This is a genomic window from Pseudomonas sp. GW823-FHT02C05, from assembly GCF_058797595.1.
Genome location: NZ_JBXAJU010000001.1, coordinates 2,147,953 through 2,205,623 on the forward strand (window position 1 = coordinate 2,147,953; position 57,671 = coordinate 2,205,623).

The window sequence follows — 57,671 nt, forward strand, 5'->3', positions numbered from 1 at the left end:
TTGCAACAGATCGACACTGATCTCGCCACCGTCTTCCGCCAGGTCCGAGGCGTTTTCCAGCAGGTTGAGCATGCGCCGGCCATCGCCATCGGCGGCCGACAGCAGCATCTGGAAGCCGTCATCGCTGAGGCTCAGCTGGCGCTTGCCCAGCCCCCGCTCCTCGGTCAGGGCGCGCTGTACCAGGGTGCCCAGGGCCGCTTCATCCAGGCTCTTGAGCACATAGACCCGCGCTCGGGAGAGCAAGGCGTTGTTGAGTTCGAAGGAGGGGTTTTCCGTAGTGGCGCCGATAAAGATCAGCGTGCCGTCTTCCACGTAGGGCAGGAAGGCATCCTGCTGCGATTTGTTGAAGCGGTGCACTTCGTCGACAAACAGAATGGTTCGCCGACCGTATTGCCCGGCCTGCTGCTTGGCGACTTCCACCGCCTGGCGGATCTCCTTGACCCCGGCCAGCACCGCCGAGACGGTTTCGAAGTGGGCATCCGAGACTTCCGCCAACAGCCGCGCCAGGGTGGTCTTGCCGACCCCGGGCGGGCCCCAGAAGATCATCGAATGCAGCGCGCCCTGCTCCAGGGCCTCGCGCAGCGGCTTGCCCCGGGCCAACAGGTGCTGCTGGCCAACGTACTCGTCCAGGTTGGTCGCACGCAGGCGTGCGGCCAGTGGCTGGGCAATCGGGGCACTACGAAACAGGTCCATGGACTACCTTCGAAACCTTGCGGTTGCGGCTGCTTACTCTTGGATCACATCGGCACCCTTGGGGATGTCGAACTTGAACTTGGACGCCGGGATGGCTTCGTTGGCCTTGACCCCGGTGAACAGGATATTGGTGCGCTGGCCAACGCTGTCGATCAACTGCATGTCGTTGATCATGCCGTTGCGAAACGACAGGCGCAGGCTGTCGAACAGGGTGTCGCGGGTTTTCGGCTTGAGGGTGAAGTCCATCACGCCGCCGGCTTCCTTGGAGGTGATGTCGAAGCTTTCGCTGATTTTCGACACGTCACCGGAGAGCAACAGGGCCGGGGTCTGGGTCAGACGCTGGTCGAGCTTCTTGATGGTCACCTGCTCCAGGTCCGGGTCCCACAGGGAGACTTTCTGGCCGTCGGAAACCATCAGCTGTTCTTGTGGCGCATCGGTGTGCCAGTAGAACAGGCCCGGGCGCTGCAGGGACATCTCGCCGGCGGTTTCCTGCAACTGGGTGCCGCTGCCATCCAGGGTCAGCTGGGAGAAACGCGCGGTCAGGGTCTGGGACTTTTCCAGCAACTGGGTCAGGCGCGCCACGTCTTTGGGGTCGGCGTGGGCCGACAAGGTGGTCACAGCCAATACCGGCAGCAGCAACATGCGAATCAGGCGCATGGAATTCCTCATTAATTGGATGGGTATACGAGCGGCGTGACTTCACGCCGCTGCAAGCGAAACAGGGATCAGTCGCGCGTCGGGCCCGGCGCCAGCACTTCGCGGGAGCCGTTGGTGTTCATCGCCGTCACCACCCCGGCCATTTCCATGGCTTCGATCATCCGGGCGGCGCGGTTGTAGCCAATCTTCAGCTTGCGCTGTACCGCAGAGATCGAGGCCCGGCGGCTTTCCAGAACGAACTGCACGGCTTCGTCGTAGAGCGCGTCGGCTTCCGGATCCTCGCCGTCACCGCCACCGCTGCTGCCTTCGAAACCACTGCCCGCCTCTTCGACACCGTTGAGGATGTCGTCGTTGTATTCCGGCGCACCGCGCAGCTTCCAGGCCTCCACCACGCGGTGCACTTCATCATCGGAAACGAAAGCGCCGTGGACGCGGATCGGCAGGCTGGTGCCCGGCGGCATGTAGAGCATGTCACCGTGGCCCAGCAATTGTTCGGCACCGCCCTGGTCGATGATGGTCCGCGAGTCGATCTTGCTCGACACCTGGAACGCCATGCGGGTCGGGATGTTGGCCTTGATCAGGCCGGTGATCACGTCCACCGATGGCCGCTGGGTGGCGAGAATCAGGTGGATACCGGCGGCACGGGCCTTCTGGGCGATACGGGCGATCAGTTCCTCAACCTTCTTGCCGACGATCATCATCATGTCGGCGAATTCGTCCACCACCACCACGATGGTAGGCAGCTTGGTCAGCAGCGGCGCTTCGTCGTGGATGCTTTCGCGGTTGTACAGCGGGTCGGCCAGCGGGGTACCTGCTTCAATCGCTTCCTTGACCTTGGCGTTGAAGCCCGAGAGGTTGCGCACGCCCATCTTGGCCATGAGCTTGTAGCGCCGCTCCATCTCCGCCACGCTCCAGCGCAGGGCGTTGGCCGCGTCCTTCATGTCGGTCACCACCGGGCACAGCAGATGCGGAATGCCCTCGTAGATCGACAGTTCGAGCATCTTCGGGTCGATCATGATCAGCTTGGCGTCTTCCGGGCCGGACTTGAACAGGATCGACAGGATCATCGCGTTGACCCCCACCGACTTACCGGAACCGGTGGTACCGGCCACCAGCAGGTGAGGCATTTTTGCAAGGTCAGTGATGATCGGCTTGCCGCCGATATCGTGGCCCAGGGCCAGGGTGACCGGGGATTTGAAGTTGTCGTATTCCGGGGTCGAGAGCACTTCGGAGAAGCGCACGATCTGCCGGTCTTCGTTGGGAATCTCGATGCCCACGGTGGTCTTGCCGGGAATCACTTCCACTACGCGAACACTGGTCACGGCCAGGGAACGCGCCAGGTCCTTGGCCAGGTTGGCGATCCGGCTGACTTTCACCCCTGCCGCTGGCTGGATTTCGTAACGGGTAATCACCGGCCCCGGGTGGATCGAATCCACCGAGACTTCGACGCCGAACTCCTTGAGCTTGATCTCCAGCAGGTGGCCAACCGCCGCCAGGGATTCGGGGGAATAGTTCAGCTGTTTCTTTTCTGCCGGGTCGAGGATCGAGATCGGTGGCAAGGTGCCTTCCACCGCGCTGTCGACGAACAGCGGCACCTGTTTCTCTTTCTGCACGCGCTTGCTGGGCTCTGGCGCCTTGGTGGCGATCGGCGTGATCACTGGGGGCACCTGCTTTTCGCGCTCGGACATGTGCTTGCTCAGGGCCTGCTCGCGCTCGATAAGGCGCTCCTTGACCTTGGCCTGCTCGCGCTTGTCGGCCACGTTCGGGGTCACGACTTCATCGACCCGGGCATCCACTTCGCGCAATTGCGCCACCAGTTGCTTGCGCTCCACGCGCGCATCCCACCAGCGGTTGGCGGCGCCCTGGAACAGTTCGAACAGGTCGAGGGTGATCTTGCCGGTCACGTCCATCACCTTGAACCACGACAGGTCGGTGAACACCGTCAGGCCGAACAGGAACAGGGCAATGAACATCAGGGTGCTGCCCTGCACGTTCAGGGCGTTCTTGGCCAGGTCGCCCAGGCTTTCGCCCAGGGCGCCACCGGCACCGGCCGGCAGGCCCGTGGCGGCATGGAAATGGATATGGGCCAGCGCGGCGCCCGACAGCACCAGGAACACCAGGCCGATCAGCCGCCAGGAAAACAGCCAGCCGCTCCACTGCCAAGGCTCATGGCGCTGACGGAAGATCTGGTAGGTCTTGATCGCCAACAGCAGCGGGAAGATATAGGCGAAGTAACCCAACACCATAAACAGGATATCGGCGCTGTAGGAACCGGCCGGGCCACCGAAGTTCTGCACGTCTTCAATCTTGCTGTTATGACTCCAGCCCGGATCATCTTTCCCATAGGTCAGAAGTGCCATCATCAAGAACAGGCACAGGGCGCCAATGGCGATCAACGCACCTTCCTTGAGCCGGTAGTGCAATTGTTGACGCCAGAGCGGAACAACAGGTTTAGGTGCTGCGGTGGATTTCTTCAAAACGCGTCTTTTCCTGCGCCAAGGGCGCGTCCAACGGGTGATTGACTACAAGATACTGCTCAATCCGAGCAGGTAAATAAAGTTGACCGGCGTAACTGGAGCTACTTTTAACACTCTGCCCCTTGCTTCTGAAACAGTGCAATTCTGAATAAACCCGGTACAGGGTCGTATTGTACGGGTTTGTTCACGCCATGCCACGTCGGAACCCTCCGACCAGCATAGTCAACGGCCTGTTACGCACTGTTCAATTGGAGCATGCATTCTCTTTTGTGACAAAGGCTTATGAGGTGTTTTTATGAACGATGCGAAGCATTCACGCCTGATCATTCTGGGCTCTGGCCCTGCCGGTTACAGCGCTGCCGTCTATGCCGCTCGGGCCAACCTCAAACCGACGGTGATCACCGGTTTGCAAGCCGGCGGCCAACTGACCACCACCACCGAAGTCGACAACTGGCCCGGCGATGTCGAAGGCCTGACCGGCCCGGTGCTGATGGAGCGGATGCAGAGACACGCCGAACGCTTCGACACCGAGATCGTCTATGACCACATCCACACCGCACAGTTGCAGCAGCGGCCGTTTATCCTCATCGGCGACAGCGGCACCTACAGTTGCGACGCGCTGATCATCGCCACTGGCGCCTCGGCGCAATACCTGGGCCTACCCTCCGAAGAGGCCTTTGCCGGCAAGGGGGTTTCCGCCTGCGCCACCTGCGATGGCTTCTTCTACCGCAATCAGGTGGTGGCCGTGGTGGGTGGCGGCAACACCGCCGTGGAGGAAGCACTGTACCTGTCGAACATCGCCAAAGAAGTGCACCTGGTGCATCGCCGCGACAAGCTGAGGGCCGAAAAGATTCTCCAGGACAAGCTGTTCGACAAGGCCGCCAATGGCAATATCCGCCTGCACTGGAACCAGCACCTGGAGGAAGTGCTGGGCGATGCCAGCGGCGTGACCGGCGCCCGCCTCAAGGACAGCCGCAGCGGAGAAACCAAGGATCTGCCACTGGCCGGGGTGTTTATCGCCATCGGCCACAAGCCCAATACCGATCTGTTCCAGGGCCAGTTGGAGATGCGGGACGGCTACCTGCTGGTGCGTGGCGGCAGCGAAGGCAATGCCACCGCCACCGGCATCCAGGGCGTATTTGCCGCCGGCGACGTGGCCGACCACGTCTATCGCCAGGCCATCACTTCGGCCGGCGCCGGCTGCATGGCAGCGCTGGATGCGGAAAAATTCCTCGACGACAACTAAGCCCTCGCCCTACGCTTGTGGCGGGCCCGCAATGGCTCGCCACCGCCCTCCCCTGCCGCAAGTCTGGATACCATGCTGACCTGGTTACAACGCAACACACTCGACTTCCCGCCGCTGGAAAAGGCCATGCGCGAGCCCAATGGCTTGCTGGCCGCGGGCGGAGACTTGTCTGCCGACCGCCTGATCCAGGCCTATCGTCACGGCTGCTTTCCCTGGTTTTCCGAAGGCCAGCCGATTCTCTGGTGGTCCCCCGATCCGCGCACAGTGTTATTCCCGGACGAACTGCATGTTTCCCGCAGCCTGGGCAAACTGTTGCGCAAACAACGCTATCAGGTGACCTTCGATCAGGACTTTGCCGCAGTCATCAGCGCCTGTGCTGCGCCTCGCGCCTATGCCGACGGCACCTGGATCAGCGAAGCGATGCAACGCGCCTACCTGCAACTGCATCAACGCGGTTACGCCCATTCGGTGGAGGTCTGGGACCAGGGAGTGCTGGTGGGCGGCTTGTATGGACTGGCCATGGGGCAGCTGTTTTTCGGCGAGTCGATGTTCAGCCGCGCCGACAATGCCTCGAAATTCGGCTTTGCCACTCTGGTGGAGCGCTTGAAGGCGTGGGGATTTGTGCTGATCGACTGCCAGATGCCCACCGAACACCTGCACAGCCTCGGCGCCCGATCCATTTCCCGGCCAGAGTTCGCGAATTACCTGAAACACCACCTGGACCTGCCGAGCCGCGCCATATGGGTTTCCTAGGCGGGTTTGCCGGGGGTGGCTTACACTTAATTGCAAAGCTTATTCCGAGGGTTGACTCATGACCGAGTTGGCGCGCCTGAAGTTCTATGCCACCCAACCCCACTCTTGCAGCTACCTGCCCGACGAACAGGCGACCACTCTGTTCCTCGATCCCAGCCAGCCCATGGACGTGCATGTCTACGCGGATCTGTCGGAAATGGGCTTTCGGCGCAGCGGCGATCATCTGTATCGCCCCCACTGCCAGAACTGCAACGCCTGCGTGCCGGCGCGCATTCCTGCTACACAGTTCCTGCCCAGCCGCCAGCAAAAGCGCATTCTCAAACGCAACAGCGACCTGACCGTACACGCGGCCAAACCCTGCTTCAGTGAAGAGTATTTCGACCTCTACCAACGCTACATCGAGCAACGCCACGCCGATGGCGACATGTTCCCCCCCAGCCGCGACCAGTTCTCGACCTTCCTGGTTCGAGACCTGCCCTTCTCGCGCTTCTATGAGTTCCGCCTGGACGGCCGCCTGCTGGCCGTGGCGGTCACCGACCTGCTGCCCAATGGCCTGTCAGCGGTCTACACCTTCTATGAACCCGACGAAGAGCGCCGCAGCCTCGGGCGCTTTGCGATCCTTTGGCAAATCGGCGAAACCCTGCGCCTGGGGCTGGATGCGGTGTACCTCGGCTACTGGATCAAGAACTGCAAAAAGATGAACTACAAGACCCAATATCGCCCCATAGAGCTGCTGGTTAACCAGAGATGGGTGATCCTCAACTAGAAGGTCTTGGCTTAAACCCCACTTTTCGGGCACAATGCACGCCGCTTTTGCCTGGCGCAGTTGCACCGGGCCATTCATTGGACACCGAGGGCTTTACTGCATGTCGAAAGAAGACAGCTTCGAAATGGAAGGCACTGTCGTCGACACCCTGCCCAACACCATGTTTCGTGTGGAGTTGGAAAATGGGCACGTCGTAACCGCGCATATTTCCGGCAAGATGCGCAAGAACTACATTCGTATTCTTACCGGTGACAAAGTGCGCGTCGAGCTGACGCCCTATGACTTGAGCAAAGGGCGCATCACTTACCGCGCTCGCTAAGCAAGTCAATACAAGACGCCCGGTTATGCCGGGCGTTTTTGTTCGTCTGCAAAAAACGTTTCAAACGCCAGATAGCACAAAGGCACCTCCCGGTGCCTTTGGCTGTACTGCGGTGTTATGCGGCGATCAAGCCATTTCCGCCGTGGTCTCGAAATCGAAGGTCAGCTCGCCATCCTTGATGTCGATGTGGACCACACCGCCATGGTCGGACAACTCGCCAAACAGGATCTCCTCGGCCAGGGGACGCTTGATCTTGTCCTGGATCAAGCGCGCCATCGGACGGGCGCCCATGGTCACGTCGTAACCACCGGCGGCCAGCCAGCTGCGAGCGGCATCGGTCACTTCCAGCTGCACGCGCTTGTCTTCCAGCTGCGCCTGAAGCTCGGTCAGGAACTTGTCCACCACGCTCTTGATCACTTCGTGGCTCAGGCGACCGAACTGGATAATGGTGTCCAGACGGTTGCGGAACTCCGGCGTGAAGCTCTTCTTGATCACTTCCATGGCATCGGAAGAGTGATCCTGATGCGTGAAGCCGATGGAGGCTCGCGCCGCGGTTTCAGCACCGGCGTTGGTGGTCATGATGACGATCACGTTACGGAAATCCGCCTTGCGCCCGTTGTTGTCGGTCAGGGTCCCGTGGTCCATCACCTGCAGCAGCAGGTTGAAGACTTCCGGGTGGGCCTTCTCGATTTCATCGAGCAGCAATACGCAATGCGGCTGCTTGGTGATAGCCTCGGTCAGCAAGCCCCCCTGGTCGAAACCGACATAGCCGGGAGGCGCACCAATCAAGCGCGAGACGGTGTGCCGCTCCATGTACTCAGACATGTCGAAGCGTACCAGCTCGATCCCCATGGCCTTGGCCAACTGCCGCGCCGCTTCGGTCTTGCCGACACCGGTAGGACCGGCGAACAGGAAGGAACCGACCGGTTTGTCCGGCGATTTCAGGCCTGCACGGGACAGCTTGATCGCGGTGGACAGCGAATCGATCGCCGCATCCTGGCCAAACACCGTCAGCTTGAGATCGCGCTCAAGATTGCGCAGCAGCTCTTTATCGGAACTGGTGACGTGTTTTGGTGGAATCCGCGCGATTTTCGCCACGATGTCTTCGACCTGGGCCACTTCGATGCGCTTCACGCGCTTCTCCGCCGGCTGCAGGCGCTGATAGGCACCTGCCTCGTCGATGACGTCGATGGCCTTGTCCGGCATATGCCGGTCATTGATATAGCGCGAGGCCAATTCTGCAGCGGCACGCAGGGCTTCATCACTGTATTCGATACTGTGATGCTGCTCGAAACGCCCCTTGAGGCCGCGCAGGATGCCAATGGTGTCTTCAACCGAGGGCTCGGACACATCGACTTTCTGGAAGCGCCGAGCCAGGGCCCGGTCCTTCTCGAAAATGCCACGGAACTCCTGGAAGGTAGTCGAGCCGATGCAACGGATATCACCCGAGGACAGCAGCGGCTTGAGCAGGTTCGAGGCGTCCATCACCCCACCGGAGGCCGCACCGGCACCGATGATGGTGTGGATTTCGTCGATGAACAGGATCGCCTGAGGGCGTTTTTTCAGTTCGCCCAGCAGCGCCTTGAAGCGCTTCTCGAAATCGCCGCGGTATTTGGTACCGGCCAGCAACGCCCCGAGATCCAGCGAGTAGACGACGCTGTTGACCAGCAGGTCCGGCACTTGATTGTCGACGATGCGCTTGGCCAGGCCCTCGGCAATCGCGGTCTTGCCCACGCCTGCCTCACCCACCAGCAGCGGGTTGTTCTTGCGCCGGCGCGCCAGTATCTGCGCTACGCGCTCGACTTCCTGCTCGCGCCCTACCAACGGATCAATGCGCCCCTGACGGGCCAGCTCATTGAGGTTGCTGGCATAGGCATCCAGAGGATTGCCCGAAGAAGACGACTCACCACCCTCTTCGTCCTGCATATCCTGTTCACCTTCAGAATGATCGCCATGCCCGGGCACCTTGGAGATGCCATGGGCGATGTAGTTGACCACGTCGATACGGGCAACGCTCTGCTGTTTCAGCAGGAACACCGCCTGACTCTCTTGCTCACTGAAGATTGCCACCAGCACATTGGCGCCGGTGACTTCACGCTTGCCCGAGCTCTGTACGTGAAAGACAGCACGTTGCAATACGCGCTGGAAACCCAGGGTTGGCTGAGTTTCGCGATCCTCGTCGTGCACGGGAATCAGCGGCGTTGTGGAGTCGATGAACTCCTGCAGGTCGTGCTTGAGTTTGTCGAGGTTTGCTCCGCAGGCACGTAAAACGGTGGCGGCGGCCTCATTATCCAAAAGAGCCAACAGAAGGTGCTCGACGGTCATGAACTCATGACGCTTCGAACGGGCCTCCTTGAAGGCGAGATTGAGGGTGACTTCGAGCTCGCGGTTTAACATAGCTTCACCTCATACCCAAGTGGTCGGCGTTAACCGTCCTTCTCGATTTCACAGAGTAGCGGATGCTGGCTTTCCCGGGCGTACTGGTTGACCTGCATGGCCTTGGTCTCGGCGATGTCGCGGGTAAACAATCCACACACTGCCCGCCCTTCGGTATGGACGGCCAGCATGACCTTGGTCGCCAGCTCGCGATTCAGGTTAAAAAACATCTCGAGCACTTCGACGACGAAATCCATCGGCGTGTAGTCATCGTTGAACAAAACCACCTTGTACATCGGCGGCGCCTGGAGAGCAGGCTTAGCCTCCTGTACTGCCAAGCCAGCGGAATCGTCGTCGTGCAAGTCCGGGCGATCCTGATTGAATGTTAGTCGAATCTGGCTGATTGCATGCATGGAAAGAAAGGTTCGTCAGTTGTGCAAATACAGTGGTGGGGGCACCCTGGAAGGATTTCAACTCCGACCGCCGGGTCAACTTGACTATCGGCAAAACGGTGTTACAACCAATAGGGCCCACATTGGGTAATAAACGTCCGCGGCGTCAACCTTTTTACCAAGATTGGCGGCGGATGAACTGGATGATACTCCAGTGATGGAGTCTGTTGCAGAGGGATATGAGTATGGCTAGCGGTAAGGTCAAGTGGTTCAACAACGCCAAGGGTTATGGCTTTATTAATGAGGAGGGCAAGACTGACGATCTGTTTGCCCATTACTCGGCCATCGATATGGATGGCTACAAGACCTTGAAAGCCGGACAGGCTGTGAGCTTCGAGATCATCCAAGGGCCCAAGGGCCTGCATGCGATCAAAATCAGCGCGTTGAAGGTGCCCGGCGAAATCGTCACCGCCGAGTCCCAGCCCGAAAGTGCCCTGAGCTGATCCAACCAACATCCAGTCATGAAAAAACCGGCCGACTCAAGGGATTGAGTCGGCCGGTTTGCTTTGGGCGCCGTACAGCTTACATGTGCGAGATCAGCGCATCGCCGAAGGCCGAGGAAGACAGCAGGGTTGCACCTTCCATCAGGCGTTCGAAGTCATAGGTCACGGTCTTGGCCGAGATTGCGCCATTGGTGCCCTTGATGATCAGGTCGGCTGCTTCGGTCCAGCCCATATGGCGCAGCATCATCTCTGCGGAGAGGATCAGCGAACCCGGGTTGACCTGGTCCTTGCCGGCATACTTGGGCGCGGTACCGTGGGTGGCTTCGAACATGGCCACGGTATCGGACAGGTTGGCGCCTGGCGCAATGCCGATGCCGCCCACTTCCGCCGCCAGGGCGTCGGACAGGTAGTCACCGTTGAGGTTGAGGGTCGCGATCACATCGTATTCGGCCGGGCGCAGCAGGATCTGCTGGAGCATGGCGTCGGCGATGGCATCTTTGACGATGACGTTCTTGCCGGTTTTCGGGTTCTTGAACTGCATCCAGGGGCCGCCGTCCAGCAGGGTCGCGCCGAACTCTTCGGCCGCCACTTCATAGGCCCATTCCTTGAAGGCACCTTCGGTGAACTTCATGATGTTGCCTTTGTGCACGATGGTCAGCGAGTCACGGTCGTTATCCACTACATATTGCAGCGCCTTGCGCGCCAGGCGCTTGGTACCCTGCAGGGAAACCGGCTTGACGCCGATGCCGCAGTTTTCGTCGAAACGGATCTTGGTGACACCCATTTCCTCCTTGAGGAACTTGATGACCTTGGTGGCTTCTGCCGAGCCGGCTTTCCACTCGATGCCGGCGTAAATATCCTCGGAGTTTTCACGGAAGATGGTCATGTCCACGTCACCCGGCTTTTTCACCGGGCTGGGCACGCCTTCAAACCAGCGCACCGGGCGCAGGCATACATAAAGGTCGAGTTGCTGACGCAGGGCCACGTTCAGGGAGCGGATGCCGCCACCGACCGGAGTGGTCAGCGGGCCCTTGATGGAAACCACGTAATCCTTCACTGCGTCCAGGGTTTCCTGAGGAAGCCAGGTGTCCTGGTCGTACACTTGAGTCGCTTTTTCCCCGGCATACACTTCCATCCAGGAAATCTTGCGTTCGCCGCCGTAAGCCTTCTTAACCGCAGCATCGACAACCTTGATCATGACCGGGCTGATATCAACACCAATACCGTCGCCTTCGATGAAAGGAATAATCGGGTTGTTAGGAACATTGAGAGAATGGTCTGCGTTGACGGTGATTTTGTCGCCGACTGCTGGAACCTGAATCTTCTTGTATCCCATGCTGAACTCCGTTGTGTGGATTGAACATCTGGCTGCGTTCGAGCGTACCCCAGTTGAATCTGGACGGGAACCTCATGTTCCACCCATATGCCGTGAAAGCTGCACAGTTCGCGGCCTACAAGCCTGAAAGCAAAGGGAAAAGTGCCAAAATAGAGCACCCCGAGCGACTCTACGCCTGCACCCTGCCTGCGACCTTTAGACCAATGGACGAGAACCGGCGCCTATGAAGCATCGGCGTTTTGCTAGCTACCTATGTATAATGCCGCCGCTGACCACTGAGTCACGACGGCCGAACGCTCTGCTACCGAAAAAACAAGCCGAGAATGGCCGCCCAAAGCCGGGTTGTTACCGCAGCCCACCCGCTTGACGCTCGACTGATGCACCCAACATCACCGCGAAGAAACCTCGACATTCGGATCATGGATGACCTTTGAACGAAAGCGCTTACCCGGCGCACCTCGAGTTTCTGCGCACGCTTTAGCAAAGAAGAGAGTTAATCCGAATATGCCCACCCGCTCGAAGATCATCTACACCTTCACCGACGAAGCCCCGGCCCTCGCCACCTATTCCCTGCTGCCTATCGTAGAAGCCTTCACCGCTTCGGCTGATATCGCCGTGGAAACCCGTGACATCTCCCTGGCCGGCCGCATCCTCGCCAGCTTCCCTGAGCAGTTGGGTACCAAAGCGGTGCCGGACCACCTTGCCGAACTGGGCGAGCTGGCGGTCACCCCAGAAGCCAACATCATCAAGCTGCCGAACATCAGCGCCTCGGTCCCGCAACTGCAAGCTGCGATCAAGGAATTGCAGGCACAGGGCTACGCCCTGCCGGACTACCCGGAAACCGTGACCAGCGACGCCGACAAAGACGCCAAGGCGCGTTACGACAAGGTCAAGGGCAGCGCCGTGAACCCGGTCCTGCGTGAAGGCAACTCCGACCGCCGCGCTCCGCTGTCGGTGAAGAACTACGCACGCAAGCACCCGCACAAGATGGGCGCCTGGGCCAAGGACTCCAAGTCCCACGTTGCCCACATGAGCAACGGCGACTTCTACGGCAGCGAAAAAGCGGCCCTGATCGAAGCAGCCGACAGCGTCAAGATCGAACTGATCGCCCAGGACGGCACCGCCACCGTCCTGAAGGAAAAGACCGCCGTGCAAGCCGGCGAGATCCTCGATTGCGCCGTAATGAGCAAAAAGGCCCTGCGTGCCTTCATCGCCGCTGAAATCGAAGACGCCAAGAAGCAGGGCGTACTGCTCTCGGTACACCTCAAGGCCACCATGATGAAGGTCTCCGACCCCATCATGTTCGGCCAGATCGTTGCCGAGTTCTATCAGGATGCCCTGAGCAAGCACGCCACCGTGCTGCAGGAAATCGGCTTCAACCTGAACAACGGCATCGGCGACCTGTACGCCCGCATCAAGGCCCTGCCAGCCGAGCAGCAAGCTGCCATCGAAGCCGACATCCAGGCTGTCTACGCTGCCCGCCCTGCCCTGGCCATGGTCAACTCCGACAAAGGCATCACCAACCTGCACGTGCCGAGCGACGTGATCGTCGACGCCTCGATGCCTGCCATGATCCGTGACTCCGGCAAGATGTGGGGCACCGACGGCCAGCTGCACGACACCAAGGCCGTGATCCCGGACCGTTGCTACGCCACTATCTACCAGGCCGTGATCGAAGACTGCAAAGCCAATGGCGCGTTCGATCCGACCACCATGGGCAGCGTGCCGAACGTTGGCCTGATGGCGAAAAAAGCCGAAGAATACGGTTCCCACGACAAGACTTTCGAAATCAAGGCTGACGGCGTGGTTCGCGTCACCGACAGCAAAGGCAGCCTGCTGCTGGAGCAGAAAGTCGAAGCCGGCGACATCTTCCGCATGTGCCAGACCAAAGACGCGCCGATCCAGGACTGGGTCAAACTGGCCGTCAACCGTGCTCGCGCCAGCGACACCCCGGCGATCTTCTGGCTGGACCCAATGCGTGCCCACGACGGCGTGATGATCGAGAAAGTTCAGGCCTACCTGAAGGATCACGACACCAGCGGCCTGGACATCCGCATCATGTCCCCGGTCGAAGCCATGAAGTTCACCCTGGCCCGCACCCGCGACGGCAAGGACACCATCTCGGTGACCGGCAACGTCCTGCGCGACTACCTGACCGACCTGTTCCCGATCATGGAACTGGGCACCAGCGCCAAGATGCTGTCGATCGTGCCGCTGATGAACGGTGGCGGCCTGTTCGAAACCGGCGCCGGCGGTTCGGCTCCCAAGCACGTACAGCAGCTGCTGGAAGAGAACTTCCTGCGCTGGGACTCCCTGGGTGAGTTCCTGGCCCTGGCCGCCTCCCTGGAGCACCTGGGCAACACCTACAACAACCCGAAAGCCCTGGTGCTGGCCAAGACCCTGGACCAGGCGACCGGCCAGTTCCTCGACAACAACAAGTCGCCATCGCGCAAGGTCGGCAACATCGACAACCGCGGCAGCCACTTCTACCTGGCGCTGTACTGGGCTCAAGCCCTGGCCGCCCAGACCGAGGACACTGCCCTGCAAGCGCAGTTCAGCACCCTGGCCAAGACCCTGACCGAGAACGAAGCGACCATCGTCGCCGAGCTCAACGCCGTACAGGGCAAGCCCGTGGACATCGGTGGCTACTACAGCGCCAACCCCGAGCTGGTGAGCCAGGCCATGCGCCCGAGCGCCACCCTCAACGCAGCCATCGCTGCGCTGGTGTAAGCACGAGCGAACACGCAAACCCCGGCCCCGCGCCGGGGTTTGTGCTTCTGGAGCCCACTGGCGTCGGCTTACCGGCGAAACAAGCAGCGCTCGCCTCGCTAGCAAGCCGGCTCCTACAATGCTCACCCCTTATAAAGGAGTGCCTTTATGAAATGGCAACCCCATATCACTGTCGCCACCATCGTCGAGGACCAGGGCCGCTTCCTGTTCGTCGAGGAGTACTCGGGCGAACAGGCCGTGCTCAACCAGCCCGCCGGGCACCTGGATGCCAATGAAAGCCTGCTCCAGGCGGCCGTACGCGAAACCCTGGAGGAAACCGGCTGGGACGTGGAGTTGACCGGTGTGGTCGGCATCTACCTCTACACCGCCCCCAGCAACGGTGTGACCTACCAGCGCGTGTGCTTTGCCGCCAAGCCACTGCGCCATCATCCGGACTATCAGCTGGATGACGGCATCATCGGCCCGCGCTGGCTGAGCCGCGAGCAACTGCTGGAGCAACGGGCCAACTGGCGCAGCGAGCTGATCCTGCAGTGCCTGGACGATTACCTGGAGGGCCAGTCGCACAGCCTGGCACTGATCCGACCCATGCTTTAACCGCAGTTTTAGCCTTGCAGGCCTCAGCCTGTTAGAATCGCGTCCTTTTTCAAGACACCCGTTGAATTCCTATGCGTGATCCAGCCCCTTCTGATAACCAAAAGAAGCGCGTCATTGTCGGCATGTCCGGCGGCGTGGATTCTTCCGTTTCCGCCCTCCTGCTGATGGAGCAGGGATACCAGGTGGAAGGCCTGTTCATGAAGAACTGGGAGGAAGACGACGGAACCGAATACTGCACCGCCATGGACGATCTGGCCGACGCTCAGGCCGTGTGCGACAAGATTGGCATCAAGCTGCACACCGCCAACTTCGCCGCCGAATACTGGGACAACGTGTTCGAGCACTTCCTGGCCGAATACAAGGCCGGCCGCACGCCGAACCCGGATATCCTCTGCAACCGTGAAATCAAGTTCAAGGCGTTCCTCGACTACGCCGTGATGCTTGGCGCCGACTTGATAGCCACCGGCCACTACGTGCGCCGCCGTGACATCGATGGCCGCACCGAACTGCTCAAGGGCCTGGACCCAAACAAGGACCAAAGCTACTTCCTCCACGCCGTTGGCGGCGAACAGATCGCCAAGACCCTGTTCCCGGTAGGTGAGCTGGAAAAACCCGAAGTGCGCGCCATTGCCGAAAAACACGACCTGGCCACGGCGAAGAAGAAAGACTCCACCGGCATATGCTTTATCGGTGAGCGGCGCTTCAGCGACTTCCTCAAGCAATACCTGCCGGCCCAGCCCGGCGAGATCAAGACCACCGAAGGTGAAGTCATCGGCCGCCATCACGGTTTGATGTACCACACCATTGGCCAGCGTCAGGGCCTGGGCATCGGCGGCCTGAAAGACGCCGGCGAAGAGCCGTGGTACGTGCTGATCAAGGACCTGGAGCACAACGAGCTGATCGTGGGCCAGGGCAATGATCACCCCTGGCTGTTCTCCCGCGCCCTGCTGGCCTCCGACATCTATTGGGTCAACCCCATCGACCTGAGCCAGCCGCGACGCCTGACCGCCAAGGTGCGCTACCGCCAGAGCGACCAGCCCTGCACCCTGGAAAAGACCGCCAACGGCTACCGCGCCACCTTCGACGACCCACAGCGCGCCGTCACTCCCGGCCAGTCCGTGGTGTTCTACGACGGCGAGATCTGCCTCGGTGGCGGCGTGATCGAAGTGGCCGAACCCTGGAGCAGCAAGGACGCCCGTCCATGAGCCCGATTCAGGAACAACTGACGGCGCTGGGCGGTGTATTCCTGGCCGCCGTGCTGGTGGACCGGATCGCCAAGACCGGCCAGGTCAGCGAAGCGGCCTTGAGCTGCATGCTCGGCAGCCTGCTGATCCGCGACCCGAAAGACACCCTGGAAGTCTACGGCGGCGACGACATCAACCTGCGCGAGGGTTACCGGGCCCTGATCGGCGCCCTGGAGCGTGACCCCAGCACCCTGCAGCGCGAACCGCTGCGCTACGCTTTGTCGATGCTCGGCCTGGAGCGCCAGCTGGCCAAGCGCGACGACCTGCTGGAGACCATCGGCAAACGCCTGCCGCAGATCCAGTCCCAGGTAGAACATTTCGGTCCAGCCCACGAAAATGTCATCGCCGCGTGCGGCGGGCTGTACCAGGACACCCTGAGCACCCTGCGCCAGCGCATTCAGGTGCACGGCGACATGCGCAACCTGCAGCAGCCCAGCAATGCCTCGAAGATCCGCGCCCTGCTGCTGGCCGGTATCCGCTCGGCACGGCTGTGGCGACAGCTGGGCGGCCATCGCTGGCAACTGGTGATCAGCCGGCGCAAATTGCTCAAAGAGCTTTATCCGTTGATGCGCAGCAGCTGAGCTGCGCCTGATTTTTCAAGAGCTGCGCGTAAGACGCTGGTCAGTTGGCAACGGACCGGCGGATATTTTCATGTATGATACGCGCCCCATTTCGTTGCCCGACTGTCCGAGAACACCCCATGCAGCTCTCTTCGCTCACTGCGGTTTCCCCTGTTGACGGCCGCTACGCCGGCAAAACCCAGGCCCTGCGCCCCATTTTCAGCGAATACGGCCTGATCCGTGCTCGCGTCCTCGTTGAAGTGCGCTGGCTCCAGCGCCTGGCCGCCCATAGCGCCATCAGCGAAGTGCCGGCGTTCTCCGCCGAAGCCAACGCCGTCCTCAATGCCCTGGCAGAGAACTTCTCGCTGGAGCACGCCGAGCGCGTCAAAGAGATCGAGCGCACCACCAACCACGACGTCAAGGCCATCGAGTACCTGCTCAAGGAGCAAGCTGCCAAGTTGCCTGAACTGGCCAACGTCAGTGAATTCATCCATTTCGCCTGCACCAGCGAGGACATCAACAACCTGTCCCACGCCCTGATGCTGCGCGAAGGCCGTGATGAAGTGATGCTGCCGCTGATGCGCCAGACCGCCAACGCCATCCGCGAACTGGCGATCCGTTTCGCCGAAGTGCCGATGCTGTCGCGCACCCACGGCCAGCCGGCCTCGCCGACCACCCTGGGCAAGGAGCTGGCCAACGTCGTGTACCGCCTGGAGCGCCAGATCGCCCAGGTCGCTGCCGTGCCGCTGCTGGGCAAGATCAACGGCGCCGTGGGCAACTACAACGCCCACCTCTCGGCCTACCCGGACATCGACTGGGAAGCCAACGCCCGCGCCTTCATCGAAGACGAACTGGGCCTGGCCTTCAACCCCTACACCACGCAGATCGAGCCGCACGACTACATCGCCGAGCTGTTCGACGCCATCGCCCGCTTCAACACCATCCTGATCGACTTCGATCGCGATATCTGGGGCTACATCTCCCTGGGCTACTTCAAGCAGCGCACCATCGCCGGCGAAATCGGTTCCTCGACCATGCCGCACAAGGTCAACCCGATCGACTTCGAAAACTCCGAAGGCAACCTGGGCATCGCCAACGCCCTGTTCCAGCACCTGGCGAGCAAGCTGCCGATCTCCCGCTGGCAGCGCGACCTGACTGACTCCACCGTATTGCGCAACCTGGGCGTGGGCTTTGCTCACAGCGTGATTGCCTACGAGGCCAGCCTCAAGGGCATCAGCAAACTGGAGCTCAACGCCCAGAAAATCGCCGAAGACCTGGACGCCTGCTGGGAAGTCCTGGCCGAGCCGATCCAGACCGTGATGCGCCGCTACAACATCGAAAACCCCTACGAAAAGCTCAAGGAACTGACGCGCGGCAAGGGCATCAGCCCAGAAGCGCTGCAGACTTTCATCGACGGGCTGGACATGCCCGCCGCAGCCAAGGCCGAGCTGAAACAGCTCACCCCGGCCAGCTACATCGGTAATGCCGCAGCCCAGGCCAAGCGCATCTGACCGATTGCTCGACCTTTTGACGCCCGGCCGCGCCGGGCGTTTTTATTCCTGCTAGAAAAGTACACTTTTTCAATAGGTTACACATGAATCCTGATATTCCTCTTCAACTTCTGGGCGGCATCACTGCACGGGAATTTCTGCGTGACTACTGGCAGAAGAAACCCCTGCTGATCCGTCAGGCCCTGCCTGACTTCGAAAGCCCGATCGAACCTGACGAACTGGCCGGCCTGGCCCTGGAAGAAGAAGTCGAATCGCGCCTGGTGATCGAAAACGGCGAGCGCCCATGGGAACTGCGCCGCGGGCCCTTCGCCGAAGACGAGTTCAGCAAGCTGCCGGAACGCGACTGGACCCTGCTGGTCCAGGCCGTGGACCAGTTCGTCCCGGAAGTCGCCGAGCTGCTGGAGCACTTCCGCTTCCTGCCGAGCTGGCGCATCGATGACGTGATGATCAGCTTCGCCGCACCTGGCGGTAACGTCGGCCCGCACTTCGACAACTACGACGTGTTCCTGCTGCAAGGCTTTGGTAAGCGCAACTGGAAGATCGGCCAGATGTGCGACTCCGAAAGCCCGCTGCTGCAGCACGCGGACCTGCGCATCCTCGCCGAATTCGAAGAAACCGAAAGCTGGGTCCTGGAGCCCGGCGACATGCTCTATCTGCCACCGCGCCTGGCCCACTATGGCGTTGCGGTGAACGATTGCATGACCTATTCGGTCGGTTTCCGCGCCCCGAGCGCCGCCGAAGTCCTGACCCACTTCACCGATTTCCTCGGTCAGTTCCTGCCGGACGAAGACCGCTACACCGACGCCGACGTGCAGCCGGCCAGCGACCCGCACCAGATCCAGCAGGACGCCCTCGACCGGCTCAAGGGCCTGCTGGCCGAGCACATGAGCGATGAACGCCTGCTGCTGACCTGGTTCGGCCAGTTCATGACCGAACCACGCTACCCGGAACTGGTGACCGGACCCGAACTGGAAGAAGAAGACCTGCTGGGCAGCCTGGAACAGGGCGCGATCCTGATCCGCAACCCGAGCGCGCGCCTGGCCTGGTCGGAAGTGGATGAAGACCTGCTACTGTTCGCCAGCGGCCAAAGCCGCCTGCTTCCCGGTAAGCTGCGCGAACTGCTGAAAATGATTTGCGCCGCCGATGCCCTGCATATCGACAACCTCGGCCAGTGGCTGGCGGATGACGATGGGCGCGGCCTGTTGTGTGAACTGGTCAAGCAAGGGAGCCTGGGGTTTGCCGATGAATAAGATTCACGTACGTGTCGCAGACTGGCAAAAGGACAACGCCGAGATCCGGCGCATCCGTGAAGCCGTATTCATTGCCGAGCAATCGGTGCCGCCCGAACTGGAGTGGGATGCCGACGACGACAGCGCCGTGCACTTCCTGGCCTTCGAGGGCGACTTCCCCATCGGCACCGCGCGCCTGCTGCCCGACGGCCATGTGGGCCGGGTTTCGGTGCTCAAGGACTGGCGCGGCCTGAAGGTTGGCGACGCGCTGATGCGCGCGGTGATCGATGAAGCCGAAAAGCGCGGCCTGAAGCAGCAGATGCTCAGCGCCCAGGTCCAGGCCACGGCGTTCTATGAGCGCCTGGGCTTCTCCATCGTCAGCGAGGAGTTCCTCGAAGCGGGCATTCCCCACGTCGACATGGTTCGCGGCGCCTGACCGACACGCCGCTCGCGGCAACGGCCAGCCAAAACGCCCCGTCATCCCTCCTCCGGCAACTAAGCTGGAGACTAGGATGCCGGGGCGTTTTGCCGTGCGCGATTCAACTTGCCCCACCCAAAGCCGACAAAGTGTCAAACTCAAGGCTTTACGCCAGCTACTCGCGGAGATAACGGATATGTCCCTACGCACCCTGCTCACGACGCTGCTGCTGACCTTCAGCTGTTCGGTCATGGCCGCCACCGAGATCGTGCCCCTCAACAACCGCACCAGTGCCGACCTGCTGCCGGTGGCGCAGAACTTCCTCGGCAAGGACGGCAAGGTCAGCGCCTATGGCAACCAGCTGATCGTCAACGCCGAGCCGGACAAGATCGCCGAACTGCGAGCCTTTATCGCCCAACTGGACACCGCGGCCAAACGTCTGCTGATCACCGTCGACACCAACGAAAACAACCTTCAGGACAACCAGGGCTATTCGGTCAACGGCGTACCGCAGACGCGGATCATCAACCGCAGCACCGAGAGCCGCGACGGCGGTATCCAGCAGATCCAGGCCAGCGAAGGCGTGCCAGCGCTGATCCAGGTCGGCCAGAGCGTGCCCCTGACCACCACCCAGACCGACCCCTACGGGCGCCTGCAGAACCAGACCCAGTACCGCAACGTCACCCAGGGTTTCTATGTCACCGCCAGCGTCACCGGCGAGACCGTGCACCTGAGCATCAGCACCAACCGTGACCGCATGAGCCAGGAACGTCCCGATGTAGTGAACGTGCAAAGTACCGACACGACTGTCAGCGGGCGCCTGGGCGAGTGGATCACCCTGGCCGGGGTCAATCGCCAGACCCAGGCCGATAAACAGGGCCCGGGCCGCAGCTACTCGACTCAAGGCCGGGACGACATGACCTTGCGGGTCAAGGTCGATGCCTTGGACTAAAGCACCAAAAACTGACTGATTAGTCGTATTAGACCAAAGATGTAGTGCCACAAAAAAAGCACTACAAAACATTTGACGAGCCAAAAAACCGCGGGCATGATGGCCTCGCTCCCGCTAATCAGGGGCCCTGGCAAGGGCCTTCGGATCGCCGCTCTAACCTACCCACCTGAGCCGATTCGTGTCTGTACCGCCCACAAGGTGTGTTTGACGAGATTGCGACTGGAACGAAGTTGTCCCGAGGGACGGAAGCGTAATTAGGTAGATCGGCAACACACTGATGGAACGCACCAAGGCCCACGACGCCGGCATGCGCCCCGCAGCTCGCCTTCACCTGCTCACTTTCCCCTCGAGCCCATCGTTCACCCGTCGCCATCCCCGCCAGACCCGACTTGACCGCCATAAGCTTCCTGGTCAGCGAGCAGCCTTTTACGCAGCGTTATGACGCGTGATCGGCGGAGCCGGAATTCTCCAACCAAGAACGACTTTTTACACAAGACGCGACGAGGTTTATCTCCATGGCACTGACACGCGAACAGCAAATTGCAGCCCTTGAAAAAGACTGGGCTGAAAACCCGCGCTGGAAAGGCGTGACTCGCACCTACTCCGCTGCCGACGTGGTCCGTCTGCGTGGCTCGGTTCAACCCGAGCACACCCTGGCACGCATGGGCGCCGAGAAGCTCTGGAACCTGGTCACCCAAGGTGCCAAGCCGTCCTTCCGTCCTGATAAAGATTTCGTCAACTGCATGGGCGCCCTGACCGGCGGCCAGGCTGTACAACAGGTTAAAGCCGGTATCCAGGCGATCTACCTGTCGGGTTGGCAAGTGGCTGCGGACAACAACTCCGCCGAATCCATGTACCCCGACCAGTCGCTGTACCCGGTGGACTCGGTTCCAACCGTGGTCAAGCGCATCAACAACTCGTTCCGTCGCGCCGACCAGATCCAGTGGAAAGCCGGCAAGAACCCGGGCGACGACGGCTACATCGACTACTTCGCACCGATCGTGGCCGACGCTGAAGCCGGTTTCGGCGGCGTACTGAACGCCTACGAGCTGATGAAGAGCATGATCGAAGCAGGCGCCGCCGGCGTTCACTTCGAAGACCAACTGGCTTCCGTTAAGAAGTGCGGCCACATGGGCGGCAAGGTACTGGTTCCAACCCAGGAAGCCGTACAGAAGCTGACCGCTGCCCGTCTGGCGGCCGACGTTGCCGGTGTACCGACCATCATCCTGGCCCGTACCGACGCCAACGCCGCTGACCTGCTGACTTCGGACTGCGACCCGTACGACCAGCCATTCGTGACTGGCACCCGCACCCAGGAAGGCTTCTACAAAGTGAAAGCCGGCCTGGACCAGGCAATCGCCCGCGGCCTGGCTTACGCTCCGTACGCCGACCTGATCTGGTGCGAAACCGCCAAGCCAGACCTGGACGAAGCCCGTCGCTTCGCCGAGGCGATCAAGAAGGAATACCCGGACCAGATCCTGTCGTACAACTGCTCGCCTTCCTTCAACTGGAAGAAGAACCTGGACGACGCGACCATCGCCAAGTTCCAGCGCGAACTGTCCGCCATGGGCTACAAGCACCAGTTCATCACCCTGGCCGGCATCCACAACATGTGGCACAGCATGTTCAACCTGGCGCACGACTACGCCCGCAACGACATGACCGCCTACGTGAAACTGCAAGAGCAAGAGTTCGCTGACGCCGCCAAGGGCTACACCTTCGTGGCTCACCAGCAGGAAGTGGGCACCGGCTACTTCGACGACATGACCACCGTGATCCAGGGTGGCTCGTCCTCGGTAACCGCGCTGACCGGCTCCACCGAAGAAGAACAGTTCCACTGATTTAGGCCTCACGGCTTGATCGAGCGGCCAATGCAGACCCGGTAAAAACAACTGCATTGCTGTACAGCTGACGCCCCGACTGGTTCGGGGCGTTTTTTTTGCCCCCCTCCTGTAGGAGCCGGCTTGCCGGCGAACCTCTACCCTGCGCGCCCTCCTCAAAAGCCTCGCCATGCCCGCCCCTGCAAAAAAGCTGGCCAAACATTGATCCAGGACGGTGTTAGCAAGGGCGAAAGAGGTTAAAAGGTGCGCCCCTGCTACTTGCAGTAACAGGGATATAACAAGCAACTTTCCCACACCCCGAAGGAAAGCAGATTAAAACAGCCTCCAAACAATATTGATTATCATTTAGCGGTTGTAACTTTCGTTACAGCCGCTACAAAACATAATTAACAAAACCTCCCCTAATGCCCGCAGGCCGCGGCTTACGGGGCTACCGGGGTGAGCTATGTCCTTATTACGATAAACAATTTCGCTTTAGAAATTTTACTTGCCCGGTGTTTAGCCATAAAATCAGCGCGATTGATTGCGCTGCGACATATCGTCACTGCTTTATTTCTTTATCAAGCTCAGAGACTCTTGCTCTCTGTTAAGGATTACCAGCATGCCCGAAGCGACAGGACTCATGGCCCACAACTGGGGCTTTGCCATTTTCCTTCTGGGCGTTGTCGGCCTTTGCGCCTTCATGCTCGGCGTCTCCAGCCTCCTCGGGTCAAAAGCCTGGGGCCGCAGCAAAAACGAACCGTTCGAGTCCGGCATGCTACCTACCGGTGGCGCCCGCTTGCGGCTCTCAGCCAAATTCTATCTGGTCGCGATGCTCTTCGTGATCTTCGATATCGAAGCCCTCTTTCTCTTTGCCTGGTCTGTGTCCGTCCGCGAAAGCGGCTGGACCGGATTCGTCGAAGCTCTCGTTTTCATAGCAATTCTGTTGGCAGGTCTTGTCTACCTTTGGCGGGTGGGGGCTCTTGACTGGGCTCCGGAAGGTCGTCGTAAGCGGCAGGCGAAGCTAAAACAATGAGGCTTTGGCGATGCAATACAATCTCACCCGGATCGACCCCGATGCTCCTAACGATCAGTATCCGATCGGCGAACGGGAAACCGTTTCCGATCCGTTAGAGGATCAGGTCCACAAAAACATCTTCATGGGCAAGCTCGAAGACGTGCTGAGCGGCGCGGTCAACTGGGGGCGTAAGAACTCCCTGTGGCCGTACAACTTCGGCCTATCCTGCTGCTACGTGGAAATGACCACCGCCTTCACGGCGCCCCACGACATCGCGCGCTTTGGCGCCGAGGTTATCCGGGCATCGCCGCGTCAGGCGGACTTCATGGTTATCGCCGGGACCTGCTTCATCAAGATGGCGCCGATCATCCAGCGTCTCTATGAGCAAATGCTCGAGCCGAAATGGGTTATCTCCATGGGTTCGTGCGCCAACTCCGGCGGCATGTACGACATCTACTCGGTAGTCCAGGGGGTGGACAAGTTCCTGCCCGTGGACGTCTACGTACCTGGCTGCCCGCCCCGCCCCGAAGCGTTCCTGCAAGGCCTGATGCTCTTGCAGGAATCCATTGGCCAGGAGCGTCGCCCACTTTCCTGGGTCGTCGGCGACCAAGGCGTGTATCGCGCCGAGATGCCGTCGCAAAAGGAACAGCGCCGCGAACAGCGTATACAGGTCACCAACCTGCGCAGCCCTGACGAAGTCTGATCCAGTTCTGTTCTTACAAAGAAACGAACCTGGCTTCACTCTTTACGTTGACCGAAAGCGATAAAAAACCATGACTACAGGCAGTGCTCTGTACATCCCGCCTTATAAGGCTGACGACCAGGATGTGGTCGTCGAACTCAATAACCGTTTTGGCCCTGAGGCATTCACCGCCCAGGCCACCCGCACCGGCATGCCGGTGCTGTGGGTTACGCGCTCCAAACTCGTTGAAATCCTGACTTTCCTGCGCAACCTGCCCAAGCCGTACGTCATGCTCTATGACCTGCACGGCGTGGACGAGCGCCTGCGCACCAAGCGCCAGGGTCTGCCAGGTGCCGACTTCAGCGTGTTCTACCACTTGCTGTCGATCGAACGTAACAGCGACGTGATGATCAAGGTGGCCCTGTCCGAAGGCGACCTCAGCCTGCCCACCGTGACCGGTATCTGGCCTAACGCCAACTGGTACGAGCGTGAAGTCTGGGACATGTTCGGCATCGACTTTGCCGGCCACCCTCACCTCTCGCGGATCATGATGCCGCCGACCTGGGAAGGTCACCCGCTGCGCAAGGACTTCCCGGCCCGAGCCACCGAGTTCGACCCGTTCAGCCTGAACCTGGCCAAGCAGCAGCTGGAAGAAGAAGCCGCGCGCTTCCGTCCGGAAGACTGGGGCATGAAGCGTTCCGGTGCCAACGAGGACTACATGTTCCTCAACCTGGGCCCGAACCACCCTTCGGCCCACGGTGCCTTCCGCATCATCCTGCAGCTGGACGGTGAAGAGATCGTCGACTGCGTACCGGACATCGGCTACCACCACCGTGGTGCCGAGAAGATGGCCGAGCGTCAGTCCTGGCACAGCTTCATCCCTTACACCGACCGTATCGACTACCTCGGCGGGGTGATGAACAACCTGCCGTACGTGCTTTCGGTCGAGAAACTGGCCGGCATCAAGGTGCCGGAGAAGGTCGACGTCATCCGCATCATGATGGCCGAGTTCTTCCGGATCACCAGCCACCTGCTGTTCCTGGGTACCTACATCCAGGACGTCGGCGCCATGACCCCGGTGTTCTTCACCTTCACCGACCGTCAGCGCGCCTACACGGTGATCGAAGCCATCACCGGCTTCCGCCTGCACCCGGCCTGGTACCGCATCGGCGGCGTCGCCCACGACCTGCCGCGTGGCTGGGAGAAGCTGGTCAAGGACTTCGTCGAATGGCTGCCCAAGCGCCTCGACGAATACACCAAGGCTGCCCTGCAGAACAGCATCCTCAAGGGCCGGACCATCGGCGTTGCCGCCTACAACACCAAGGAAGCCCTGGAATGGGGCGTAACCGGTGCCGGCCTGCGCTCCACCGGTTGCGATTTCGACCTGCGCAAGGCCCGTCCGTACTCCGGCTACGAGAACTTCGAGTTCGAAGTGCCGCTGGCCGCCAACGGTGACGCCTATGACCGCTGCATGGTTCGCGTCGAGGAAATGCGCCAGAGCATCAAGATCATCGATCAGTGCCTGCGCAACATGCCGGAAGGCCCGTACAAGGCGGATCACCCGCTGACCACGCCGCCACCCAAAGAGCGCACCCTGCAGCACATCGAAACCTTGATCACGCACTTCCTGCAAGTTTCGTGGGGGCCGGTGATGCCGGCCAACGAATCCTTCCAGATGATCGAAGCGACCAAGGGCATCAACAGTTATTACCTGACGAGCGATGGCGGCACCATGAGCTACCGCACCCGGATCCGTACCCCAAGCTTCGCTCACCTGCAGCAGATCCCTTCGGTGATCCGCGGCAGCATGGTCGCGGACTTGATCGCGTACCTGGGTAGTATCGACTTCGTTATGGCCGACGTGGACCGCTAAGCATGAACAGCACGCTTATCCAGACAGACCGTTTCGCCCTGAGCGAAACCGAGCGCTCGGCCATCGAGCACGAGATGCATCACTACGAGGACCCGCGCGCGGCGTCCATCGAAGCCCTGAAGATCGTCCAGAAGGAACGTGGCTGGGTGCCTGACGGCGCGGTCTACGCCATCGGCGAGATCCTCGGCATTCCTGCCAGCGACGTTGAAGGCGTGGCGACGTTCTACAGCCAGATCTTCCGCCAGCCAGTGGGCCGCCACATCATTCGCGTCTGCGACAGCATGGTCTGCTACATCGGCGGCCACGAGTCCGTGGTCAGCCAGATCCAGAGCGAGCTGGGCATCGGCCTCGGCCAGACCACCGCCGACGGCCGCTTCACCCTGCTGCCGGTGTGCTGCCTGGGCAACTGCGACAAGGCACCGGCGCTGATGATCGACGACGACACTTTCGGCGACGTGCAGCCTGCTGGCGTGGCCAAACTGTTGGAGGGCTACGTATGACCCTGACCTCTTTCGGTCCTGCGAACCGCATTGCGCGCACCGCAGAAACCCATCCCCTGACCTGGCGCCTGCGCGACGACGGCGAGCCGGTCTGGTTCGACGAGTACCAGGCCAAGAACGGTTACGCGGCGGCCCGCAAGGCCTTCGCCGACCTGTCCCAGGACGACATCGTGCAGACCGTCAAGGATGCCGGCCTCAAGGGTCGCGGCGGTGCGGGCTTCCCCACCGGTGTGAAGTGGGGCCTGATGCCCAAAGACGAATCCATGAACATCCGCTACCTGCTGTGCAACGCGGACGAAATGGAGCCCAACACCTGGAAGGACCGCATGCTGATGGAGCAACTGCCCCATCTGCTGATCGAAGGCATGCTGATCAGTGCTCGCGCACTCAAGACCTACCGCGGCTACATCTTCCTGCGGGGCGAGTACACCACCGCCGCCAAGCACCTGCGTCGTGCCGTGGAAGAAGCCAAGGCCGCAGGCCTTCTGGGCAAGAACATCCTGGGCAGCGGCTTCGATTTCGAGCTGTTCGTCCACACCGGCGCCGGGCGTTACATCTGCGGTGAAGAAACCGCACTGATCAACTCCCTGGAAGGCCGTCGCGCCAACCCGCGCTCCAAGCCGCCCTTCCCTGCCGCCGTGGGCGTGTGGGGCAAGCCGACCTGCGTGAACAACGTCGAGACCCTGTGCAACGTGCCGGCGATCATCGGCGACGGCGTGGAATGGTACAAATCCCTGGCCCGCGAAGGCAGCGAAGACCACGGCACCAAGCTGATGGGCTTCTCCGGCAAAGTGAAGAACCCCGGCCTGTGGGAGCTGCCCTTCGGCGTGACCGCGCGCGAGCTGTTCGAAGACTACGCCGGCGGCATGCGCGACGGCTTCAAGCTCAAGTGCTGGCAGCCAGGCGGCGCCGGTACCGGCTTCCTGTTGCCCGAGCACCTGGACGCCCAGATGTATGCCGGCGGCATCGCCAAAGTGGGCACCCGGATGGGTACCGGCCTGGCCATGGCGGTGGACGACAGCATCAACATGGTGTCCCTGCTGCGCAACATGGAGCAGTTCTTCGCCCGCGAGTCCTGCGGCTTCTGCACACCGTGCCGCGACGGCCTGCCCTGGAGCGTCAAGCTGCTGATGGCCCTGGAAAAAGGCCAGGGCCAGCAAGGGGACATCGAGACCCTGCTGGGCCTGGTGGGTTTCCTCGGCCCAGGCAAGACCTTCTGTGCTCACGCACCGGGTGCCGTGGAGCCTTTGGGCAGCGCCATCAAGTATTTCCGTCCAGAGTTCGAAGCCGGCATCGCGCCCACCAGCGCCGCCGTCCCGCCTCTGGCCCGACCGATCGTAGTCGGCGCGTAACGCTTAAATGAGGGCGCCGGGTCCGTGCCCTGCGCTCGACGTGCGATGACGCCGTGAACGGCTGTGTTGATTCGCACGCATAACAAGATTCCATTAGCCACGCCCGCTGACACCGGGCCAACGAAGAACTTTGAACCATGGCCACTATCCACGTAGACGGCAAAGCGCTCGAAGTCGATGGGGCGGACAACCTGTTACAGGCTTGTCTGTCACTAGGCCTCGACATCCCTTATTTCTGCTGGCACCCCGCTCTCGGTAGCGTCGGTGCCTGTCGCCAGTGCGCGGTCAAGCAGTACACCGACGAGAACGACACCCGTGGTCGTATCGTCATGTCCTGCATGACCCCGGCCACCGACAACACCTGGATCTCCATCGACGATGAAGAATCCAAGGCGTTCCGCGCCAGTGTCGTCGAGTGGCTGATGACCAACCACCCCCACGACTGCCCGGTCTGTGAGGAAGGCGGTCACTGCCACCTGCAGGACATGACGGTGATGACCGGCCACAACGAGCGCCGTTATCGCTTCACCAAGCGTACCCACCAGAACCAGGACCTCGGCCCGTTCATTTCCCACGAGATGAACCGCTGCATCGCCTGCTATCGCTGTGTGCGCTTCTACAAGGACTACGCCGGCGGCACCGACCTGGGCGTCTACGGCGCCCACGACAACGTGTACTTCGGTCGCGTTGAAGACGGCACCCTGGAAAGCGAGTTCTCCGGCAACCTCACCGAGGTCTGCCCGACCGGCGTGTTCACCGACAAGACTCACTCCGAGCGCTACAACCGCAAGTGGGACATGCAGTTCTCGCCGAGCATCTGCCATGGCTGCTCCAGCGGTTGCAACATCTCCCCGGGCGAGCGCTACGGCGAGCTGCGCCGCATCGAGAACCGCTACAACGGTTCGGTGAACCAGTACTTCCTCTGCGACCGTGGCCGCTTCGGCTATGGCTACGTCAACCGCAAGGACCGTCCACGCCAGCCACGCCTGGCCGATGGCACCAAGCTGACCCTGGACCAGGCACTGGATCAGGCCGCAGACCTGCTGCGTGGCCGTAACATCGTCGGTATCGGTTCGCCCCGCGCCAGCCTGGAAAGCAACTACGCGTTGCAGGAACTGGTCGGTGCCGAGCACTTCTACTCCGGTATCGAAGCCTCCGAGCTGGAGCGCATCCGCCTGGTTCTGCAGGTCCTGAACGACAGCCCGCTGCCGGTTCCGAACATGCGCGACATCGAAGACCACGACGCCGTCTTCGTTCTCGGTGAAGACCTGACCCAGACCGCCGCACGCATGGCCCTGGCCCTGCGCCAGTCGGTCAAGGGCAAGGCCGAGGAAATGGCCGATGCCATGCGCGTCCAGCCTTGGCTCGACGCTGCGGTGAAAAACATCGGCCAGCACGCGCTGAACCCGCTGTTCATCGCCAGCCTGGCTGAAACCAAGCTCGACGACGTGGCCGAGGAGTGTGTACACGCCGCTCCAGACGACCTGGCGCGCATCGGTTTTGCCGTGGCCCACGCCATCGACGCCAGCGCCCCTGCCGTGGAAGGCCTGGACAGCGAAGCCCTGGAACTGGCCAAGCGCATCGCCGATGCCCTGCTGGCAGCCAAGCGTCCACTGATCATTTCCGGTACCTCGCTGGGCTCCAAGGCACTGATCGAAGCCGCGGCCAACATCGCCAAGGCCCTGAAGCAACGCGAGAAAGCCGGCTCCATCAGCCTGGTGGTGCCAGAGGCCAACAGCCTCGGCCTGGCCATGCTCGGCGGCGAATCCGTGGACGCCGCCCTGCAGGCGGTGATCGACGGCCGTGCCGACGCCATCGTGGTACTGGAAAACGACCTGTACACCCGCACCGACGCGGCCAAGGTGGATGCAGCGCTGAACGCGGCGAAGGTGGTGATCGTTGCCGATCATCAACAAACCGCTACCGTCGAGCGCGCGCACCTGGTGCTGTCGGCGGCGAGCTTTGCCGAAGGCGACGGTACCCTGGTCAGCCAGGAAGGCCGCGCCCAGCGCTTCTTCCAGGTCTTCGATCCGACCTACCTGGACGCCAGCATCATGGTCCACGAAGGCTGGCGCTGGCTGCACGCCCTGCGCAGCACCCTGCTGAACAAGCCGGTGGACTGGACCCAACTGGACCACGTGACCGCAGCGTGCGCCGCGAGCACGGCGCAACTGGCCAGCATCGTCGATGCCGCACCTTCCGCGGCGTTCCGCATCAAGGGCCTGAAACTGGCGCGCGAACCGCTGCGCTACAGTGGCCGTACCGCCATGCGCGCCAACCAGAGCGTGCACGAGCCACGTACCCCGCAAGATCCGGATACCGCCTTCGCCTACTCCATGGAAGGTTACTCGGGCTCCGTCGAACCGCGCTCGCAAGTGCCGTTCGCCTGGTCTCCGGGCTGGAACTCGCCACAGGCCTGGAACAAGTTCCAGGACGAAGTCGGTGGCCACCTGCGCGCCGGTGACCCGGGCACTCGCCTGATCGAAACCCAGGGCGACCGCCTCAACTGGTTCGCCAGCGTGCCACGGGCCTTCTCCCCGGCCCCGGGCACCTGGCAGGCCGTGCCGTTCTACCACCTGTTCGGCAGCGAGGAAAACTCTTCGAAAGCCGCTCCGGTGCAGGAGCGCATCCCGGCTCCGTACGTTGCTCTGGCCAAATCCGAAGCGGATCGCCTGGGTGTCAACGACGGTGCCCTGCTCGCGGTGAACGTGGCTGGCCAGACCCTGCGTCTGCCGCTGCGCATCAACGAAGAGCTGGGTGCTGGCCTGGTGGGCCTGCCTGCCGGCCTGGCGGGTATTCCTCCGGCAATCGCAGGCATTTCCGTTGATGGTCTGCAGGAGGCGGCACAATGAGTTGGTTTACCCCTGAAGTGATCGACGTGATCCTGACGGTCGTCAAGGCCATCGCCATCCTGCTGGCCGTAGTGATCGCCGGTGCGCTGCTGAGCTTTGTCGAACGTCGCCTGCTGGGCTGGTGGCAGGACCGTTACGGTCCGAACCGTGTTGGCCCGTTCGGCATGTTCCAGATCGCAGCCGACATGCTGAAGATGTTCTTCAAGGAAGACTGGACTCCACCGTTTGCCGACAAGGTGATCTTCACACTGGCACCGGTGGTGGCCATGTCCGCCCTGCTGATCGCCTTCGCGATCATCCCGATCACCCCGACCTGGGGCGTGGCGGACCTGAACATCGGCCTGCTGTTCTTCTTCGCCATGGCCGGTCTGTCGGTCTACGCGGTACTGTTCGCCGGCTGGTCGAGCAACAACAAGTTCGCCCTGCTCGGCAGCTTGCGTGCCTCGGCGCAGACCGTGTCCTACGAAGTGTTCATGGGCCTGGCCCTGATGGGCATCGTGGTACAGGTCGGCTCGTTCAACATGCGCGACATCGTCGAGTACCAGGCGCAGAACCTGTGGTTCATCATTCCGCAGTTCTTCGGCTTCTGTACCTTCTTCATCGCTGGCGTGGCCGTGACTCACCGTCACCCCTTCGACCAGCCGGAAGCGGAGCAGGAACTGGCCGACGGCTACCACATCGAATACGCCGGTATGAAGTGGGGCATGTTCTTCGTCGGTGAATACATCGGCATCATCCTGATCTCGGCGCTGCTGGTCACCCTGTTCTTCGGTGGCTGGCACGGTCCGTTCGGCATCCTGCCGCAACTGTCCTTCGTCTGGTTCGCACTGAAGACCGCGTTCTTCATCATGCTGTTCATCCTGCTGCGCGCTTCCATCCCGCGTCCGCGTTATGACCAGGTGATGGACTTCAGCTGGAAATTCTGCCTGCCACTGACCCTGATCAATTTGCTGATAACCGCTGCGGTTGTGTTGTGGAACACACCTGCGGTTGCGGTTCAGTGAGGATTTGACCCATGTTCAAATATATTGGCGACATCGTTAAGGGTACTGGTACCCAGTTGCGCAGCCTGGTCATGGTCTTCGGCCATGGCTTTCGCAAGCGCGACACCTTGCAATACCCGGAAGAGCCGGTCTACCTGCCTCCACGCTACCGTGGCCGCATCGTCCTGACCCGCGACCCCGATGGCGAAGAGCGTTGCGTAGCCTGCAACCTGTGCGCCGTGGCCTGCCCCGTGGGTTGCATCTCGCTGCAGAAAGCTGAAACCGAAGACGGTCGCTGGTACCCGGACTTCTTCCGCATCAACTTCTCGCGCTGCATTTTCTGCGGCCTCTGCGAGGAAGCCTGCCCGACCACCGCGATCCAGCTGACACCGGATTTCGAGATGGCCGAGTTCAAACGTCAGGACCTGGTTTACGAGAAGGAAGATCTGCTGATCTCCGGTCCCGGAAAGAACCCTGATTACAACTTCTATCGTGTTGCAGGTATGGCCATTGCCGGTAAGCCAAAAGGCTCCGCGCAGAATGAAGCCGAGCCGATCAACGTGAAGAGCTTGCTGCCTTAAGGAAGAAAGATGGAATTCGCTTTCTATTTCGCGTCAGGTGTTGCGGTTGTCTCCACACTCCGTGTGGTCACCAATACCAACCCTGTGCACGCCCTGCTCTACCTGATCATTTCGCTGATCGCCGTGGCCATGACCTTCTTCAGCCTTGGCGCGCCGTTCGCCGGTGCCCTGGAAGTGATCGCCTACGCCGGCGCCATCATGGTGCTGTTCGTGTTCGTGGTGATGATGCTGAACCTCGGCCCGGCCGCGGCTCAGCAAGAGCGCATCTGGCTCACGCCCGGCATCTGGATCGGCCCGGTCATCCTGGCCGCGCTGCTGCTGGCTGAACTGCTGTACGTACTGTTCAGCCATCAGAGCGGTGCCGGTATCGGTCAAACCACCGTCAGCGCCAAGGCCGTGGGCATCAGCCTGTTCGGCCCTTACCTGCTGGTGGTCGAACTCGCCTCGATGCTGCTGCTTGCCGCGGCCGTCACGGCGTTCCACTTGGGCCGCAACGAGGCGAAGGAGTAATACGATGCCTACTATCTCTCTCGGTACTATCCCGATGGAACATGGCCTGGCGGTTGCCGGCATCCTGTTCTGCCTCGGTCTGGTCGGCCTGATGGTCCGCCGTAACATCCTCTTCGTGTTGATGAGCCTGGAAGTGATGATGAACGCCTCTGCACTGGCCTTCATCGTTGCTGGCGCCCGCTGGGCGCAGCCGGATGGACAAGTGATGTTCATCCTGGTGATCAGCCTGGCAGCCGCCGAGGCCAGTATCGGCCTGGCGATCCTGCTGCAGCTGTACCGCCGCTTCCACACTCTCGATATCGATGCAGCCAGCGAGATGCGCGGATGAACCTTCTCTTTCTGACTTTCGTATTCCCCCTGATCGGTTTCCTGCTGCTGTCGTTCTCCCGTGGACGCCTCTCGGAAAACCTCTCGGCCCTGATCGGTGTCGGCTCCATTGGCCTTTCGGCCATCGTTGCTGCCTACGTGATCTGGCAATTCAACGTCGCGCCGCCCGAGGGTGGCCACTACACCCAGGTGCTGTGGCAGTGGATGTCGGTGGACGGTTTCGCGCCGAACTTCGCCCTGTACCTGGATGGTCTGTCCGTGACCATGCTGGGCGTGGTGGTGGGCGTGGGCTTTTTGATCCACTTGTTCGCGTCCTGGTACATGCGTGGTGAAGCCGGCTACTCGCGCTTCTTCGCCTACACCAACCTGTTTATCGCCAGCATGCTGTTCCTGGTACTGGGCGATAACCTGCTGTTCCTGTACTTCGGCTGGGAAGGCGTGGGCCTGTGCTCCTACCTGTTGATCGGTTTCTACTACAGCAACCGCAACAACGGTAACGCCGCACTCAAGGCCTTCATCGTTACCCGTATCGGCGACGTGTTCATGGCCATCGGCCTGTTCATCCTGTTCCAACAGGTGGGCACGCTGAACGTCCAGGAACTGCTGGTGCTGGCCCCGCAGAAATTCCAGGCCGGCGACTTCTGGATCACCCTGGCAACCCTGATGCTGCTGGGTGGCGCCGTGGGTAAATCTGCCCAGTTGCCACTGCAGACCTGGCTGGCGGACGCGATGGCCGGCCCGACCCCGGTTTCGGCACTGATCCACGCCGCAACCATGGTCACCGCCGGCGTCTACCTGATCGCCCGTACCCACGGCCTGTTCACCCTGGCGCCGGAAATCCTGCACCTGGTGGGCCTGGTCGGCGGCGTGACCCTGGTACTGGCCGGTTTCGCCGCGCTGGTGCAGACCGACATCAAGCGGATCCTCGCCTACTCCACCATGAGCCAGATCGGCTACATGTTCCTGGCCCTGGGCGTTGGCGCCTGGGACGGCGCGATCTTCCACCTGATGACCCACGCCTTCTTCAAGGCCCTGCTGTTCCTTGCTTCCGGTGCGGTGATCGTTGCCTGCCACCACGAGCAGAACATCTTCAAGATGGGCGGCCTGTGGAAGAAACTGCCCCTGGCCTACGCCAGCTTCATCGTCGGCGGCGCGGCCCTGGCGGCCCTGCCTCTGGTGACCGCAGGCTTCTACTCCAAGGACGAGATCCTCTGGGAAGCCTTCGCCAGCGGCAACCATGGCCTGCTGTACGCCGGCCTGGTGGGTGCGTTCATGACCTCGCTGTACACCTTCCGCCTGATCTTCATCACCTTCCACGGTGAAGCCAAGACCGAAGCCCACGCCGGCCACGGGATCTCCCACTGGCTGCCGCTGGTGGTACTGATCGTGCTGTCCACTGCGATCGGCGCGATGATCACCCCGCCCCTGCATGGCGTGCTGCCGCAAAGCGTCGGCCATGCCGGTGGCGAAGCCAAGCACAGCCTGGAAATCGCCTCGGGTGCCATCGCCCTGGCCGGTATCCTGCTGGCCGCCCTGTTGTTCCTTGGCAAGCGTCGCGTTGTGACCGCCATCGCCAACAGCGGCATCGGGCGTCTGCTCTCGGCCTGGTGGTTCGCCGCCTGGGGCTTCGACTGGATCTACGACAAACTGTTCGTCAAGCCATACCTGGCCATCAGCCACGTACTGCGCAAGGACCCGCTCGATCAGACCATCGGTTTGATCCCGCGTATGGCCAAAGGGGGTCACACCTCCCTGAGCCGTACCGAGACCGGTCAACTGCGTTGGTACGCCGCCTCGATGGCAGCCGGTGCCGTGCTGGTCATCGGCGCCATTGTGCTGGTAGCGGTCTGATATGAACCTTGCGAACTTGCGAAAGGAATTGAGCCCGTCATGATTCTGCCTTGGCTAATCCTGATCCCCTTCATCGGCGGCCTGCTGTGCTGGCTGGGTGAGCGCTTCGGCGCCACCCTCCCCCGCTGGATTGCGCTGTTGACCATGACCCTGGAACTCGCCCTCGGCCTCTGGCTGTGGGCCCACGGTAACTATTCATATGCTCCGGCGCCTGGCGTCGATCCGACTTGGGCCCTGGAGTTCAAGCACCAGTGGATCGAGCGCTTCGGCATCAACGTGCACCTGGCGCTGGACGGCCTGTCGCTGCTGATGATCCTGCTGACCGGCCTGCTGGGTATCCTCTCGGTACTCTGCTCCTGGAAAGAGATCCAGCGCCACGTGGGCTTCTTCCACCTGAACCTGATGTGGATCCTGGGCGGCGTGGTCGGCGTGTTCCTGGCGCTGGACCTGTTCATGTTCTTCTTCTTCTGGGAAATGATGCTGGTGCCGATGTACTTCCTCATCGCGCTCTGGGGTCACAGCTCGGCAGACGGCAAGAAAACCCGGATCTACGCAGCGACCAAGTTCTTCATCTTCACTCAGGCTTCCGGCCTGATCATGCTGGTGGCGATCCTGGGCCTGGTGCTGGTGAACTTCAACAACACCGGGGTCATCACCTTCGATTACGCCCAGTTGCTGAAGACCAAGATGTCCACCGCCACCGAGTACATCCTGATGCTCGGCTTCTTCATCGCCTTCGCGGTGAAGCTGCCCGTGGTGCCGTTCCACTCCTGGCTGCCTGACGCTCACGCCCAGGCACCGACCGCCGGTTCCGTGGACCTGGCGGGCATCCTGTTGAAGACGGCGGCCTACGGCCTGCTGCGTTTCGCCCTGCCACTGTTCCCCAACGCCTCGGCAGAGTTCGCACCGATCGCCATGACCCTGGGTCTGGTCGGGATCTTCTACGGTGCCTTCCTGGCCTTCGCCCAGACCGACATCAAGCGCCTGATCGCCTTCTCCAGCGTTTCCCACATGGGCTTCGTGCTGATCGGGATCTACTCCGGCAGCCAGCAGGCCCTGCAGGGCGCGGTGATCCAGATGCTGGCCCACGGTGTTTCGGCAGCCGCGCTGTTTATCCTCAGCGGCCAGCTGTACGAGCGCACCCATACCCGCGACATGCGTGAAATGGGCGGCCTGTGGTCGCGTATCGCCTACCTGCCAGCCATCAGCCTGTTCTTCGCAGCCGCCTCCCTGGGCCTGCCGGGCACCGGCAACTTCGTCGGCGAGTTCCTGATCCTGATCGGCACCTTCGTCAGCGCTCCATGGATCACCGCGATCGCGACTTCGGGCCTGGTGTTCGGCTCGGTCTACTCGCTGATCATGATCCACCGTGCCTACTTCGGCCCGTCCAAGTCGGACGCGGTACTGCACGGAATGGATGCTCGCGAACTGATCATGGTGCTGGGGCTGGCGGTACTGCTGATCTACATCGGCGTTTACCCGCAACCGTTCCTCGATACCTCTGCCGCCACCATGCATGGCGTGCAGCAATGGCTCAGCACCGCCTTCACTCAACTCGCTTCGGCCCGGTAAGAGCGCTATGGACTTTACGATTCAACACTTTATAGCCCTGGCGCCGCTGCTGATCACCAGCGCCACCCTTGTGGTGGTGATGTTGGCGATCGCCTGGCGGCGCAACCACGCCCAGACCTTCCTGCTGTCGGTGGCAGGTCTGAACCTGGCATTGCTGTCGATCTTCCCGGTGCTGAAAGTGGCACCGCTGGCGGTCACCCCGCTGTTGCAGATCGACCAGTTCGCCTGCCTGTACATGGCCCTGATCCTGGTGGCCACCCTGGCCTGCGTCACCCTGGCCCACGCCTACCTGGGCGATGGCAGCAGCGGTTACCCGGGCAACCGTGAAGAGCTGTACCTGCTGATCCTGCTGGCCGCCGCTGGTGGCCTGGTACTGGTCAGCGCGCAGAACCTGGCCGGCCTGTTCATCGGCCTGGAACTGCTCTCGGTACCGGTCTACGGCCTGGTGGCCTATGCCTTCTTCAACAAGCGCTCCCTGGAAGCCGGCATCAAGTACATGGTGCTGTCGGCAGCCGGTTCGGGCTTCCTGTTGTTCGGCATGGCCCTGCTCTACGCAGAAGCCGGCAGCCTGAGCTTCAGCGGTATCGGCCAGGCCCTGGCCGCCACCGGCCTGCCAAGCCCGCTGGCGCAACTGGGCCTGGGCATGATGCTGATCGGCCTGGCCTTCAAACTGTCGCTGGTGCCGTTCCACCTGTGGACTCCGGACGTCTACGAAGGCGCCCCGGCTCCGGTGGCCGCCTTCCTGGCCACCGCCAGCAAGGTGGCGGTATTCGCGGTACTGGTGCGTCTGTTCCAGCTCTCGCCAGTGGCCAGCAGCGGTGTCCTGAGCAACGTGCTGACCGTGATCGCCATTGCCTCGATCCTGGTGGGCAACCTGTTGGCGCTGACCCAGAGCAACCTCAAGCGTCTGCTGGGTTACTCCTCCATCGCCCACTTCGGTTACCTGCTGATCGCCCTGGTGGCGAGCAAGGGCCTGGCCATGGAAGCCATCGGCGTGTACCTGGTCACCTACGTGATCACCAGCCTGGGCGCCTTCGGCGTGATCACCCTGATGTCCTCGCCGTACAAGGGCCGTGATGCCGACGCCCTGTACGAGTACCGCGGCCTGTTCTGGCGCCGTCCGTACCTGACCGCCGTCCTCACCGTGATGATGCTGTCCCTGGCCGGTATCCCGCTCACCGCAGGCTTCATCGGCAAGTTCTACATCATCGCTACCGGTGTCGAAGCGCACCAATGGTGGCTGGTCGGTTCCCTGGTCATGGGCAGCGCCATCGGCGTCTTCTACTACCTGCGAGTGATGGTCACCCTGTACCTGATCGAGCCAAACCTGCGTCGCGTCGATGCCCAACTGCACTGGGAACAGAAAGCCGGTGGCGTCATGCTGCTGGCCATCGCGCTCCTGGCGTTCTTCCTCGGCGTATACCCACAGCCGCTGCTGACCCTGGTCCAGCACTCCGGCCTGGCGGGTTGATCGCTTAGGTTTCAACGCAACAAACAGAACGGCACCTTCGGGTGCCGTTTTGCATTTCAGGGCCCTACCCTCCCCTCTTCCCAGCGAAACTCGGAATCGCCCTTCCTGTCACGTCGGCCCGGTCCGACATTCAGCCCACTGCCGCAGACATAGACTGTTGCCAGATCAAACGCGGCGCTCAGCGGGCCTTGACCAAAGCTGCAGCGTCATCCAGTCTATACGCAGGAAGCGTATGAAATGAATGCTCTGTTTATTGAACTACCGGCATTTGCGCGATACCGAAAAGGCTTCCTTGACGACGAGTTGTTCTGCGAACTGCAGATCGAGTTGCTGCGTCACCCGCACGCGGGTGTTCTGATTCAGGGCACTGGCGGCTTGCGCAAGATGCGTTTCGTCGATGAGCGACGCAACAAGGGCAGGCGTGGCGGGCTGAGGGTGATTTATTACTGGTGGTCCGGAGGAGCACAGTTCTGGCTCTTCACCCTGTTCGACAAGGAGCAGATGGACGACCTGCTACCGCAGCAGCGACAACAGCTCAAACAACTGCTGGAACGTGAAATCGAGGCCAGACGACATGACCAAACGTGACATCTTTTCCGAACTGGTAGAAGGCATCGACGCCCTCACCCAGGAACGCCAGGGCAAGATCACCCTGCGCAGCCATAAAGTGAAGCTCGAAAAGCTGCCGCCCATCACCGCCGCCGAGGTGATGAACATCCGCCAGCAACTCAACCTCTCGCGCTCGGTATTCGCCATGTACCTGCGCACCAACACCCGCACCCTGGAGAACTGGGAACAGGGCCGCGCCATACCCAACGCCCAGGCCACGACCTTGATACGCCTGGTGGAACGCTACCCCGATACAGTGGAGCGCCTCGCCTCGCTGGCCTGATCCGGCACTGTTCGAAGGGCAACAAAAAACCCGCACCAGGCGGGTTTCTTGTTGCAGCGAACGCAGGCTCAGTCAGCCAGGCGCCAGGTCGTACCGCCCTTGCCGTCTTCCAGGATCACGCCCATGGCGGTGATCTGATCGCGAATACGGTCGGACTCAGCCCAATCCTTGTTGGCACGGGCTGCCAGACGGGCCTGGATCAGCGCCTCGACCTGTGCCCCATCGACCCGACCTTCAGCACCGGCCTGCAGGAAGTCGTCGGCCTCCAGTTGCAGCACGCCCAGCACACTGGCCAGCTCCTTCAAGCGGGCTGCCAGACCGGCCGCCGCATCGATATCGCTCTCACGCAGGCGGTTGATCTCGCGCACCATCTCGAACAACACGGCACAGGCTTCCGGAGTACCGAAGTCGTCGTTCATCACCTGGGTGAAACGCTCGACGAAGGCTTCGCCACCGGCCGGCGCCACTTTCGGCAGGCCCTTGAGTGCATGGTAGAAACGCTCCAGCGCGCCCTTGGCGTCCTTGAGGTTGTCTTCCGAGTAGTTGATGGCGCTGCGGTAGTGGCTGGCCACCAGCAGGTAACGCACCACTTCCGGATGGTACTTGTCGAGCACGTCGCGAATGGTGAAGAAGTTGTTCAAGGACTTGGACATCTTCTCGCCATTGATGCGGATCATGCCGCAGTGCATCCAGGCGTTGGCGTAGGTCTTGCCGGTAGCCGCCTCGCTCTGGGCGATCTCGTTCTCGTGGTGCGGGAACTCCAGGTCGCTGCCGCCGCCATGAATGTCGAAGGTCTCGCCCAGGCAGCAGGTGGACATCACCGAGCACTCGATGTGCCAGCCCGGACGACCGTCACCCCAAGGCGATGGCCAGCTCGGCTCACCCGGCTTGGCGGCTTTCCACAGGACGAAGTCCAGCGGGTCCTGTTTCGACTCGTCGACTTCGATCCGCGCGCCGATGCGCAGGTCTTCGATCTTCTTGCGCGACAGCTTGCCGTAGCCCATGAACTTGCCGACGCGGTAGTACACGTCGCCATTGCCCGGAGCGTAGGCGTAGCCCTTGTCGATCAGGGTCTGGATCATCGTGTGCATGCCGGGGATATGGTCGGTGGCGCGCGGTTCCATGTCCGGCTTCTTGATGTTCAGCCGCGCCTCGTCCTCGTGCATCGCCGCGATCATGCGCTCGGTCAGGGCCTCGAAGGCCTCGCCGTTCTCATTGGCACGATTGATGATCTTGTCGTCGATATCGGTGATGTTGCGCACATAGGTCAAGTCATACCCGCTGAAACGCAGCCAGCGGGTAATCAGGTCGAAGGCCACCATGCTGCGGCCGTGCCCCAGGTGGCAGTAGTCGTACACGGTCATGCCGCACACGTACATGCGCACCTTGTTGCCATCCAGCGGCTTGAAGACTTCTTTGCTCTTGGTGAGCGTGTTGTAGATCGTTAGCACGTTAGTTCCTTGACTGAATCACTGACCCCAGGAGTCGCGCAGGGTCACGGTACGGTTGAATACCGGAGCACCTGGTTTCGAGTCCTTGATATCCGCGCAGAAGTAGCCTTCGCGCTCGAACTGGAAACGGTCTTCCGGCTGTGCGTTGCCCAACGAGGGTTCAGCACGACAACCAGTGAGCACTTGCAGGGAGTCAGGGTTGATGTTGTCCAGGAAACTCGCGCTGTCCTCGGCCTTCTCCGGATTCGGAGAGCGGAACAGACGATCGTACAGGCGCACTTCGCACTCGACGCTGGCGGCAGCCGGCACCCAGTGGACCACGCCCTTGACCTTGCGGCCTTCAGGGTTCTTGCCCAGGGTGTCCGGGTCGTAGGAGCAACGCAGCTCGACGATATTGCCCTCGGCATCCTTGATCGCTTCGTCAGCACGGATCACGTAGCTGCCACGCAGGCGCACTTCGCCGTTCGGCTCCAGGCGCTTGTAGCCCTTTGGCGGCTCTTCCATGAAGTCGTCACGGTCGATGTAGATTTCACGGGCGAACGGCAACTGGCGCACGCCGAGTTCTTCTTTCTGCGGATGACGCGGCAGTTCGAGGTTCTCGACCTGGCCTTCCGGGTAGTTGGTGATCACGACTTTCAACGGACGCAGCACGCACATGGCGCGCGGGGCATTCGCGTCGAGGTCCTGGCGGATGCTGAATTCCAGCATGCCGTAATCGACCACGCCGTCGGAGCGGTTGGTGCCAACCATCTCGCAGAAATTGCGGATCGATGCCGGGGTGTAGCCGCGGCGGCGGAAGCCCGACAGGGTCGACATGCGCGGGTCGTCCCAACCATTCACGTGCTTCTCGTCCACCAGTTGCTTGAGCTTGCGCTTGCTGGTGATGGTGTAGTTCAGGTTCAGGCGGCTGAACTCGTACTGGCGCGGGTGCGCGGGCACCGGCAGGTGCTCGAGGAACCACTCGTACAGCGGACGGTGGCTTTCGAACTCCAGGGTGCAGATCGAGTGGGTGATGCCTTCGATGGCGTCCGACTGGCCGTGGGTGAAGTCGTAGTTGGGGTAGATGCACCACTTGTCACCAGTCTGATGGTGATGGGCGTGGCGAATGCGATACATGATCGGGTCGCGCAGGTTCATGTTCGGCGAGGCCATGTCGATCTTGGCCCGCAGCACGCGGGCGCCGTCCGGGAACTCGCCAGCGCGCATGCGGGCGAACCAGTCCAGGTTCTCTTCCACCGAGCGATCGCGGAACGGGCTGTTCTTGCCTGGCTCGGTGAGGCTGCCGCGGTATTCCTTGGCCTGGTCAGGGGTCAGGTCGCAGACATAGGCCTTGCCCGCCTTGATCAGTTCCACGGCCCAGTCGTGCAACTGGTCGAAGTACTGCGAGGCATAACGCACTTCGCCGGACCACTCAAAACCCAGCCACTTGACGTCGCTTTCAATGGCGTCGATGTATTCCTGGTCTTCCTTGGCCGGGTTGGTGTCGTCGAAACGCAGGTGCGTGACGCCACCGAATTCCTGGGCCAGACCGAAGTTCACGCAGATCGACTTGGCGTGACCGATGTGCAGGTAACCATTGGGCTCCGGAGGGAAGCGGGTCACGATCTGTGTGTGCTTACCCGAGTCCAGGTCCGCCTGGATGATCGGGCGCAGGAAGTTGACCGGTACGGCCGGTCCAGTCTTGGAATTCGAGGTAGGGTCGACAGTGGGCTTGCTCATAGGATCCTTGAACGTACAAGTGCGTGGCCGGGTGCGGCCTGACAAATCAAAACGGATATCATAGCCGATGCTGTCAAGTACCTGACAGAGCGCAGCTTTAAAACTGCGGCTATTAATGGCAGGCCGGTGAAAAAACAGCCTCGAAATTCGTGGCTGTCACGCTAAACTGCGCTCCTTGGCCACAAGATGGCCAAACCGGTCCGGGTTGCCCGCGCGTCCCGATACCCAGGATTTTCTTGAAAACGCTTCTCCTTATAAAGAGTACCGACCATGACCCAAGTCAAACTGACCACCAACCACGGCGAGATCGTGCTGGAACTGAACGCCGAGAAAGCCCCGTTGACCGTGGCCAACTTCGTCGAATACGTGAAAGCCGGTCACTATGAAAACACCGTTTTTCACCGCGTCATCGGTAACTTCATGATCCAGGGCGGCGGCTTCGAACCTGGCATGAAAGAAAAGAAAGACAAGCGTCCAAGCATCCAGAACGAAGCTGACAACGGCCTTTCCAACGACAAGTACACCGTTGCCATGGCCCGCACCATGGAGCCGCATTCGGCTTCCGCGCAGTTCTTCATCAACGTTGCCGACAACAGCTTCCTCAACCACAGCGGCAAGACCGTGCAGGGCTGGGGCTACGCCGTATTCGGCAAAGTGATCGCCGGCACCGAGGTGGTCGACAAGATCAAGGGCGTGGCCACCACCATGAAGTCCGGCCACCAGGACGTACCCGCAGACGACGTGATCATCGAGAAAGCCGAGATCATTGAGTGATACTGCTGATTTCAGATCTGCATCTGGAAGAGGAGCGCCCGGACATCACCCGGGCGTTTCTGGAATTACTCGGTGGGCGCGCCCGCGCCGCCGAGGCGCTGTACATCCTCGGGGACTTTTTCGAGGTATGGATCGGCGACGATGCCATGACCCCCTACCAGCTTTCCATTTGCCAGGCATTGCGCGAGCTCAGCGACAGCGGCACGCAGATCTTCCTGATGCATGGCAATCGCGACTTCATGCTCGGCAAGGCCTTCTGCAAGGCGGCCGGCGCCACCCTGCTCAAGGACCCTAGCGTCGTCGACTTCTACGGCGAGCCGGTATTGCTGATGCACGGTGACAGCCTGTGCACCCGTGACGAAGCCTACATGCGTATGCGCCGCTACCTGCGCAACCCGCTGAGCCTGTGGATTCTGCGCCACCTGCCCCTGGGCACCCGGCGCAAGCTGGCGCGCAAGCTGCGCAACGAAAGCCGGGCCCAGACCCGCATGAAGGCCAACGACATTGTCGATGTGACCCCGGACCAGGTACCGCAGGTCATGCAGGAACACGGGGTGCGCACCCTGGTTCACGGCCACACCCATCGCCCGGCGATCCACAAGCTGCAGATCGGCGAACAAGCCGCCAAGCGCATTGTGCTGGGGGACTGGGACCGTCAGGGCTGGGCGCTGCAGGTGGATGAGCAGGGTTTCCAACTGGCGGCGTTCGATTTCGTACCGACGCAACTGGCGCTGCCCGGTTCGCCCTGAACGGACGCCCTCGCTGCCGTAGGAGCCGGCTTGCCGGCGAAGGGAACAGCAAGCCTTGCATGGCCCTGTCGGGCGCCTTCCCTGGCAAGCCCGCTCCTACAACAGATGCCCTACCGTAGGAGCCGGCTTGCCGGCGAAGGGGCCAGCAAGCCTTGCATGACCCTTTCGGACGCCAGCGCCTGCGACGAAAGGCATCAATGCCCCGCCGCGGCTGGGCCGGCCTTGGCAGCGAATGGCGGCTTGGCCAGCCAGACCAGCAGAATCAGGCCCATGAAGCCCCAGCCCAGCAAGGTGAAGTAGTCCACGGTCGAGAGCATGTATGCCTGGCTGGTCAGGACTTGATCCAGCTGCGCGTAAGCCTTGGTGCTCGCGCCTCCGAGATTGCTCAGCGCATCCCGGGTGACCGGGTCGAAGATGCTCATGCTCTCGCTCATGTAAGCGTGATGCTGGTCTGCCCGGCGAATCCAGATCCAGGTGGTCAGCGACGCCGCAAAACTACCCCCCAGAGTCCGCAGGAAGGTTGCCAGGCCAGCGCCGTCGGCGATCTGGTGCGGTGGCAGGTCGGACATCAGGATGCTCAGGGTCGGCATGAAGAACAGCGCCACGCCGATGCCCATGAACAGTTGCACCAGGGCGATGTGCTGGAAGTCCACTTCATTGGTGAAACCGGCACGCATGAAGCAGCTCAGGCCAATGGCCAGGAATGCCAGCCCGGCCAACAGGCGCAGGTCGAACTTGTTCGCGTACTTGCCGACAAAGGGTGACAACAGCACCGGCAGGATGCCGATCGGTGCCACCGCCAGCCCCGCCCATGTCGCGGTGTAGCCCATCTGGGTCTGCAACCATTGCGGCAGGATCAGGTTAATACCGAAGAACCCGGCGTAGCCCAGCACCAGCACTATCGTGCCAATGCGGAAGTTGCGGTGCGCGAACAGCCGCAGGTTGACCACCGGATGCTGGTCGGTCATTTCCCAGATGATGAACACCGCCAGCGCGATCACCGAAATCGCCGCACCGATGATGATGAAGTTCGACTCGAACCAGTCCAGGTCATTGCCCTTGTCGAGGATCACCTGCAACGCGCCGACGCCAATGACCAGCGAAATCAGCCCGACGTAGTCCATCGGCTGACGGCTGGTGACCACCGGGCGCTTGGCCAGCTGCGAACGCACCACCATTACCGCAAAAATGCCGATCGGAACGTTGATGAAGAAAATCCACGGCCAGCTGTAGCTGTCGGTGATCCAGCCGCCAAGAATGGGACCAGCAATCGGCGCCACTACCGTGACCATTGCGAGCAATGCCAGGGCCATGCCGCGCCTGGCGGGTGGATAAACGGCGATCAACAGGGTTTGCGTCATTGGGTACAACGGCCCGGCCACCAGGCCTTGCAGCACACGAAAGCCGATCAGCTCAGGCATCGAGGTCGAGATGCCGCAGAGAAACGAGGCCAGCACAAACAGCATCGTCGCCCAGAGAAACAGTTTTACCTCGCCAAAGCGCCGGCTGAGCCAGCCGGTCAGCGGCAACGCAATCGCATTGCTCACGGCAAACGAGGTAATCACCCACGTGCCCTGCTCCGAACTCACACCAAGGTTGCCGGAAATCGTCGGCAACGCCACGTTGGCGATGGTGGTGTCGAGCACCTGCATGAAGGTCGCCAGCGACAGGCCGATGGTGCTGAGCAACAGGCTGGGCGGCGTGAAAGAAGCGTTATTGCTCATCGCGAATCCTTTGGAACCGGGGTGGCGCTGCGCCCCTGCGGGGCGAGCATGCTCGCACCCACAGGGTCAGTGGCGAATCAGCGTTGCGCGGTTTTGCTGACCACAGCGCTGTTGTCATGGATCAGCTGAGCGATCATCGCGTCGGCTTCGGCCAACTGCCGGTCGTAGACGTTGGTGCTGAACGAGGCCTTTTGCTGCGGTTGCTGCGCCAGTACCGGGCCGCTCTGGTCATGCAGGTTCACTTCAACATTGGTCGACAGCCCAACCCGCAGTGGGTGCTTGGCCAGCTCTTCAGCGTTGATGTGAATCCGTACCGGCACACGCTGCACGATCTTGATCCAGTTACCGGTGGCGTTCTGCGCGGGCAACAGAGCAAACGCGCTGCCGGTGCCGGCGCCGAGGCTGTCGACGGTGCCACTGTATTTCACGCTGCTGCCGTAGATGTCGGACTCGATGTCCACGGGCTGGCCGATGCGCATATCACGCAGTTGGGTTTCCTTGAAGTTGGCATCGATCCACAGTTGATCCAGCGGGATCACCGCCATCAACGCCGTACCCGGTTGCACTCGCTGGCCGAGCTGCACGGTGCGTTTGGCAACGTAACCGGTGACCGGCGCGATCAGGGTGCTGCGCGCATTGGTGAGGTAGGCCTGGCGCAGATCCGCAGCCGCCGACATCACGTCCGGGTGCGACGAGACCACGGTGTCATCGACCAGCGCACTGGTGGTTTTCAACTGCTGCTTGGCGTTGGCCAGGGCGTTTTGCGCCGAGGTCAGGTCGTCGCGGGCGTGGGACAGTTCTTCCTGGGAAATCGCGCCGCCAGCGGCAAGGTTTTTCCGGCGGTTGAAGTTGTCCTGAGCCTTCTGCACTTCGGCCTGTTGCGCGTTGACCTGGGCTTTCATGCCGTCGACATTGCTGTACAAGCCGCGAACCTGACGCACGGTACGCGCCAGTTTCGCCTGGGCACTTTGCAGACCGACTTCGGCATCGTTGGGGTCGAAGTTGATCAGCACCTGACCTTCGTGGACCAGGTCACCATCGTCGGCGCCGATGCTGACCACGGTACCGGTCACCAGCGGAGTGATTTCAACGACGTTGCCGTTGACGTAGGCGTCATCGGTGCTCTCATTCCAGCGCCCGATGAATTCGTGATAAGCCCAGACACCGGCAGCGGTGAGGGCTACAACGATGGCCAGCACCAGCAGCATCACTTTGCGCTTGCGCGGATTGCCGGTGTCTTGCGAGTTGTCTTGAGCTTGGGTGTTTTCGGCAGTGGCCATGACAAATACCTGAATTAGTTGTGCGGCGTGGCTGGAATGGCGTTGGCTGCGCTCAGGGTCTCGCCCTGAAAGCCCCCGCCCAGCGCTTGCATCAGTTGAATCGACAGATCGATCTGCTCGGCATTGAGGTTGGCCAACTGACGTTGGGCCTGCAGCAGTTGCTGCTCGATGCTGAGCACGTCCAGGTAGTTGCCGATGCCGGAACCGTAACGCTGGACCACGGTGTTATAGGAATCCTGAGCAATGTCGGTGGCGTGCTGTTGCGCGCCGATTTGCCGGCCGATGTCACGCAACTGGTTGATCGTGTCGCTGACATCACCCAGCGCTTTCACCAGGCTTTTGTTGTACTGCGCCACCGCCAGATCGTAATCGGCGTCACGCGAATCGAGGTTGGCGCGCAGGCGCCCGCCATCGAAGATCGGCAGCGAAATGGTCGGGGCGATGCTGAAGAAGCGACTGGCCGAACCAAACATTGCGTCACCCAACAGGGATTCGGCACCGGCGGACGCCGTAAGGTTCAGGTTGGGATAGAAGCGGGTTTTCGCCGAATCGATGTCTTTGCTCGCGGCCTCTACACGCCAGCGGGCGGCGACCAGGTCCGGGCGGCGGCCAAGCAGCTCTGCCGGAAGAACCGAGGGCACTGCCACGGCGCTGGCTTGCAATACTTTGGGCCGGGCGATTTCACTGCCACGATCCGGGCCTTTGCCGAGCAGCACGGCCAGGGCGATTTTCGCACTGCTCAGACGTTTTTCGGCGTCGATCAGGCTGGCTTCGGAACTGGCTTCCAGGCTCTGGGTTTGCTGGAGCTGGTACTGGCTGTCGATCCCGGCGCTCAAGCGACGCTGGCTCAGATCGAGCATTTGCCTGGTGCGCTTGAGGTCGTCGCTGGCCAGGTCATAGACGATGTGCGCCTGCCCCAGATCGCTGTAGGCCCGGGCCACATCGGCGGCGAGGGTCAATTGCGCGGCCTGACGGTCGACTTCAGCAGCACGAGCCTGGCCGAGTGCGGCTTCCCAGGCATCACGCTGGCCGCCCCACAGGTCGAAGTTGTAATTGAAGCCGGCGCTGATGTTACGCACAGTGGCGTAGGCATCACCCTGCCCCAGCGGATCCTGATCCTTGGCCAGGCGCGAACGGCTGATGCCGGCGCTGGCGTCGAGGGTCGGATAGCGTTCGGCATCGGCGGCATACGCGGCGGCGCTGGCTTGATGGGCGCGGGCGGCGGCGATCTGCATGTCCGGACTGTCGCGCAGGGCTTCGCGGATCAGACCGTCGAGCTGTGGATCGCCAAGGCTGGTCCACCAGTCGCTTTTCGGCCATGCCGCAGGCGACAGGGTCACACCGTTGAGGGATTGGCCGGCCTTCAGGCTTTTCGCGTCGAGATTTTTGCCTTGGGTATCGAGGCCGCTGTAATTGGCGCATCCGGCAAGGATCATCGCCGACAGCACCAGCGTCAGGCTGCTGCGCAAGGTTTTACTGCTCATTGTGTTCACCTAAGCGCTGGATGGTGATCGGGTCACCGGCGGCCAGCAGGATTTTCTTGAGGATGTATTCCAGGGTCTTCAACTCGTCCGGGGAGATCGCGCCAGCCAGTTCATTCATCGCGTCGGCGCCGATCTGCGGCAGCCGATCCGTCAGCTGCTGGCCCTGTTCGGTCAGGGTCAGTTGCACTTGGCGGCGATCCCCTTCGCTGCGTTGGCGAGCCAGGAAGCCCTTCTGCTCCAGACGATCGAGCATGCGTGTCATCGAACCGCTGTCCAGCGACAGGTGCCGGCACAGCTCGGCCGGGGTATCGACGCCGAACTGGGCCATGATGATCAACACTTTGAACTGCGCGGCAGTGATGCCGTGGGGTTCCATGTGGGTGTCGATGATCCGGTCCTTGAGCAATGCGGCGCGGCCCAGCAACAGGCCGAGATGGCAGGTTTTGAATTGGTCCGGGGTGAAATGCTTCATGTGCTCACCTAATAACTGCCTAGGCAGTGAATATATGTCGAGATGTTACTGCCTAGGCAGCGAATGTCAACGCAATAGTTAGGTTGCTTTGTAATTAGTTGACTAATGGACTGGGTTTTTATGTTGGGCAGACGCGCGTCATCCCCACCCCACTGGCGATGGCTACAAACGGGTGTAGAGACAATCAGGATTCATCGAGACACGGCCAGCCTTGGGTCGCCGAATACCAGGCTGGATGCCATGGCCCCCCTCGGGTCCATCAAGGCTCGCCGGCACGGATCTGCAGCCTCGAATTGAGCAAGAGCTTCGCGCTGGATGAGTTCGGCGAAGGCTGCGGCTCGTACATGAACCTGGCGTCGCCTCCCCCTTGAGCCAATTGAAGCTGGCACACAGGTGCACGACTGCAACGCCAACGAGGAACTGGCACAGGCACTGACTTGGATTGCCAGGCCCAATCACCAGTCAGGTCTGGCGGTGGTGGCCGAAAGCTTGGAAACAACGCAAAAATTTGATCTGTTGCGTAAAATCGACTGCACTCAAGTCCAGGGTTTCCTGACCTCCCACGCCATGTCTTCAGATCAACTCCAGCAGTTGCTGATCCATGACGGGCCGGCAAGCGCGTGCTCCCCCGCAAGCGGGTGTTGACGGCTGCCACTTGCCATCGAGGTCAATGTGTCCAACGGTTCTCTCATCACTGCTGCCCAGGTCCTCTAATGCCACATCCCAATGCCTTTCTGGAGAAACTCGCCAGCAGTTCCTCGCGCCTGAACAAGAGCCTGCTGGTGCTCGGTGCCCTGGTGCTGCTGTTGCTGGGCATCAGCTATGTGGGGGTGACGCGCATGATCGAAGAGCGGCGAGAAACCTTGCAGTTTCACTTCGCCCGGCTGATGGAGAATGTCCACGAACAGGAAGTGTTCCTGCAGGATATCGCCCGAGAAAGCGCCAAGGGCGAACGGCTGCCCAATGCCATGTTGCCGCCCTACTCACAAAAACCCCTGCCCGATGAAGGACCGAACATTTACGAAGGCCGCAGCCTGCCGTTTTCGCTGCCCTATAGCTTGAAGATCAATACGGACAGGATTGCCCCCAGCCAATACCCGAAAATCTTTGCGCTGGGCACCCATCTGGCGGCCTACTACAGCGCTTTTTGGGCGGCCTCGCACTATCAGTCACCCCAGGTCGTCCTGATCAACGGCCCCGACAATTTTGACCTTGCCGTACCCGCCGCCGGGCGTTTGCGCGGTGCTGGACGGATACCGATGCAGATGGGCGATCTGATCGACGCGATGACCCGTTTGAACAAGCGCCTGCGCGGGCAGGACTTGCCATTACCAGATCTCCAGGTGCGCTGGGAACCCTATGTCTCTTCCAATGACGACAAGAGCGCCCCCACCCTGCTGGCTTACGTGAGTATCAACCTGGCGAAAACCGCATTGACCGTCGAGGGCGCCGATACCTGGGTGGTACTGGGCTCGCTGATGAACCTGTCCCAGGTCAACAACATCGAACGGCTGATGCAGTGGTCGATCTACGATGACTTCACCTTGGTCACTCCCCGTGGCGTGGTATTGACCGGTACTCCGAAACCTGGCCAGGTGCTGGATGAAGGGGTGAATTTCAACCGCGACGGCCTGGTGTTCAAACTGAGCAGCCCCGGGGAGCAACACTGGACGGCGATCTACGTCATCAGCCTGCGCAGCTTCCTCGACTACGCGCTGTGGCCATTACTTTGCCTGGTCGGGCTAGTGTTTGCGCTGCTCGGTTGCAGTCGGGCGGTCAATCGCTGGTACCAGGCCCGGGTCATCCTGCCAGCGCAGAGGGCGCACGCCAGCATCGCCGAAAGCGAGGCGTTCAGCCGCACGGTGATCGATACGGCGCCGACCGGCCTGTGCGTGATTCGCCGCAGCGATCACCAGGTGCTGCTGGAAAACCAGCGTGCCCAGCAGTGGCACGACAACGGCCAACTGATGAGCTTGCTCACGCCCCTTACCGGCCCCGGTCATGCCGATCTTGAAATCAATGGGCGCCACCTGCACGTCGCCTTTGTACCCACCCGCTATCAGGGCCAGGACGCCTGGTTATGTGCGTTGCATGACGTGACCCGGCATGTCGAAGATGCGACGGCGCTGGAAGAGGCGCGCCAGGCCGCCGACTCGGCAAACCAGGCCAAGAGCCGTTTCCTCGCCACCATGAGCCACGAGATCCGTACTCCCCTGTACGGCGTCCTGGGAACTCTGGAGCTGCTTGGCCTGACCTCGCTCGCCCCCCGCCAGCAGGATTACCTGCACACCATCCAGCGCTCCTCCGCCACGTTGTTCCAACTGATCAGCGATGTGCTGGATGTGTCGAAAATCGAAGCCGGACAGATGACCCTCGAACTTCAGGATTTCTGTCCGCTGCAACTGAGCGAAGACACCGTTCGCACCTACAGCGCCTTCGCCCGATCCAAGGGCCTGCTGCTCTATGCCTGCATCGACCCGACGCTGCCGGACCGGTTGCACGGCGACCCGATACGGATTCGCCAGATCCTCAACAACTTGCTGAGCAACGCCATCAAGTTCACCGATAACGGCCGCGTGGTGCTGCGGGTTCAGTTGCTGGAAAGCGACGACGGCCGCGCCCACGTGCAGTGGCAGGTCAGCGATTCGGGAGGAGGAATTTCCCTGGCGCAACAGCAACAACTGTTCGACCCTTTCTATCAGGTCAACGATGCCACTGAACAGGCCGGTGCCGGATTGGGACTGGCCATTTGCAAATGGCTGTGCGAGTTGATGGCGGGCCAGTTGAACGTAGTCAGCGAGCCCGGGCTCGGCAGCAGTTTCACCCTTCAACTCGCACTGGAGCACGCACCCGGTGAGTTGGCCGATTGCCCAGTGTTCAGCCCCGGCAGCAGCACCGTCTATGTGCGCGCGCAGGTCACTGAGCAGGCACAACACCTGATCGCCTGGCTCAACCGTTTTGGCCTCGACTGCCGCCCGCTGAGGCCCGATACACCGGTGTCATCGGCACTGCTGGTAGAGCTTTCCCTCCTGGCCGATACCGCGGCCTGGCCCGGTCCGAAGGTCGTCGCCAGGGCGGATGGCCCCAACCCTTCGCAATTGCGCGGTACCGACCGAGAAGTTGACGCCCACGATGTCCGCGCGATCGCCTGGGCGATTTACCAGGCCCAGCACGGCGCCAGCACCGACAGCCAACCTTCGTCGCCGGAAAGGCCCCGGCAGTTGAATCTGCAAGTGCTGGTGGCGGAAGACAATGTGATCAACTCGGCGATCATCAAGGAACAACTGGAAGTGCTGGGCTGCTCGGTGGTCGTCGCGGCCAATGGCGAGCTGGCCCTGGCGCAGTGGTCGCCCGGACGCTTCGATCTGCTGCTGACCGACGTCAACATGCCGGTCATGAACGGCTACCAATTGGCCACTGCGTTGCGACAACTGGATCAGACCTTGCCGATTATCGGCGTCACCGCCAACGCCTTGCGCGAAGAAGGCGAGCGCTGCGCCGACGTCGGCATGAACGCCTGGATGGTCAAGCCACTGAACCTCGCCACCCTGCGCGCGCACCTGGAAAGACACTGCAAAATCGCCCTGCCGGCGACCAGCGTTGCCCCTCTAAAGCTGTCACCGAAAATGCGCGAACTGTTTGTCACGACGCTGCGCCAGGACATGCAGACCACGCTGACGGCATTGGACAACGCCGATGCCCATCGCGTGGCGCAACAGCTGCACAGCATGGCCGGTGCATTGGGTGCGGTACAACTCGAGGCACTGGCCACAACCTTCGTCGAGCTGGAGTGCCGCCTGAACGGCCTGAGCGTGACCCACGCACTGGACCTGGAAGTGCGCCAGAAGCTGGCTCGATTGAAAGACCTGCTGGGCACCCTTGAATAATTTCACTGCGGATAATCAACCATGGAAACCCTCTAGGTTGCCATTGCCGATGGCCATCCCATCGTCCTGGTGGGGGTACGAGAGCCGGTGGAGCGTGGCCAATGCTTGCGCACGGATGGAAGACCTGACGCGGCACTTCCCCAACGTTCTGGTGCTGACGATGATTTCCAACCCGCTGATCCCGACGCGCCTGCAAGAGCTCGGGGCAAGCCAGTGTGCAACAGTGCCGAGCGCGTTACTCACCTGTTGATAAAGGAGCATGAAACAGTGTGTTTATTTGCTCCGGGAGTGGGAGTCAGCGACGACTGACTTAAGAGCGCAAAGATAACAAACATTGAAAAGATTCTCGTCACGTGCAAACTTGAAATCCACACCAAGCATAAACTTCTGGACTACCAACACAACTAGAAAAAACTCAAACTAACGGACAATTACATTCCCGCTGAAACCAACTTCTAGGAATCGTCTGATGTACCACCAAAAAATCACGTTATATCGTGTTGTTGTTTCAAACCTAACCACTGGAAAACAACATGAAAAAGCTAACTCGCGCACTTCTCGCCCTTTCAATCATTGCCGCCACTGGCAATGCCCTGGCAGCTGACCCTGCCCCCGTCAAGGCCGGTAGTGGCACTATCAACTTCACCGGCACCATCAACAACGATGCCTGCTCCGTTGAAGGCGCTGGCAAGGGTAAAACCATTGCGGTCGACATGGGCGAAGTGTCGATCAAAGACATGGGCACTCCCAGCGCGCCTAAAGGCAACGGCACCCTGAACGTCGAAAACTTCAGCATGAAGATCAACTGCAACGCCGGCACCAAGGTCGCAATGATCTTCGAACCCACCAAGGGCGCAGGTTCGGGTCTCGCGCCCGGTACCAACGTGCTTCGCCTGATCGACGGCCTGGGTGCTGCGAAAGGTATCGGCATTGCGCTGCTTGATTCCAATGGCGCCGTGATCGACCTCAGCTCGCCTAGCACCGCAAAGATTGAAAACACTCTGCAAGACAGCAACGCCACCCTCAAATTCTCCGCAGCCTACGTAACCACTGTCGATCCGAAGCTGGCTGTTGCCGGTCGTGGCGACGCCACCCTGCCGTTCACGCTGCAATACGAATAACCCGCGCGAACACACAAGCCTGGTGCGGGGCCGTTCGGCCCTGCATCCTCATTCACTTGCGCGGTAGCCCTCATGTTTTATCGTCACTCACTGTCCTTATGTGCAGGCCTGCTGGGCCTGTTCGCGGTCAATCAGGCCATGGCCGGAATTTCTTTGAGCAGCACCCGTCTGATTTTCGACGGCCAGCACAAGGAGGCCGGAATCACCGTGCGTAACAGCGGTGAAGATGTGTTGATCCAGTCGTGGATCGACACCGACTCCAGCGAAACCGCAGCCGTACCCTTTGCTGTGACGCCGCCCCTGGTGCGCGTCAGCGGCGACGAGCAGCAAATATTGCGGGTGATCTACGAAGGTGCGGGCATGCCGACCGACCGCGAGTCGGTGGTGTGGCTCAATGTGCAAGAGATCCCTAAAGCGGCGAAATCCGAGAACACGTTGCAACTGGCCGTGCGCCAGCGCATCAAGGTGTTCTTCCGCCCGGCAGGCCTGAAAAACAACGCCTATCTGGCACCGAGCGAACTGACCTGGCGCCTGACAGAACAAGCCGGCAAGAGCTTGTTGGTGGTGAATAACCCAGGCCGGTATCACGTGTCGATTGCAGATATCACACTTCAATCCGGCACCATCAGTGAACACCCCTTCGATTCGATGATGATTGCCCCCGGCGAACAAAAAAGCTTCCCCCTTAAACAACTTCACAACGCCAATACAGCCCACCTTTCATTCAGCAGTATTAATGACTATGGCGCACAAGATCGTTATGGCGCGCAACTTTCCAACAGTGCTGACACCCGAGCCAGTTTGAATAAACAAACCCCATAACTTACGTGCCGCTGTGACGGCTGCACTTCCACTGTATTTCTCTTCGCTCCGTTAGTTCGTATCGGAGGTGATATAGGGTTCCTGAATGTTTTTACTCAAGCGCGACGGATGGGCGCCGTTTTCGATTGCCCTGGTTTTCAGCTGCACCTGCCTTGCCGATGACGAAGAACAGTTCAATACCTCGTTTCTGCAAGGCGCAACGTCTTCTGTCGATCTGCAATCACTGCTCGCCAGCAGCCGCGTGCTGCCCGGTATCTATCGGGTGGACCTGTACGGCAACGAGACGCTGGTCGGGCGCCGCGACATCGATTTTCGTCGTTCTCCCGGCACGAACAAGGTCGAGGCCTGCCTGACTCTGGAGATGGTGCAGCAATTGGGGGTCGACATCGGCAAGCTGCAGGCCAGCGGCAAACTGGGCAGCGATGATCCCGACACCTGCCTGGACCTGCCCGCCTTGATCGATCACGCCAGCGTGCGTTACGACGTGCCCCGCCTGCGCTTGATGGTCAGTGTCCCGCAAAGCGCCATGGCGCGTGGCCGACGTGGTTATGTCGACCCGGCCCTGTGGGACGAAGGCGTTCCCGCCGCGTTCATCAACTATCAATTGAGCAGCAGCCGCAACGGCACTCGGGGTGAAAGTACCCTGTCCAACAACGTCGGCCTGCGCAACGGCATCAACCTCGGCGCCTGGCGCTTGCGTAACGAATCGAACTTCAGCAGCAGCACCGGCCGCCCTAGTACATTCAAAAGTAACCGCAGCTATCTGCAACATGACGTGACTGCCCTGAAAGGCCAGTTCAGCGCCGGGGATATCTTTTCAGATGCCGACCTGTTCGACAGCGTGCGCTATCGCGGCCTGAAACTGGCGTCCGACGACGGCATGCGTGCCGACAGCGAGCGCGGTTATGCGCCGATCATTCGCGGCATTGCGCAGTCCAGCGCCACCGTGGAGATCCGCCAGGACAGCTACCTTCTCTACACCGCAAACGTGCCGCCGGGGCCGTTCGAGATCAGCGATATCTACCCCAGCGGCTCCAACGGCGACCTGGAAGTGACGATTATCGAAGCCGATGGCCGCCGCCGGGTGACGGTGCAGGCATTTTCCAGCCTGCCGATCATGGTCCGTGAGGGCCAGTTGAAGTACAGCGTCTCGGCCGGCCAGTACAACAGCAACAGCGATGACCAGCAGTCACCGCAATTTGTCAGCAGCACCCTGGCGTACGGCATCAGCAGTAACTTGTCCGGGATCGTCGGGGTGCAGGCCTCGGAAAACTTCAAGGCGCTGTCCGTCGGAGCTGGCCGCAATACAACTATCGGTGCCGTCTCACTGGACTTGACCCACTCCATGAGCAGCACTTTCGGCGCAACCATCACCGGCAACAGCCTGCGCGCCCTGTATGCGAAGACGTTCACCGGCACCGACACCAACTTCACCCTCGCCGCCTATCGCTACTCGACCGAGGGCTATCGCACCCTCACCGAGCACGTCGAGGAACTGAGCAACGACGGCCAGAAGCGTATCGGCAACTCGAAAACCCGTACCGACCTGACCGTCAACCAGAGCCTGGGCCGAAACCAGCGATACGGCAGCATCTACATCAACGCCAGCGACCAGCGTTACTGGGGACGCGGTGGTTCGCAAAGCCTGTCGGCGGGTTACAGCAACTATTGGGGCGATGTGAGCTACAACCTCGGCGCCACCTACTCCAAGGATGTCGGCAACTACGGGCCGGCGAACAATGACACGCTGGTGAACCTGTCCGTATCGTTCCCGCTGGGCTCCAAGCCTCGTGCACCCCGCGCCTTCGTCTCGGCCAGCACGCAGAAGTCCGGCGACACCACGCAAATGGGCATCAACGGCTATCTGTCGCAAGACAGCGACACCTATTACTCGGTGCAAGCCGGCAACAGCAGCACTGGCGGCAGCTCCGGCTCGGTCAACCTCAGCACCCGCACCTCGGTAATGGATATCAGTGCCGGCTACAGCCAGGGGCGCGGCTACAACTCGCAAAACCTTAACCTGTCAGGCTCGATCGTCGGCCATGGCGGCGGGATCAACCTGGGACAGACCGTGGGCGAGACGTTCGCGCTGGCGCAGGTCGAAGGCGTGGAAGGGGTGAAAATCGGCAGCTTCTCCGGAGCCAGGACCGGCAGCAACGGCTTCGCCGTGGTCCCCAATGCGCAGCCCTATCGCGTGAACTGGATCAACCTCGACACTCGAGACCTGGGCGCCGATATCGAGATCGACAGTGCGACCCGGCAAGTGGTGCCACGTCGTGGTGCCGTGGTGCTGGCGCGTTACACCAGCAAGACCGGACGGCGAGTGCAGTTCGCGCTGTTCGACGCTCGACACCAGCCGATTCCGTTTGGCGCGTCGCTCGAAGACAGCGCTGGCAAACAGTTGGCGATCTCTGACCCTGGTGGCAAGGCTCTGGCGCTGGTTGAAGCCGACGCCGATACCCTGACCATCAACTGGCAGGGCCAGCGCTGTGAAGCGCCTTATGCGTTGCCCGAACGCAACAAGGCGCTGAACTATGAGCGGGCGACACTGGTGTGCCGCCCCTGATTCCTCAGAAATCGCGCTTGTAAAAGATATCCAGGGAGCTGGCGAAACCGCTCGCCGCTTCCAGATAGACCTTCTTGCTCAGCTTGTAACGCAGAGCGATGGTACTGGCCGGCTCAAAGACCCCGACGCCATAGCGCAGGCTGAGCCTTTCGGAAATGGCGCCGCTGGCCACCACGCTGGTGTTGTTGCCGCTGCCCTGGGTATCGAGTTGGAAGTCCTGAATGCCCAGGTTCTTGGCAATGCCGCCGGTCAGTTCCGAGCTGCCCATCAGCCCCAGCCCGAGAGCCGCCTGGGCCAGCATGTTGTTGTCTTCACCGGTGGACGTCAGCGGGCGCCCCAGAACCAGATAGGACAGCGCCTGTTCCTGGCTCATGGCCGGCTCCGAGAAGATCTGCGTCGCCGGTTGCTCGGCGCTGCCACTCAGGCGGATGCCGGCAATCACGTCGTCAGTCTGGCGCACGGCCTCGATGTCCAGGTAAGGCTGGTCGATGGGGCCGGCAAACAGCAGCCGCGCACGACGCACGGTCAAGCGCTGGCCGTAGGCCCGATAGCGGCCGTCGTTGAGCCACAGCTCACCGCGGG

Annotated in this window: 48 protein-coding genes and 2 pseudogenes (2 of these 50 only partly in view); 37 read left to right on the forward strand and 13 right to left on the reverse strand. The window is 61.2% G+C overall.

Annotation, left to right across the window (positions count from 1 at the left end; all coding sequences use genetic code 11):
* The 3 genes from AC1RGE_RS09625 to ftsK all read right to left on the reverse strand — a co-directional run.
* Nucleotides 1-693 carry the 5' portion of a replication-associated recombination protein A gene (locus tag AC1RGE_RS09625; RefSeq protein ID WP_161466510.1) on the reverse strand. It extends 633 nt beyond the left edge of the window, so 693 of the gene's 1,326 nt are visible here — the first part of the coding sequence; its start codon is at nt 691-693; its stop codon lies beyond the left edge, outside the window.
* A gap of 33 nt (nt 694-726) precedes the next feature.
* Nucleotides 727-1,350 carry an outer membrane lipoprotein periplasmic chaperone LolA gene (gene lolA / locus AC1RGE_RS09630; protein ID WP_011062167.1) on the reverse strand — a complete coding sequence of 208 codons (624 nt, stop codon included), beginning with the start codon at nt 1,348-1,350 and terminating at the stop codon, nt 727-729.
* A gap of 68 nt (nt 1,351-1,418) precedes the next feature.
* Entirely contained in the window at nt 1,419-3,827 is a 2,409-nt protein-coding gene (gene ftsK / locus AC1RGE_RS09635) for a DNA translocase FtsK (RefSeq protein WP_492584101.1), read from the reverse strand.
* 295 nt (nt 3,828-4,122) lie between these two features.
* On the opposite strand from ftsK, the gene trxB reads away from it, so the two are divergent.
* The 4 genes from trxB (at nt 4,123) to infA (ending at nt 6,911) form a co-directional block, all read left to right on the forward strand.
* Nucleotides 4,123-5,073, forward strand: a complete 951-nt coding sequence (trxB, locus tag AC1RGE_RS09640; RefSeq protein ID WP_492584103.1) for a thioredoxin-disulfide reductase — start codon at nt 4,123-4,125, stop codon at nt 5,071-5,073.
* A 72-nt stretch (nt 5,074-5,145) separates the two neighbouring features.
* Nucleotides 5,146-5,826, forward strand: a complete 681-nt coding sequence (gene aat, locus AC1RGE_RS09645) for a leucyl/phenylalanyl-tRNA--protein transferase (RefSeq protein ID WP_015636287.1) — start codon at nt 5,146-5,148, stop codon at nt 5,824-5,826.
* A 58-nt stretch (nt 5,827-5,884) separates the two neighbouring features.
* On the forward strand, nt 5,885-6,592 hold the full coding sequence (locus AC1RGE_RS09650; protein ID WP_015636288.1) for an arginyltransferase: 708 nt from the start codon (nt 5,885-5,887) through the stop codon (nt 6,590-6,592).
* A gap of 100 nt (nt 6,593-6,692) precedes the next feature.
* The gene (infA, locus tag AC1RGE_RS09655) at nt 6,693-6,911 is read left to right on the forward strand and encodes a translation initiation factor IF-1 (protein WP_002553999.1); all 219 of its coding nucleotides are present in this window, start codon (nt 6,693-6,695) and stop codon (nt 6,909-6,911) included.
* Nucleotides 6,912-7,037: 126 nt separating this feature from the next.
* Here infA and clpA read toward each other — a convergent pair whose 3' ends face one another.
* A complete protein-coding gene (gene clpA / locus AC1RGE_RS09660) occupies nt 7,038-9,308 on the reverse strand; it encodes an ATP-dependent Clp protease ATP-binding subunit ClpA (RefSeq protein WP_011062172.1) in 2,271 nt (756 codons plus the stop codon).
* 29 nt (nt 9,309-9,337) lie between these two features.
* Nucleotides 9,338-9,700 (reverse strand): ATP-dependent Clp protease adapter ClpS, encoded by a 363-nt coding sequence (clpS, locus tag AC1RGE_RS09665; RefSeq protein WP_011062173.1) that lies wholly within the window; start codon nt 9,698-9,700, stop codon nt 9,338-9,340.
* A gap of 224 nt (nt 9,701-9,924) precedes the next feature.
* On the opposite strand from clpS, the gene cspD reads away from it, so the two are divergent.
* Entirely contained in the window at nt 9,925-10,182 is a 258-nt protein-coding gene (gene cspD / locus AC1RGE_RS09670) for a cold shock domain-containing protein CspD (RefSeq protein WP_492584105.1), read from the forward strand.
* Nucleotides 10,183-10,261: 79 nt separating this feature from the next.
* Here cspD and icd read toward each other — a convergent pair whose 3' ends face one another.
* Nucleotides 10,262-11,518: an NADP-dependent isocitrate dehydrogenase gene (gene icd / locus AC1RGE_RS09675; protein WP_016964815.1), complete on the reverse strand. Its 1,257-nt coding sequence runs from the start codon at nt 11,516-11,518 to the stop codon at nt 10,262-10,264.
* Between the two features lie 504 nt (nt 11,519-12,022).
* On the opposite strand from icd, the gene AC1RGE_RS09680 reads away from it, so the two are divergent.
* From AC1RGE_RS09680 to AC1RGE_RS09795, 24 genes are all read left to right on the forward strand, one after another.
* A complete protein-coding gene (locus AC1RGE_RS09680) occupies nt 12,023-14,248 on the forward strand; it encodes an NADP-dependent isocitrate dehydrogenase (RefSeq protein ID WP_492584107.1) in 2,226 nt (741 codons plus the stop codon).
* A gap of 147 nt (nt 14,249-14,395) precedes the next feature.
* Nucleotides 14,396-14,842: an NUDIX hydrolase gene (locus AC1RGE_RS09685; protein WP_492584109.1), complete on the forward strand. Its 447-nt coding sequence runs from the start codon at nt 14,396-14,398 to the stop codon at nt 14,840-14,842.
* Nucleotides 14,843-14,913: 71 nt separating this feature from the next.
* The gene (gene mnmA / locus AC1RGE_RS09690) at nt 14,914-16,047 is read left to right on the forward strand and encodes a tRNA 2-thiouridine(34) synthase MnmA (protein WP_492584111.1); all 1,134 of its coding nucleotides are present in this window, start codon (nt 14,914-14,916) and stop codon (nt 16,045-16,047) included.
* Entirely contained in the window at nt 16,044-16,667 is a 624-nt protein-coding gene (gene hflD, locus AC1RGE_RS09695) for a high frequency lysogenization protein HflD (RefSeq protein ID WP_011062179.1), read from the forward strand. Before mnmA ends, hflD begins: the two co-directional genes overlap by 4 nt.
* A 119-nt stretch (nt 16,668-16,786) precedes the next feature.
* The gene (gene purB, locus AC1RGE_RS09700) at nt 16,787-18,157 is read left to right on the forward strand and encodes an adenylosuccinate lyase (protein WP_019092906.1); all 1,371 of its coding nucleotides are present in this window, start codon (nt 16,787-16,789) and stop codon (nt 18,155-18,157) included.
* A gap of 83 nt (nt 18,158-18,240) precedes the next feature.
* On the forward strand, nt 18,241-19,407 hold the full coding sequence (locus tag AC1RGE_RS09705; protein ID WP_015636294.1) for a ribosomal protein uL16 3-hydroxylase: 1,167 nt from the start codon (nt 18,241-18,243) through the stop codon (nt 19,405-19,407).
* Nucleotides 19,400-19,822, forward strand: a complete 423-nt coding sequence (locus AC1RGE_RS09710) for a GNAT family N-acetyltransferase (RefSeq protein ID WP_011062182.1) — start codon at nt 19,400-19,402, stop codon at nt 19,820-19,822. Before AC1RGE_RS09705 ends, AC1RGE_RS09710 begins: the two co-directional genes overlap by 8 nt.
* Before the next feature lie 178 nt (nt 19,823-20,000).
* Nucleotides 20,001-20,756, forward strand: coding sequence for a secretin N-terminal domain-containing protein (locus tag AC1RGE_RS09715; protein WP_019092908.1), 756 nt, complete (start codon nt 20,001-20,003; stop codon nt 20,754-20,756).
* Between the two features lie 515 nt (nt 20,757-21,271).
* Complete coding sequence (aceA, locus tag AC1RGE_RS09720; RefSeq protein ID WP_011062184.1) at nt 21,272-22,597, forward strand: isocitrate lyase; 1,326 nt, start codon at nt 21,272-21,274, stop codon at nt 22,595-22,597.
* 601 nt (nt 22,598-23,198) lie between these two features.
* The gene (locus tag AC1RGE_RS09725) at nt 23,199-23,612 is read left to right on the forward strand and encodes an NADH-quinone oxidoreductase subunit A (RefSeq protein WP_011062185.1); all 414 of its coding nucleotides are present in this window, start codon (nt 23,199-23,201) and stop codon (nt 23,610-23,612) included.
* A 10-nt stretch (nt 23,613-23,622) separates the two neighbouring features.
* Nucleotides 23,623-24,297, forward strand: coding sequence for a NuoB/complex I 20 kDa subunit family protein (locus tag AC1RGE_RS09730; RefSeq protein ID WP_011062186.1), 675 nt, complete (start codon nt 23,623-23,625; stop codon nt 24,295-24,297).
* Nucleotides 24,298-24,367: 70 nt separating this feature from the next.
* Entirely contained in the window at nt 24,368-26,149 is a 1,782-nt protein-coding gene (gene nuoC, locus AC1RGE_RS09735) for an NADH-quinone oxidoreductase subunit C/D (RefSeq protein WP_492584113.1), read from the forward strand.
* A 2-nt stretch (nt 26,150-26,151) separates the two neighbouring features.
* Nucleotides 26,152-26,649, forward strand: a complete 498-nt coding sequence (gene nuoE / locus AC1RGE_RS09740) for an NADH-quinone oxidoreductase subunit NuoE (RefSeq protein ID WP_011062188.1) — start codon at nt 26,152-26,154, stop codon at nt 26,647-26,649.
* Complete coding sequence (gene nuoF, locus AC1RGE_RS09745; RefSeq protein ID WP_011062189.1) at nt 26,646-28,001, forward strand: NADH-quinone oxidoreductase subunit NuoF; 1,356 nt, start codon at nt 26,646-26,648, stop codon at nt 27,999-28,001. Before nuoE ends, nuoF begins: the two co-directional genes overlap by 4 nt.
* Before the next feature lie 137 nt (nt 28,002-28,138).
* Nucleotides 28,139-30,853 (forward strand): NADH-quinone oxidoreductase subunit NuoG, encoded by a 2,715-nt coding sequence (gene nuoG / locus AC1RGE_RS09750; RefSeq protein ID WP_011062190.1) that lies wholly within the window; start codon nt 28,139-28,141, stop codon nt 30,851-30,853.
* Nucleotides 30,850-31,857, forward strand: coding sequence for an NADH-quinone oxidoreductase subunit NuoH (gene nuoH / locus AC1RGE_RS09755; protein ID WP_492584115.1), 1,008 nt, complete (start codon nt 30,850-30,852; stop codon nt 31,855-31,857). The genes nuoG and nuoH overlap by 4 nt, the downstream gene beginning before the upstream one ends.
* An 11-nt stretch (nt 31,858-31,868) precedes the next feature.
* A complete protein-coding gene (gene nuoI, locus AC1RGE_RS09760) occupies nt 31,869-32,417 on the forward strand; it encodes an NADH-quinone oxidoreductase subunit NuoI (protein ID WP_003223795.1) in 549 nt (182 codons plus the stop codon).
* A 9-nt stretch (nt 32,418-32,426) separates the two neighbouring features.
* A complete protein-coding gene (nuoJ, locus tag AC1RGE_RS09765; protein WP_011062192.1) occupies nt 32,427-32,927 on the forward strand; it encodes an NADH-quinone oxidoreductase subunit J in 501 nt (166 codons plus the stop codon).
* A 4-nt stretch (nt 32,928-32,931) separates the two neighbouring features.
* Complete coding sequence (gene nuoK, locus AC1RGE_RS09770) at nt 32,932-33,255, forward strand: NADH-quinone oxidoreductase subunit NuoK (protein WP_011062193.1); 324 nt, start codon at nt 32,932-32,934, stop codon at nt 33,253-33,255.
* Nucleotides 33,252-35,105: an NADH-quinone oxidoreductase subunit L gene (nuoL, locus tag AC1RGE_RS09775; protein ID WP_011062194.1), complete on the forward strand. Its 1,854-nt coding sequence runs from the start codon at nt 33,252-33,254 to the stop codon at nt 35,103-35,105. Before nuoK ends, nuoL begins: the two co-directional genes overlap by 4 nt.
* Before the next feature lie 39 nt (nt 35,106-35,144).
* Nucleotides 35,145-36,677, forward strand: a complete 1,533-nt coding sequence (nuoM, locus tag AC1RGE_RS09780; RefSeq protein WP_019092840.1) for an NADH-quinone oxidoreductase subunit M — start codon at nt 35,145-35,147, stop codon at nt 36,675-36,677.
* 7 nt (nt 36,678-36,684) lie between these two features.
* Nucleotides 36,685-38,148, forward strand: a complete 1,464-nt coding sequence (gene nuoN / locus AC1RGE_RS09785; RefSeq protein ID WP_011062196.1) for an NADH-quinone oxidoreductase subunit NuoN — start codon at nt 36,685-36,687, stop codon at nt 38,146-38,148.
* 237 nt (nt 38,149-38,385) lie between these two features.
* Complete coding sequence (locus AC1RGE_RS09790; protein WP_011062197.1) at nt 38,386-38,736, forward strand: hypothetical protein; 351 nt, start codon at nt 38,386-38,388, stop codon at nt 38,734-38,736.
* Nucleotides 38,723-39,040, forward strand: a complete 318-nt coding sequence (locus AC1RGE_RS09795) for a helix-turn-helix domain-containing protein (RefSeq protein WP_011062198.1) — start codon at nt 38,723-38,725, stop codon at nt 39,038-39,040. Before AC1RGE_RS09790 ends, AC1RGE_RS09795 begins: the two co-directional genes overlap by 14 nt.
* A 68-nt stretch (nt 39,041-39,108) precedes the next feature.
* On the opposite strand, the gene cysS is transcribed toward AC1RGE_RS09795, so the two are convergent.
* Together cysS and AC1RGE_RS09805 are read right to left on the reverse strand one after the other, a co-directional pair.
* The gene (gene cysS, locus AC1RGE_RS09800) at nt 39,109-40,491 is read right to left on the reverse strand and encodes a cysteine--tRNA ligase (protein ID WP_011062199.1); all 1,383 of its coding nucleotides are present in this window, start codon (nt 40,489-40,491) and stop codon (nt 39,109-39,111) included.
* 18 nt (nt 40,492-40,509) lie between these two features.
* The gene (locus AC1RGE_RS09805; RefSeq protein WP_011062200.1) at nt 40,510-42,210 is read right to left on the reverse strand and encodes a glutamine--tRNA ligase/YqeY domain fusion protein; all 1,701 of its coding nucleotides are present in this window, start codon (nt 42,208-42,210) and stop codon (nt 40,510-40,512) included.
* A 270-nt stretch (nt 42,211-42,480) separates the two neighbouring features.
* Between AC1RGE_RS09805 and AC1RGE_RS09810 the strand changes: the two genes are divergently transcribed.
* Both AC1RGE_RS09810 and AC1RGE_RS09815 read left to right on the forward strand, forming a co-directional pair.
* Nucleotides 42,481-42,984, forward strand: a complete 504-nt coding sequence (locus AC1RGE_RS09810) for a peptidylprolyl isomerase (RefSeq protein ID WP_011062201.1) — start codon at nt 42,481-42,483, stop codon at nt 42,982-42,984.
* A complete protein-coding gene (locus tag AC1RGE_RS09815) occupies nt 42,981-43,733 on the forward strand; it encodes a UDP-2,3-diacylglucosamine diphosphatase (protein ID WP_011062202.1) in 753 nt (250 codons plus the stop codon). Before AC1RGE_RS09810 ends, AC1RGE_RS09815 begins: the two co-directional genes overlap by 4 nt.
* Nucleotides 43,734-43,927: 194 nt before the next feature.
* Here AC1RGE_RS09815 and AC1RGE_RS09820 read toward each other — a convergent pair whose 3' ends face one another.
* The 4 genes from AC1RGE_RS09820 to AC1RGE_RS09835 form a co-directional block, all read right to left on the reverse strand.
* Nucleotides 43,928-45,457, reverse strand: a complete 1,530-nt coding sequence (locus AC1RGE_RS09820) for a DHA2 family efflux MFS transporter permease subunit (RefSeq protein ID WP_011062203.1) — start codon at nt 45,455-45,457, stop codon at nt 43,928-43,930.
* A 77-nt stretch (nt 45,458-45,534) separates the two neighbouring features.
* Nucleotides 45,535-46,737: an HlyD family secretion protein gene (locus AC1RGE_RS09825; protein ID WP_077934493.1), complete on the reverse strand. Its 1,203-nt coding sequence runs from the start codon at nt 46,735-46,737 to the stop codon at nt 45,535-45,537.
* Between the two features lie 14 nt (nt 46,738-46,751).
* Complete coding sequence (locus AC1RGE_RS09830; protein WP_011062205.1) at nt 46,752-48,221, reverse strand: efflux transporter outer membrane subunit; 1,470 nt, start codon at nt 48,219-48,221, stop codon at nt 46,752-46,754.
* A complete protein-coding gene (locus tag AC1RGE_RS09835; RefSeq protein ID WP_492584117.1) occupies nt 48,211-48,693 on the reverse strand; it encodes a MarR family winged helix-turn-helix transcriptional regulator in 483 nt (160 codons plus the stop codon). The genes AC1RGE_RS09830 and AC1RGE_RS09835 overlap by 11 nt, the downstream gene beginning before the upstream one ends.
* Nucleotides 48,694-48,950: 257 nt before the next feature.
* Here AC1RGE_RS09835 and AC1RGE_RS09840 point away from each other — a divergent pair.
* The 6 genes and pseudogenes from AC1RGE_RS09840 to AC1RGE_RS09865 form a co-directional block, all read left to right on the forward strand.
* Nucleotides 48,951-49,338, forward strand: a pseudogene (locus AC1RGE_RS09840) (EAL domain-containing protein); the annotation flags it as partial.
* A 68-nt stretch (nt 49,339-49,406) separates the two neighbouring features.
* Nucleotides 49,407-52,580 (forward strand): hybrid sensor histidine kinase/response regulator, encoded by a 3,174-nt coding sequence (locus tag AC1RGE_RS09845; protein WP_492584119.1) that lies wholly within the window; start codon nt 49,407-49,409, stop codon nt 52,578-52,580.
* A 42-nt stretch (nt 52,581-52,622) separates the two neighbouring features.
* A pseudogene (locus tag AC1RGE_RS09850) lies at nt 52,623-52,785 on the forward strand (DNA-binding response regulator); the annotation flags it as partial.
* 328 nt (nt 52,786-53,113) lie between these two features.
* Nucleotides 53,114-53,701 carry a fimbrial protein gene (locus AC1RGE_RS09855; RefSeq protein ID WP_492584121.1) on the forward strand — a complete coding sequence of 196 codons (588 nt, stop codon included), beginning with the start codon at nt 53,114-53,116 and terminating at the stop codon, nt 53,699-53,701.
* A 72-nt stretch (nt 53,702-53,773) separates the two neighbouring features.
* Complete coding sequence (locus tag AC1RGE_RS09860) at nt 53,774-54,523, forward strand: fimbrial biogenesis chaperone (protein ID WP_011062210.1); 750 nt, start codon at nt 53,774-53,776, stop codon at nt 54,521-54,523.
* 85 nt (nt 54,524-54,608) lie between these two features.
* On the forward strand, nt 54,609-57,089 hold the full coding sequence (locus AC1RGE_RS09865; protein WP_492584123.1) for a fimbria/pilus outer membrane usher protein: 2,481 nt from the start codon (nt 54,609-54,611) through the stop codon (nt 57,087-57,089).
* A 4-nt stretch (nt 57,090-57,093) separates the two neighbouring features.
* Here AC1RGE_RS09865 and AC1RGE_RS09870 read toward each other — a convergent pair whose 3' ends face one another.
* Nucleotides 57,094-57,671: the final stretch of a translocation/assembly module TamB domain-containing protein gene (locus AC1RGE_RS09870; RefSeq protein ID WP_492584125.1), read on the reverse strand. It continues 3,100 nt past the right edge of the window; only the last 578 of its 3,678 coding nucleotides appear in the window; its start codon lies off the right edge, out of view; its stop codon occupies nt 57,094-57,096.

Excerpts from the sequence above, each read along its gene's own strand:
- AC1RGE_RS09845 (WP_492584119.1), top strand. The coding sequence starts at position 49,407 with ATGCCACATCCCAATGCCTTTCTGGAGAAACTCGCCAGCAGTTCCTCG.
- AC1RGE_RS09865 (WP_492584123.1), top strand. The coding sequence starts at position 54,609 with ATGTTTTTACTCAAGCGCGACGGATGGGCGCCGTTTTCGATTGCCCTG.
- AC1RGE_RS09685 (WP_492584109.1), top strand. The coding sequence starts at position 14,396 with ATGAAATGGCAACCCCATATCACTGTCGCCACCATCGTCGAGGACCAG.
- aat (WP_015636287.1), top strand. The coding sequence starts at position 5,146 with ATGCTGACCTGGTTACAACGCAACACACTCGACTTCCCGCCGCTGGAA.
- nuoN (WP_011062196.1), top strand. The coding sequence starts at position 36,685 with ATGGACTTTACGATTCAACACTTTATAGCCCTGGCGCCGCTGCTGATC.
- cspD (WP_492584105.1), top strand. The coding sequence starts at position 9,925 with ATGGCTAGCGGTAAGGTCAAGTGGTTCAACAACGCCAAGGGTTATGGC.
- icd (WP_016964815.1), bottom strand. The coding sequence starts at position 11,518 with ATGGGATACAAGAAGATTCAGGTTCCAGCAGTCGGCGACAAAATCACC.
- nuoE (WP_011062188.1), top strand. The coding sequence starts at position 26,152 with ATGAACAGCACGCTTATCCAGACAGACCGTTTCGCCCTGAGCGAAACC.
- AC1RGE_RS09650 (WP_015636288.1), top strand. The coding sequence starts at position 5,885 with ATGACCGAGTTGGCGCGCCTGAAGTTCTATGCCACCCAACCCCACTCT.
- lolA (WP_011062167.1), bottom strand. The coding sequence starts at position 1,350 with ATGCGCCTGATTCGCATGTTGCTGCTGCCGGTATTGGCTGTGACCACC.
- trxB (WP_492584103.1), top strand. The coding sequence starts at position 4,123 with ATGAACGATGCGAAGCATTCACGCCTGATCATTCTGGGCTCTGGCCCT.
- AC1RGE_RS09680 (WP_492584107.1), top strand. The coding sequence starts at position 12,023 with ATGCCCACCCGCTCGAAGATCATCTACACCTTCACCGACGAAGCCCCG.
- AC1RGE_RS09725 (WP_011062185.1), top strand. The coding sequence starts at position 23,199 with ATGCCCGAAGCGACAGGACTCATGGCCCACAACTGGGGCTTTGCCATT.
- AC1RGE_RS09730 (WP_011062186.1), top strand. The coding sequence starts at position 23,623 with ATGCAATACAATCTCACCCGGATCGACCCCGATGCTCCTAACGATCAG.
- purB (WP_019092906.1), top strand. The coding sequence starts at position 16,787 with ATGCAGCTCTCTTCGCTCACTGCGGTTTCCCCTGTTGACGGCCGCTAC.
- AC1RGE_RS09790 (WP_011062197.1), top strand. The coding sequence starts at position 38,386 with ATGAATGCTCTGTTTATTGAACTACCGGCATTTGCGCGATACCGAAAA.
- hflD (WP_011062179.1), top strand. The coding sequence starts at position 16,044 with ATGAGCCCGATTCAGGAACAACTGACGGCGCTGGGCGGTGTATTCCTG.
- AC1RGE_RS09830 (WP_011062205.1), bottom strand. The coding sequence starts at position 48,221 with ATGAGCAGTAAAACCTTGCGCAGCAGCCTGACGCTGGTGCTGTCGGCG.
- AC1RGE_RS09860 (WP_011062210.1), top strand. The coding sequence starts at position 53,774 with ATGTTTTATCGTCACTCACTGTCCTTATGTGCAGGCCTGCTGGGCCTG.
- AC1RGE_RS09705 (WP_015636294.1), top strand. The coding sequence starts at position 18,241 with ATGAATCCTGATATTCCTCTTCAACTTCTGGGCGGCATCACTGCACGG.
- clpS (WP_011062173.1), bottom strand. The coding sequence starts at position 9,700 with ATGCATGCAATCAGCCAGATTCGACTAACATTCAATCAGGATCGCCCG.
- nuoC (WP_492584113.1), top strand. The coding sequence starts at position 24,368 with ATGACTACAGGCAGTGCTCTGTACATCCCGCCTTATAAGGCTGACGAC.
- nuoK (WP_011062193.1), top strand. The coding sequence starts at position 32,932 with ATGCCTACTATCTCTCTCGGTACTATCCCGATGGAACATGGCCTGGCG.
- AC1RGE_RS09810 (WP_011062201.1), top strand. The coding sequence starts at position 42,481 with ATGACCCAAGTCAAACTGACCACCAACCACGGCGAGATCGTGCTGGAA.
- AC1RGE_RS09855 (WP_492584121.1), top strand. The coding sequence starts at position 53,114 with ATGAAAAAGCTAACTCGCGCACTTCTCGCCCTTTCAATCATTGCCGCC.
- nuoH (WP_492584115.1), top strand. The coding sequence starts at position 30,850 with ATGAGTTGGTTTACCCCTGAAGTGATCGACGTGATCCTGACGGTCGTC.
- nuoG (WP_011062190.1), top strand. The coding sequence starts at position 28,139 with ATGGCCACTATCCACGTAGACGGCAAAGCGCTCGAAGTCGATGGGGCG.
- AC1RGE_RS09835 (WP_492584117.1), bottom strand. The coding sequence starts at position 48,693 with ATGAAGCATTTCACCCCGGACCAATTCAAAACCTGCCATCTCGGCCTG.
- AC1RGE_RS09825 (WP_077934493.1), bottom strand. The coding sequence starts at position 46,737 with ATGGCCACTGCCGAAAACACCCAAGCTCAAGACAACTCGCAAGACACC.
- AC1RGE_RS09710 (WP_011062182.1), top strand. The coding sequence starts at position 19,400 with ATGAATAAGATTCACGTACGTGTCGCAGACTGGCAAAAGGACAACGCC.
- aceA (WP_011062184.1), top strand. The coding sequence starts at position 21,272 with ATGGCACTGACACGCGAACAGCAAATTGCAGCCCTTGAAAAAGACTGG.
- infA (WP_002553999.1), top strand. The coding sequence starts at position 6,693 with ATGTCGAAAGAAGACAGCTTCGAAATGGAAGGCACTGTCGTCGACACC.
- mnmA (WP_492584111.1), top strand. The coding sequence starts at position 14,914 with ATGCGTGATCCAGCCCCTTCTGATAACCAAAAGAAGCGCGTCATTGTC.
- AC1RGE_RS09795 (WP_011062198.1), top strand. The coding sequence starts at position 38,723 with ATGACCAAACGTGACATCTTTTCCGAACTGGTAGAAGGCATCGACGCC.
- nuoM (WP_019092840.1), top strand. The coding sequence starts at position 35,145 with ATGATTCTGCCTTGGCTAATCCTGATCCCCTTCATCGGCGGCCTGCTG.
- AC1RGE_RS09820 (WP_011062203.1), bottom strand. The coding sequence starts at position 45,457 with ATGAGCAATAACGCTTCTTTCACGCCGCCCAGCCTGTTGCTCAGCACC.
- nuoI (WP_003223795.1), top strand. The coding sequence starts at position 31,869 with ATGTTCAAATATATTGGCGACATCGTTAAGGGTACTGGTACCCAGTTG.
- AC1RGE_RS09805 (WP_011062200.1), bottom strand. The coding sequence starts at position 42,210 with ATGAGCAAGCCCACTGTCGACCCTACCTCGAATTCCAAGACTGGACCG.
- clpA (WP_011062172.1), bottom strand. The coding sequence starts at position 9,308 with ATGTTAAACCGCGAGCTCGAAGTCACCCTCAATCTCGCCTTCAAGGAG.
- nuoL (WP_011062194.1), top strand. The coding sequence starts at position 33,252 with ATGAACCTTCTCTTTCTGACTTTCGTATTCCCCCTGATCGGTTTCCTG.
- nuoJ (WP_011062192.1), top strand. The coding sequence starts at position 32,427 with ATGGAATTCGCTTTCTATTTCGCGTCAGGTGTTGCGGTTGTCTCCACA.
- AC1RGE_RS09715 (WP_019092908.1), top strand. The coding sequence starts at position 20,001 with ATGTCCCTACGCACCCTGCTCACGACGCTGCTGCTGACCTTCAGCTGT.
- nuoF (WP_011062189.1), top strand. The coding sequence starts at position 26,646 with ATGACCCTGACCTCTTTCGGTCCTGCGAACCGCATTGCGCGCACCGCA.